Origin of the sequence: Streptosporangium fragile, assembly GCF_039534445.1 — a bacterium.
Lineage (GTDB): Bacteria > Actinomycetota > Actinomycetes > Streptosporangiales > Streptosporangiaceae > Streptosporangium > Streptosporangium fragile.
The window spans coordinates 1-56,230 of record NZ_BAAAVI010000018.1 but is presented as its reverse complement, the minus strand read 5'-3'; the positions used below and the strand labels follow the sequence as shown (position 1 = coordinate 56,230).

At 72.0% G+C, this 56,230-nt stretch carries 55 protein-coding genes and 1 pseudogene (1 of these 56 cut by a window edge); 37 read left to right on the top strand and 19 right to left on the bottom strand.

The window, feature by feature from the left end:
* On the bottom strand, positions 1-168 hold the start of the coding sequence (locus ABD841_RS14485; protein WP_344971562.1) for a MerR family transcriptional regulator. Its footprint begins 249 nt before the window's first position; 168 of the gene's 417 nt are visible here — the first part of the coding sequence; its start codon is at positions 166-168; its stop codon lies beyond the left edge, outside the window.
* Positions 169-243: 75 nt separating this feature from the next.
* On the opposite strand from ABD841_RS14485, the gene ABD841_RS14480 reads away from it, so the two are divergent.
* The 3 genes from ABD841_RS14480 to ABD841_RS14470 all read left to right on the top strand — a co-directional run bounded on the left by ABD841_RS14480 (position 244) and on the right by ABD841_RS14470 (position 3,693).
* Entirely contained in the window at positions 244-1,629 is a 1,386-nt protein-coding gene (locus ABD841_RS14480; protein ID WP_344971560.1) for a selenium-binding protein SBP56-related protein, read from the top strand.
* A gap of 37 nt (positions 1,630-1,666) precedes the next feature.
* A complete protein-coding gene (locus ABD841_RS14475; RefSeq protein WP_344971558.1) occupies positions 1,667-2,311 on the top strand; it encodes a hypothetical protein in 645 nt (214 codons plus the stop codon).
* Between the two features lie 131 nt (positions 2,312-2,442).
* A complete protein-coding gene (locus ABD841_RS14470; protein ID WP_344971557.1) occupies positions 2,443-3,693 on the top strand; it encodes a serpin family protein in 1,251 nt (416 codons plus the stop codon).
* Positions 3,694-3,839: 146 nt separating this feature from the next.
* Here ABD841_RS14470 and ABD841_RS14465 read toward each other — a convergent pair whose 3' ends face one another.
* Positions 3,840-4,034 (bottom strand): hypothetical protein, encoded by a 195-nt coding sequence (locus ABD841_RS14465; protein WP_344971555.1) that lies wholly within the window; start codon positions 4,032-4,034, stop codon positions 3,840-3,842.
* A 215-nt stretch (positions 4,035-4,249) separates the two neighbouring features.
* Here ABD841_RS14465 and ABD841_RS14455 point away from each other — a divergent pair, with 215 nt between their 5' ends.
* The 9 genes from ABD841_RS14455 to ABD841_RS14415 all read left to right on the top strand — a co-directional run bounded on the left by ABD841_RS14455 (position 4,250) and on the right by ABD841_RS14415 (position 11,615).
* A complete protein-coding gene (locus ABD841_RS14455) occupies positions 4,250-4,660 on the top strand; it encodes a VOC family protein (RefSeq protein ID WP_344971553.1) in 411 nt (136 codons plus the stop codon).
* Between the two features lie 143 nt (positions 4,661-4,803).
* The gene (locus ABD841_RS14450) at positions 4,804-5,250 is read left to right on the top strand and encodes a helix-turn-helix transcriptional regulator (protein ID WP_344971552.1); all 447 of its coding nucleotides are present in this window, start codon (positions 4,804-4,806) and stop codon (positions 5,248-5,250) included.
* A gap of 103 nt (positions 5,251-5,353) precedes the next feature.
* Positions 5,354-5,809, top strand: a complete 456-nt coding sequence (locus ABD841_RS14445; protein ID WP_344971550.1) for a pyridoxamine 5'-phosphate oxidase family protein — start codon at positions 5,354-5,356, stop codon at positions 5,807-5,809.
* Between the two features lie 148 nt (positions 5,810-5,957).
* Entirely contained in the window at positions 5,958-6,413 is a 456-nt protein-coding gene (locus ABD841_RS14440) for a pyridoxamine 5'-phosphate oxidase family protein (protein ID WP_344971548.1), read from the top strand.
* A gap of 409 nt (positions 6,414-6,822) precedes the next feature.
* Positions 6,823-7,299, top strand: a complete 477-nt coding sequence (locus ABD841_RS14435) for an iron chaperone (RefSeq protein WP_344971546.1) — start codon at positions 6,823-6,825, stop codon at positions 7,297-7,299.
* A gap of 813 nt (positions 7,300-8,112) precedes the next feature.
* Positions 8,113-8,343 carry a hypothetical protein gene (locus tag ABD841_RS14430; protein WP_344971544.1) on the top strand — a complete coding sequence of 77 codons (231 nt, stop codon included), beginning with the start codon at positions 8,113-8,115 and terminating at the stop codon, positions 8,341-8,343.
* A 416-nt stretch (positions 8,344-8,759) separates the two neighbouring features.
* A complete protein-coding gene (locus ABD841_RS14425; protein ID WP_344971542.1) occupies positions 8,760-9,878 on the top strand; it encodes an alkaline phosphatase PhoX in 1,119 nt (372 codons plus the stop codon).
* 16 nt (positions 9,879-9,894) lie between these two features.
* Entirely contained in the window at positions 9,895-10,773 is an 879-nt protein-coding gene (locus ABD841_RS14420) for a bile acid:sodium symporter family protein (RefSeq protein WP_344971540.1), read from the top strand.
* Positions 10,770-11,615 (top strand): SGNH/GDSL hydrolase family protein, encoded by an 846-nt coding sequence (locus ABD841_RS14415; protein WP_344971539.1) that lies wholly within the window; start codon positions 10,770-10,772, stop codon positions 11,613-11,615. The genes ABD841_RS14420 and ABD841_RS14415 overlap by 4 nt, the downstream gene beginning before the upstream one ends.
* On the opposite strand, the gene ABD841_RS14410 is transcribed toward ABD841_RS14415, so the two are convergent.
* From ABD841_RS14410 to ABD841_RS14400, 3 genes are all read right to left on the bottom strand, one after another.
* Positions 11,602-12,798: a PucR family transcriptional regulator gene (locus ABD841_RS14410; protein WP_344971538.1), complete on the bottom strand. Its 1,197-nt coding sequence runs from the start codon at positions 12,796-12,798 to the stop codon at positions 11,602-11,604. The two genes, ABD841_RS14415 and ABD841_RS14410, sit on opposite strands and share 14 nt — an antisense overlap.
* 334 nt (positions 12,799-13,132) lie before the next feature.
* Complete coding sequence (locus tag ABD841_RS14405) at positions 13,133-14,575, bottom strand: glycoside hydrolase family 43 protein (RefSeq protein ID WP_344971537.1); 1,443 nt, start codon at positions 14,573-14,575, stop codon at positions 13,133-13,135.
* A 362-nt stretch (positions 14,576-14,937) separates the two neighbouring features.
* Positions 14,938-16,482, bottom strand: a complete 1,545-nt coding sequence (locus ABD841_RS14400) for an isocitrate lyase/phosphoenolpyruvate mutase family protein (RefSeq protein WP_344971535.1) — start codon at positions 16,480-16,482, stop codon at positions 14,938-14,940.
* A gap of 64 nt (positions 16,483-16,546) precedes the next feature.
* Here ABD841_RS14400 and ABD841_RS14395 point away from each other — a divergent pair, with 64 nt between their 5' ends.
* Both ABD841_RS14395 and ABD841_RS14390 read left to right on the top strand, forming a co-directional pair.
* Positions 16,547-17,221, top strand: coding sequence for an ArsR/SmtB family transcription factor (locus ABD841_RS14395; protein ID WP_344971533.1), 675 nt, complete (start codon positions 16,547-16,549; stop codon positions 17,219-17,221).
* A 309-nt stretch (positions 17,222-17,530) separates the two neighbouring features.
* Positions 17,531-18,019, top strand: a complete 489-nt coding sequence (locus ABD841_RS14390) for a GNAT family N-acetyltransferase (RefSeq protein ID WP_344971531.1) — start codon at positions 17,531-17,533, stop codon at positions 18,017-18,019.
* A 121-nt stretch (positions 18,020-18,140) separates the two neighbouring features.
* Here the strand turns inward: ABD841_RS14390 and ABD841_RS14385 are convergent, their stop codons facing one another.
* From ABD841_RS14385 to ABD841_RS14375, 3 genes are all read right to left on the bottom strand, one after another.
* A complete protein-coding gene (locus tag ABD841_RS14385; protein ID WP_344971529.1) occupies positions 18,141-19,190 on the bottom strand; it encodes a hypothetical protein in 1,050 nt (349 codons plus the stop codon).
* 219 nt (positions 19,191-19,409) lie between these two features.
* Positions 19,410-19,589: a hypothetical protein gene (locus ABD841_RS41090; RefSeq protein ID WP_344971527.1), complete on the bottom strand. Its 180-nt coding sequence runs from the start codon at positions 19,587-19,589 to the stop codon at positions 19,410-19,412.
* A 76-nt stretch (positions 19,590-19,665) separates the two neighbouring features.
* Positions 19,666-20,331 (bottom strand): hypothetical protein, encoded by a 666-nt coding sequence (locus ABD841_RS14375; RefSeq protein WP_344971525.1) that lies wholly within the window; start codon positions 20,329-20,331, stop codon positions 19,666-19,668.
* A gap of 266 nt (positions 20,332-20,597) precedes the next feature.
* Here ABD841_RS14375 and ABD841_RS14370 point away from each other — a divergent pair, with 266 nt between their 5' ends.
* Positions 20,598-20,903, top strand: coding sequence for an SbtR family transcriptional regulator (locus tag ABD841_RS14370; protein ID WP_344971523.1), 306 nt, complete (start codon positions 20,598-20,600; stop codon positions 20,901-20,903).
* A 207-nt stretch (positions 20,904-21,110) separates the two neighbouring features.
* Here ABD841_RS14370 and ABD841_RS14365 read toward each other — a convergent pair whose 3' ends face one another.
* Together ABD841_RS14365 and ABD841_RS14360 are read right to left on the bottom strand one after the other, a co-directional pair.
* Positions 21,111-21,983 carry a class I SAM-dependent methyltransferase gene (locus ABD841_RS14365; RefSeq protein ID WP_344971521.1) on the bottom strand — a complete coding sequence of 291 codons (873 nt, stop codon included), beginning with the start codon at positions 21,981-21,983 and terminating at the stop codon, positions 21,111-21,113.
* Positions 21,984-22,249: 266 nt separating this feature from the next.
* A complete protein-coding gene (locus ABD841_RS14360; protein WP_344971519.1) occupies positions 22,250-22,768 on the bottom strand; it encodes a MarR family winged helix-turn-helix transcriptional regulator in 519 nt (172 codons plus the stop codon).
* 39 nt (positions 22,769-22,807) lie between these two features.
* Here ABD841_RS14360 and ABD841_RS14355 point away from each other — a divergent pair, with 39 nt between their 5' ends.
* Both ABD841_RS14355 and ABD841_RS14350 read left to right on the top strand, forming a co-directional pair.
* Complete coding sequence (locus ABD841_RS14355; protein ID WP_344971517.1) at positions 22,808-23,803, top strand: DMT family transporter; 996 nt, start codon at positions 22,808-22,810, stop codon at positions 23,801-23,803.
* A gap of 280 nt (positions 23,804-24,083) precedes the next feature.
* The gene (locus ABD841_RS14350; protein WP_344971515.1) at positions 24,084-25,691 is read left to right on the top strand and encodes an arabinofuranosyltransferase AftB family protein; all 1,608 of its coding nucleotides are present in this window, start codon (positions 24,084-24,086) and stop codon (positions 25,689-25,691) included.
* A 14-nt stretch (positions 25,692-25,705) separates the two neighbouring features.
* Here ABD841_RS14350 and ABD841_RS14345 read toward each other — a convergent pair whose 3' ends face one another.
* Together ABD841_RS14345 and ABD841_RS14340 are read right to left on the bottom strand one after the other, a co-directional pair.
* Positions 25,706-26,350 carry a response regulator gene (locus ABD841_RS14345; protein ID WP_344971513.1) on the bottom strand — a complete coding sequence of 215 codons (645 nt, stop codon included), beginning with the start codon at positions 26,348-26,350 and terminating at the stop codon, positions 25,706-25,708.
* Positions 26,347-27,471 (bottom strand): sensor histidine kinase, encoded by a 1,125-nt coding sequence (locus tag ABD841_RS14340; protein ID WP_344971511.1) that lies wholly within the window; start codon positions 27,469-27,471, stop codon positions 26,347-26,349. The genes ABD841_RS14345 and ABD841_RS14340 overlap by 4 nt, the downstream gene beginning before the upstream one ends.
* A 157-nt stretch (positions 27,472-27,628) precedes the next feature.
* Here ABD841_RS14340 and ABD841_RS14335 point away from each other — a divergent pair, with 157 nt between their 5' ends.
* From ABD841_RS14335 to ABD841_RS14325, 3 genes are all read left to right on the top strand, one after another.
* Positions 27,629-28,561, top strand: coding sequence for an ABC transporter ATP-binding protein (locus ABD841_RS14335; RefSeq protein ID WP_344971509.1), 933 nt, complete (start codon positions 27,629-27,631; stop codon positions 28,559-28,561).
* Positions 28,558-29,349, top strand: a complete 792-nt coding sequence (locus ABD841_RS14330) for an ABC transporter permease (RefSeq protein WP_344971507.1) — start codon at positions 28,558-28,560, stop codon at positions 29,347-29,349. Before ABD841_RS14335 ends, ABD841_RS14330 begins: the two co-directional genes overlap by 4 nt.
* A 120-nt stretch (positions 29,350-29,469) precedes the next feature.
* Positions 29,470-30,366, top strand: a complete 897-nt coding sequence (locus ABD841_RS14325; protein WP_344971505.1) for an AraC family transcriptional regulator — start codon at positions 29,470-29,472, stop codon at positions 30,364-30,366.
* On the opposite strand, the gene ABD841_RS14320 is transcribed toward ABD841_RS14325, so the two are convergent.
* Together ABD841_RS14320 and ABD841_RS14315 are read right to left on the bottom strand one after the other, a co-directional pair.
* Positions 30,324-31,067, bottom strand: a complete 744-nt coding sequence (locus tag ABD841_RS14320; RefSeq protein ID WP_344971503.1) for an SDR family NAD(P)-dependent oxidoreductase — start codon at positions 31,065-31,067, stop codon at positions 30,324-30,326. The genes ABD841_RS14325 and ABD841_RS14320 overlap by 43 nt on opposite strands.
* On the bottom strand, positions 31,064-31,954 hold the full coding sequence (locus ABD841_RS14315; protein ID WP_344971501.1) for an NAD(P)-dependent oxidoreductase: 891 nt from the start codon (positions 31,952-31,954) through the stop codon (positions 31,064-31,066). The genes ABD841_RS14320 and ABD841_RS14315 overlap by 4 nt, the downstream gene beginning before the upstream one ends.
* Before the next feature lie 443 nt (positions 31,955-32,397).
* Here ABD841_RS14315 and ABD841_RS14310 point away from each other — a divergent pair, with 443 nt between their 5' ends.
* The gene (locus tag ABD841_RS14310) at positions 32,398-33,120 is read left to right on the top strand and encodes a sugar phosphate isomerase/epimerase family protein (RefSeq protein ID WP_344971500.1); all 723 of its coding nucleotides are present in this window, start codon (positions 32,398-32,400) and stop codon (positions 33,118-33,120) included.
* 272 nt (positions 33,121-33,392) lie between these two features.
* Here the strand turns inward: ABD841_RS14310 and ABD841_RS14305 are convergent, their stop codons facing one another.
* A complete protein-coding gene (locus ABD841_RS14305; protein WP_344971498.1) occupies positions 33,393-33,962 on the bottom strand; it encodes a CGNR zinc finger domain-containing protein in 570 nt (189 codons plus the stop codon).
* Positions 33,963-34,172: 210 nt separating this feature from the next.
* Between ABD841_RS14305 and ABD841_RS14300 the strand changes: the two genes are divergently transcribed.
* Together ABD841_RS14300 and ABD841_RS40840 are read left to right on the top strand one after the other, a co-directional pair.
* The gene (locus ABD841_RS14300; protein ID WP_344971496.1) at positions 34,173-35,027 is read left to right on the top strand and encodes a glycoside hydrolase family 16 protein; all 855 of its coding nucleotides are present in this window, start codon (positions 34,173-34,175) and stop codon (positions 35,025-35,027) included.
* 67 nt (positions 35,028-35,094) lie between these two features.
* Positions 35,095-35,151, top strand: a pseudogene (locus ABD841_RS40840) (SHOCT domain-containing protein); the annotation flags it as partial.
* 126 nt (positions 35,152-35,277) lie between these two features.
* Here the strand turns inward: ABD841_RS40840 and ABD841_RS14295 are convergent.
* From ABD841_RS14295 to ABD841_RS14285, 3 genes are all read right to left on the bottom strand, one after another.
* The gene (locus ABD841_RS14295; RefSeq protein ID WP_344971494.1) at positions 35,278-35,631 is read right to left on the bottom strand and encodes a hypothetical protein; all 354 of its coding nucleotides are present in this window, start codon (positions 35,629-35,631) and stop codon (positions 35,278-35,280) included.
* Between the two features lie 16 nt (positions 35,632-35,647).
* Positions 35,648-36,160, bottom strand: a complete 513-nt coding sequence (locus ABD841_RS14290; protein ID WP_344971493.1) for a hypothetical protein — start codon at positions 36,158-36,160, stop codon at positions 35,648-35,650.
* A 175-nt stretch (positions 36,161-36,335) separates the two neighbouring features.
* Entirely contained in the window at positions 36,336-37,436 is a 1,101-nt protein-coding gene (locus tag ABD841_RS14285) for an FUSC family protein (RefSeq protein ID WP_344971492.1), read from the bottom strand.
* A 556-nt stretch (positions 37,437-37,992) separates the two neighbouring features.
* On the opposite strand from ABD841_RS14285, the gene ABD841_RS14280 reads away from it, so the two are divergent.
* The 13 genes from ABD841_RS14280 (at position 37,993) to ABD841_RS14220 (ending at position 54,762) form a co-directional block, all read left to right on the top strand.
* A complete protein-coding gene (locus ABD841_RS14280; RefSeq protein WP_344971490.1) occupies positions 37,993-39,354 on the top strand; it encodes an MFS transporter in 1,362 nt (453 codons plus the stop codon).
* A 15-nt stretch (positions 39,355-39,369) separates the two neighbouring features.
* Complete coding sequence (locus tag ABD841_RS14275) at positions 39,370-40,185, top strand: N-acyl homoserine lactonase family protein (protein ID WP_344971488.1); 816 nt, start codon at positions 39,370-39,372, stop codon at positions 40,183-40,185.
* Between the two features lie 237 nt (positions 40,186-40,422).
* Complete coding sequence (aroQ, locus tag ABD841_RS14270) at positions 40,423-40,884, top strand: type II 3-dehydroquinate dehydratase (protein ID WP_344971486.1); 462 nt, start codon at positions 40,423-40,425, stop codon at positions 40,882-40,884.
* A complete protein-coding gene (locus tag ABD841_RS14265; protein WP_344971484.1) occupies positions 40,881-41,735 on the top strand; it encodes a shikimate dehydrogenase in 855 nt (284 codons plus the stop codon). The genes aroQ and ABD841_RS14265 overlap by 4 nt, the downstream gene beginning before the upstream one ends.
* Positions 41,736-41,949: 214 nt before the next feature.
* A complete protein-coding gene (locus ABD841_RS14260) occupies positions 41,950-42,621 on the top strand; it encodes a TetR/AcrR family transcriptional regulator (RefSeq protein WP_344971482.1) in 672 nt (223 codons plus the stop codon).
* 380 nt (positions 42,622-43,001) lie between these two features.
* A complete protein-coding gene (locus ABD841_RS14255) occupies positions 43,002-44,027 on the top strand; it encodes a LacI family DNA-binding transcriptional regulator (RefSeq protein WP_344971480.1) in 1,026 nt (341 codons plus the stop codon).
* A gap of 434 nt (positions 44,028-44,461) precedes the next feature.
* Entirely contained in the window at positions 44,462-45,523 is a 1,062-nt protein-coding gene (locus ABD841_RS14250; RefSeq protein WP_344971478.1) for a LacI family DNA-binding transcriptional regulator, read from the top strand.
* A complete protein-coding gene (locus ABD841_RS14245) occupies positions 45,520-47,559 on the top strand; it encodes a beta-galactosidase (protein WP_344971476.1) in 2,040 nt (679 codons plus the stop codon). The genes ABD841_RS14250 and ABD841_RS14245 overlap by 4 nt, the downstream gene beginning before the upstream one ends.
* 100 nt (positions 47,560-47,659) lie before the next feature.
* Positions 47,660-48,985 (top strand): ABC transporter substrate-binding protein, encoded by a 1,326-nt coding sequence (locus tag ABD841_RS14240; RefSeq protein ID WP_344971474.1) that lies wholly within the window; start codon positions 47,660-47,662, stop codon positions 48,983-48,985.
* 85 nt (positions 48,986-49,070) lie between these two features.
* Complete coding sequence (locus tag ABD841_RS14235; RefSeq protein ID WP_344971472.1) at positions 49,071-50,009, top strand: carbohydrate ABC transporter permease; 939 nt, start codon at positions 49,071-49,073, stop codon at positions 50,007-50,009.
* Complete coding sequence (locus ABD841_RS14230) at positions 50,006-50,923, top strand: carbohydrate ABC transporter permease (protein WP_344971470.1); 918 nt, start codon at positions 50,006-50,008, stop codon at positions 50,921-50,923. Before ABD841_RS14235 ends, ABD841_RS14230 begins: the two co-directional genes overlap by 4 nt.
* A 42-nt stretch (positions 50,924-50,965) precedes the next feature.
* On the top strand, positions 50,966-53,305 hold the full coding sequence (gene yicI, locus ABD841_RS14225; protein ID WP_344971468.1) for an alpha-xylosidase: 2,340 nt from the start codon (positions 50,966-50,968) through the stop codon (positions 53,303-53,305).
* Positions 53,306-53,310: 5 nt separating this feature from the next.
* Positions 53,311-54,762 carry a GH1 family beta-glucosidase gene (locus ABD841_RS14220; protein ID WP_344971466.1) on the top strand — a complete coding sequence of 484 codons (1,452 nt, stop codon included), beginning with the start codon at positions 53,311-53,313 and terminating at the stop codon, positions 54,760-54,762.
* Positions 54,763-55,041: 279 nt separating this feature from the next.
* Here the strand turns inward: ABD841_RS14220 and ABD841_RS14215 are convergent, their stop codons facing one another.
* Positions 55,042-55,680, bottom strand: a complete 639-nt coding sequence (locus tag ABD841_RS14215) for a TetR/AcrR family transcriptional regulator (RefSeq protein WP_344971464.1) — start codon at positions 55,678-55,680, stop codon at positions 55,042-55,044.
* Between the two features lie 142 nt (positions 55,681-55,822).
* On the opposite strand from ABD841_RS14215, the gene ABD841_RS14210 reads away from it, so the two are divergent.
* Entirely contained in the window at positions 55,823-55,990 is a 168-nt protein-coding gene (locus ABD841_RS14210; protein WP_344971462.1) for a hypothetical protein, read from the top strand.
* Positions 55,991-56,230 lie beyond the last annotated feature (240 nt).

Genomic DNA, 56,230 nt, shown 5'->3' with positions numbered 1-56,230 from the left:
GTGGGCGGCCGGGCCGTGCCGGGCCGCCGGCTCGCCGATCGTGAACTCCACCCCGGCCCTTGACGTCAAGTTCGCATTAACGTGCACCCGAGGTGGGCACGTCAACCGGTGAACGGTCCGTCCGGGCAGCGAAGCGGCGCGAGACCGCGCGGGACGGTTACCCGCCATCACCTCTGGACAGCGGAGAGTTTTCCCACAAGATTAATGGGTTATAGCCCCGACCTCGGCAGGCAGGAGTTCGCTATGCCACTCATTCAGCCTGATCCCACGTTCTATCCGTCCGCTCGCGAGGCGATGCTGGCTCCCCGGGAGGAGTTGGCCTACGTCGCCCTGCTCGACGCCTCCGGCGGGGACAGACCCGACGGGCTCGCCACGATCGACCTGGCGGACGGGTCGATCGTGGACGTGCACGACATGCCGGTCCCCGGGGACGAGCTCCACCACTTCGGCTGGAACGTGTGCAGCGCGGCGCTGTGCCCGTACGCCCCGCACCCGCACGTCGAGCGGCGCTACCTGATCGTGCCCGGTCTGCGCTCCAGCCGGATCCACGTCTTCGACGTCAAGGGCGACCCCCGCCACCCGAAGCTGGTCAAGACGATCGAGCCGGAGACCCTCTTCGAGAAGACCGGCTACAGTCGCCCGCACACCGTGCACTGCGGCACCGACGCGATCTACGTCAGCGCGCTCGGCGACGTGGCGGGAGAGGCGCCGGGCGGGGTGTTCACACTCGACCACGAAACCTTCGAGCCCACGGGCCGCTGGGAGTCCGAACGGGGGCCGCAGCGCCTCCACTACGACTTCTGGTGGCACCTCGGTCACGACACGATGATCACCAGTGAGTGGGGCACGCCCAACCAGATCGAGGCGGGGCCCTCACTGGACCTGCTGGTCGCCCGGGAGTACGGCCACCGGCTCCACGTCTGGGACCTGGCCAAGCGCCGGCACCTGCAGGAGATCGACCTGGGCGACCAGCACCAGATGGCGCTGGAGCTGCGCCCCTCCCACGACCCGACCAAGACCTACGGCTTCGTCAACACCGTGATCAACGTCGAGGACCTGTCGGCGAACATCTTCACCTGGTACCTGGAGGACGGCGTCTGGAAGGCCCGCAAGACGATCACGATCCCGGCCGAACCGGCCGACCCCGCCCTGCTGCCCGAGCCGCTCAAGCAGTTCGGCGCGGTGCCGCCGCTGGTCACCGACATCTCGCTGACCCTGGACGACCGGATCCTGCTCCTCTCCGCCTGGGGCACCGGCGAGCTCAAGGCGTACGACGTCTCCGACCCGTTCGCCCCGCGCGAGACCGGGTCGATCCGGATCGGCGGCATCGCGCGACGTGACGCGCACCCGGCCGCGCCCGGCCGGGCGCTGAACGGCGGGCCGCAGATAGTCGAGGCGAGCCGGGACGGCAGGCGGGTCTACTTCACCAACTCGCTGTACCGGTCGTGGGACGACGTCTTCTACCCCGACGGCATCTCCGGCTGGATGGCCAAGGTGGACGTCGCCGACGACGGCTCGATCTCCCTGGACCCGGCGTTCTTCGTCGACTTCGCCGCCGACGGGCGGCGCGCGCACCAGATCCGGCTGCAGGGTGGCGACTCCTCCTCCGACTCCTACTGCTTCCCTTGATCCGGCCCACCGCCACGACCGCGACGAAGGGCGCCTGATGGATCTGACGTCCGTGCTGATCCTGGCCGGGCTCGGTGCCTTCCACGGCCTGAACCCGGCCATGGGCTGGCTCTTCGCCGTCGCCCTCGGCCTGCAGGAACGGTCGCGCAAGGGGGTGCTCCACGCGCTGCCGCCCATCGCGCTCGGCCACGCGGCCTCGGTGCTGGCCACCCTCGGCCTGGTCTCCGCGGCCCGCCTGGCCGCCCCGCCCAAGGCCGTCTCGTACGGGGTGGCGGCCGTGGTGTGCGGCTTCGGAATCTGGCGGCTGGTGCGGCGGCGTCATCCCCGCTGGGTCGGCATGAAGGTGACCGGATGGCAGCTGGCCGGGTGGTCGTTCCTGATGGCCACCGCCCACGGGGCGGGGCTCATGGTGCTCCCGGTCACGCTGAACGCCGGGCACGGAAGCCACGGAGGGCACGCGGGACACGGAGGACACGGGGAGCACGGTGCCACGGCGCTGGCATCGCAGAGCCTGCTGGCGACCGGCGTCCACACCCTGGCCATGCTGGCGGCGATGACCGTGCTGGCGCTGCTCGTCTACGAGCGGCTGGGCGTCGCGGTGCTGCGCAAGGCGTGGTTCAACCTGGACCTCGCCTGGGCCGTGGCCCTCATCGGCGCGGGCGTCTTCACCGCCTTCACCTGAGGCCCCGAGGGGTCACCCGGGAGCCCCACGAGGGGTGCCCCGGCACGCCGCACGCGGGCCGCCGTGCCGAGGAGCACGGGCCGGGGACCGCGGGCGGTGAACCGGACGGCGGCGGGATACGTGTCAGGGTCATGCGCCGACTGTTCACCGCCACCGCCCTGCTGGCCCTCGCCGCCCTCTCGGCGTGCGCGATGACCGACTCGAACGTGATCGTCGCCGAGGGGGTGCGGCGGGAGACGCCGGTCGACCCGCCGGTCACGGAGACCGTGCGCGGGCTCACCGCCTTCGGCCACGCCCTGTTCGCCGGGACCGCCGCCCCGGGGGCCAACGCGGTCCTGTCCCCGCTGAGCATCGGCTACGCCTTCGGCATGGCCCGGGCGGGCGCCACCGGAGACACCGCCGCCCAGTTGGACCGGGTCTTCGGCTTCCCCGCCCGGGGGCCGCACACCGCGCTCAACGCGCTCACCCGGCGGATCGTCACCACCGACGGCCCGCCGCCCCGCACCGAGCCGGGCACCGAACGCGACGCCCAGGCCGAGCCGGAGCCGCCGGTCGTCGCCATCGCCAACGGGCTGTTCGCCCAGGAAGGGCTGAGCGTCCGGCCCGAGTTCCTGCGCACGCTCGCCGCGCAGTACGGCACCGGCGTGCGCCCGGTGGACTTCGCCCGGGACGCCGCCCAGGTGATCGACGCGTGGGTCGAGCGGGAGACGGCCGGGCGGATCACGAAGGTGTTCGACCGCCTGGACCCCCGGACCCGGCTCGTCCTCGCCAACGCCGTCTACCTCAAGGCCGAGTGGGAGACGCCGTTCACCGACCCGCCGGAGCGGGGCGCCGCCTTCACCCGGGCGGACGGCACCACCGTGCGGACCGACCTGATGCACCGGTCCGGCGCCATCCCGTACGCCACCGGAGATGGCTGGCAGGCGGTGGAGCTGCGCTACGCCAAGGGTGAGCTGGCCATGTGGATCATGATCCCGCAGGCGGGCGGCGCCCCCGCCGGCCTGCTCACCCCCGAGGTGCTGGCGCAGGTGGCCACCGGGCTGAAGGAGCACCAGGTGAGGATCTCCATCCCCCGCTGGGACTTCTCGACGAGCCTGGGCCTCGGGGAGCCGCTCGGCGCGCTTGGGCTGACGGCGACCGGCTACTCCGGCATCGCCGACGACGCCTCCCTCGGCCAGGCGATCCACCGCGCCACCGTGACCGTGGACGAGTGGGGCACCGAGGCCGCCGCCGTCACCGGGCTGGCCTTCACGGTGGCGGCCCCGCCCGAGCCCCAGGTGGAGGTGCGCGCCGACCGGCCGTTCGCCTTCGCGATCGTCCACCGGCCCACGCTGACCCCGCTGTTCATCGGCCAGGTCGCCGACCCGACCGCCAAGGGCTGAACCCCGCACCGGCGCCCGGCCCCGGCCGCGTCCGGCGGCGGTACCGGCCCCGCCGTACAGGCCCAGGGCGGTCAGGGCGGCGCCGAGCTGCTCGGCGGAGGCGGACTGACCAGGTGACAGCGGAGGAAGATCATGGCCGCGCCCCATCAGGCCAGCCGGTACTCCCATCCCTCACGCCGGCCGAAGTCCACATCCACCGACTCTTCCAGCGGCGCGCCGTCGATCTGACCGCCGCCGACCGGGACGGCGGGGCCGCCGCGGCCCGTGAGGAGCTCGCTGCGCTCACCGCGGGAGCGGCCGCGGTCACGTCCTCCGGCTGACCTGCGGGGCCGCCCTGCCACCGGAAGCGGTATGGCGGTCGCACGGCGATGAGAGGCCCGCCGGTGCGGCGGGCCCCCGGCTTTGATCCTGGGAGGCGGTTGTGGAGATCCTGGGTGACGCAACGCCAGGCGGCGCGCGCGACTGCGGGGATGCCGTCGTGCGTGGCGAAACAGGTGACCGGACCGATCAGGAATCGAGAAGCGCCGGTCACCGAGCCGCGGCTAACGTGACGACCATGGACATCACCATTCACACGAGCTTCCTCCCGCATGACGACCCGGACGCCGCCCTGGTCTTCTACCGCGACATCCTCGGCTTCGAGGTACGCAGCGACGTCGGACACGGCAAGATGCGCTGGATCACGGTCGGCCCCGTCAACCAGCCCGGCACGTCCATCCTCCTGGCGCCGCCGGCCGCCGACCCCGGCATCACCGAGGACGAACGCCGCACCATCGTCGAGATGATGGCCAAGGGCACCTACGGCTGGATCCTGCTGGCCACCCGGGACCTCGACGGCACCTTCGAGAAGGTGCAGGCCGGCAACGCCGAGGTCGTCCAGGAGCCGACCGAGCAGCCGTACGGCGTTCGCGACTGCGCCTTCCGCGATCCCGCGGGCAACCTGATCCGCATCCAGGAGCTTCGCTGAGCCGTTCGGTAATCGATGTGGCCTCGGTGTCCTGCGTCGCGACCACCTGCGAAGAATGCGGCCGCCTGCCTCGGCGTGTACCCAGGCGCTCGCGAACATCGACGAAAGATGAAAGGAGTTCTCTCATGTGTCATCCCGCGTGGATGCGCGCACTTACCGCGGCGCAGCACCTGAGCGACCTCGCACGACTGCGCCGCGTCCGCGACCGGATCGACCGGGAGTACGCGCAGCCACTGAACGTCGAGGCGCTCGCCCGCGGCGCGAACATGTCAGCCGGGCACCTCAGCCGCCAGTTCCGGCTCGCCTACGGCGAGTCGCCGTACGCCTACCTGATGACGCGGCGCATCGAGCGCGCGATGGCGCTGCTGCGTCGTGGCGACCTCAGCGTCACCGACGTCTGCTTCACGGTCGGCTGCTCGTCGCTGGGCACCTTCAGCACCCGCTTCACCGAACTGGTCGGCATGCCGCCCAGCGCCTACCGGCGCCTGGTGGCGGGCTCTGCGGCGGGGATGCCGTCGTGCGTGGCGAAACAGGTGACCAGACCGGTCAGGAATCGAGAAGCGCCGGCGACCGAGCCGCAACCGGCGTGACCGCTAGACTTCCTCGGCCGCAAGGCAGCCTCGGTGAACCGGCCGATGACCGACGGAGCCCATCCCCGGGGGAAGGGCTCTCCACGATGTGACTGGAGGAAGCATGACGGGCGCGCCGCCGCGTGAGCTCGAGGAGAGGCTGCGGGACACTCGCGCGAAGCTGGAGGGCGACGTCGATCTCTGGGTCGCGACGCCGGGCTCCTCGGGCGGCGTCCACCTCATCCCGCTCTCGTACCTCTGGGACGGGACCGCGTTCCTCATCTCGACGCCGCGTGCCTCGGTCACCGGCCGCAACCTGCTGGCGGACGGCCGGGTGCGACTCGGCCTCGGGCCGACGCGCGACGTCGTCGTCGTCGACGGCACCGCCGAGCCGGTGGACCTCGCCGACCTCGCCCCGGAGATGGGCGACGCGTTCGCGGCCAAGACCGGTTTCGACCCGCGCGAGCTCGACGAGCCCTACCAGTACTTCCTGATCCGGCCGCGACGCATCCAGGCCTGGCGGGAGGCGAACGAGTTGCGGGGACGCGATCTCATGCGCGACGGCCGCTGGCTCGGCTGACCGCCGCACGGGAACACACCCGCTCGTTCCGATGCGCGGACGATTACGCCGGGTTCCGTGGAGGTTGACGGTGGGAGGCTGGGGGCGCGCCCGGGTCGCTGTCCTGTCTGCGTATCCCGCCCGCGCCCATCGGTGCGATCATGGGCGTATGACGGCGTGGCATGAGGTCGAACAGGTGGAGCCGGAGTTCGCGCAGCGCGTGCGGGCGTTGTTCGACGCCCACAGACACAAGACGATTGCCACCTTGCGCGCCGACGGGTCGCCGCGGATCTCCGGGATCGAGGCGATCTTCGAGGACGGCGAACTGGTCTTTGGCTCGATGCCGAACGCGCGCAAAGGCGCGGATCTCCGTCGGGATCCGCGTTTCGCCCTGCACAGCGCCACGGTCGACCCGATCGAGGGCTCCGAAGCGCAATGGCCGGGCGAGGCGAAGATCTCCGGTCGGGCGATCGCCGCCGGATCAATCACCGAGGGATCGGACGGCGACCGTTTCCACGCCGACATCGCCGAGGTCGTGCACACCCACCTCAACGACGAGGCCACGATGCTCGTCGTCGAGTGGTGGACGCCCACGCACGGGCTGCGAAGGGTCGAGCGCGAGTAACCCTCAGTCGCGCGTCGGATCCTTACCCGCCCTGCCGGGCATGTGTCCGGTCACAGGAATCACGTCCCCGCAAGTCATCGGTGCCGAGCAGCTCCGCCGCGCCGGTCGGCAACGTCGCCGATCCACTGAGAACCGCCAGAGCCCGTTGCTTCCCGAAGCGGTCGCCGGAGCCGTCGAGGACCCACCCCTTCCCCACCCACAGGTCGCCCGCGAGCCTCAGTAGCCCGAGCGCGATCCCCGCCACTCCTCGGGCATGTCGTCGCAGAGGTGCCAGGTGGCCGGCCTCCGCCTCGACACCACCGCTGCTCTCACCCGGGCGGCAACCGATCAGTTTTGAAGAAGCCACGGCCGCGACGGACCCCTAGCATGAGATTGTCCCGATCAAGCCTTGCAAGAGAGGAAACCCGCCATGAAGGACACGCGGACGTCCACCAAGAGCACCAGCGCGGTCGACGAGAAGTACGACGGCTTCACGGACGAGGAACGAGACGCGATGAAGGAGCGCGCCAAGGAGCTGAAGGCGGCCGCGCGCCGCGGCTCGCGCGCGGCCAAGGCGGACGTGGAGAGCGAGGTGCTCGCGAAGATCGCCGAGATGCCGGAAGCGGACCGCGTCCTCGCCGAGCGGATCCATGCCGTCGTCAAAGCCAACGCGCCGGTCCTCTCGCCGAGGCTCTGGTACGGGATGCCCGCGTACACCAAGGATGGCAAGGTCGTCTGCTTCTTCCAGGGCGCACACAAGTTCAAGGCGAGGTACGCCACGCTCGGCTTCAACGACCCGGCGAACCTCGACGAAGGCACCATGTGGCCGACCGCCTACGCCCTGACGGAGCTGACCGCCGCCGACGAGGCACGCATCGGCGCGCTCATCAAGAAAGCGGTGAGCTGAGGCCGGTCCTCATGAGCGCGGCGCTCGTCGGCCTGACCCGCGACCCGGCCCGGCGGACAACCATCAAGCGACCACGGAGCGGGACGGGCGCAGCCCGGCACCGGAAGCCGGGCTTACTCCGGTCGGAACGTCACGCCGGACGCTGTCGTGCTCGCCATCCCGAAGGTGTTGTCGAGGACCGCGTTCGAGGATCCGCACCCCTTGGGCACGCCAGCCGGTGCGGCCCCGAGACGAGGGGGACCACCGATCGATCCACTGCGCGGGACGCCGATCCGCTCCTCCCTGCCACCGGTTCCGTGCCGAGGATCGGGAGCTCCGGGTCGGTCACGATGCTGACGCCGGCACACCATTCCAACCGTCCACCAGCCAAGCCGAGATCACCCACCTGCTCGCCGAGCACGAGGTCGGCGGCGTCACCCTCGAACACGCCGGGGAACCGCCGCAGCGGTCACCCGGCGGCAAGTACCGCAGGATCATCCCGCTGGCTGCGCCGTGTGACGGTCGGTGACCTCGCGCCGGGAGAACCAGGCTCACCAAGAACGCACCGGGCCAGGTCGCGGCGTGAAGGAAGGGATCAACCAGGTGTGGCGGCTCCGTCCGCGGGTTGCGCGAAGCCGACCGGCGCGGCGACGAGGGAGCGCGAGCGGTTCCTCGTCGACCGGGTGATGAAGCACGACTCCCCCACCCTGCTGTTCGATCTCGTGCGCGAGCACCTGCTGCCGGCGGAACCGTCCCCAAGCCGCTGGAACGCCTCGGACGGCGAGCGCCCGGTCCGGGCCGGCGCGCCTCTCGTATCGCCGGTCGGCTCAGCGCGTGGAGGGCGGCCGCAGCAAGGACACCGGCCAGGACGAGCATCGTCGTCCGCCGGCCGGTGTACTGCAACAGCAAGCCGCCGAGGGCGATGCCCGCCGGCATGCCGATGCCGAACAGCGTCATCACCGCGGTGATGGTACGGCCGCGCTTCTCGACGACGTCGAGACGTTGAAAGCCCTCGGTGACCCGCCGCCAAGGCCGAGGAGTTCCGCGAACGCCTCGCCGGGCTGATCCGGGAGCTCCACGAGACCGAGCAAGACGATGACGGCGTGGACGTCCGGCTCTTCACCGTCTTCTACAGCTGAGCCGACCGGAGGTGACGACCGCTCCTCCGGCCATCACCTCCCCGACGAGGTGATCCGTTCTTTCACGGCCGTCGCTCTTCTCTCCTTCGATCTCGGTGTCGCGATCGCGGAGGGTCACGCGATGGCCGTCTCCATGTCCGGGGCCACGCCTGTCACCAGGAGAAACTCTTACACCACGTCTGTGGCCGCGCCCCTCCCCCGCCGGCGAGCCGCACAAAGGCCATCCGGGGCTTGTGATCCGTCACAGGTTTGACCGCTCAGATTTACCTCCGCCTCCAATTCCCAGAAAACCGCCGCCAGCTCATGGTTTGGGGAGAAACGTAGGCGATCACTGGAGCCCCGATGCAGCGCCGTACCTTCATCGCGTCCCTCTCCGCCGTCGCCCTGTCCGGCACCCTGTGGCAGAACGCCGCGCTCGCCTCCTCGGTGGTCGCGGGCGAGAGCCCGTACGGCCCGCTCGGCGCGCCCGACGCCAACGGCGTCGCGCTGCCGGCCGGGTTCAGCAGCAGGGTGGTGGCCAGGTCGGGCCATTCCGTTGGTGGCGTCCTCTGGCATCCGGCCCCGGACGGCGGCGCCTGCTTCGCCGACGGCACCGGCTGGATCTACGTGTCCAACTCCGAGATTCCGCTGTTCGGGGGCGCTTCGGCGATCAAGTTCAGGGCCGACGGTTCGATCGAGCGGGCCTACCGGATCCTGTCGAACACCAACCTCAACTGCGCGGGCGGACGCACACCGTGGAACACCTGGCTGTCGTGTGAGGAGATCTTCCGCGGCAAGGTCTACGAGACCGATCCGTACGGCGTCCGCAGCTCCCAGCAGCGTCCGGCGATGGGGAAGTTCAAGCACGAGGCCGCCGCCTGCGATCCCGATCACAAGGTCGTCTACCTGACCGAGGACGAGGATGACGGCTGCTTCTACCGCTTCGTCCCGAACGTCTGGGGCGATCTGGCCGACGGCCGCCTCGAGGTCTTCTGCACCGACGACGTCTGGCGACCGGTACCCGACCCGACGCCTGGCGTCTTCCAGACGCAGACCAGGCACCAGGTGAGCGCGGCCAGGCACTTCGACGGTGGCGAGGGCTGCCACTACGCGGACGGGATCTGCTACTTCACCGCCAAGGGCGACCGCAGGGTGTGGGCCTACGACGCCGCCCGCCAGACGGTGACCGCGATCTATGACGGCACCGGAACGCTCGACGGTGTCGACAACATCACCGGCACCCAGGGCGGTGACCTCTACGTCGCCGAGGACGGCGGCAACATGGAGATCAACATCATCACCCCGGACCGGGTGGTCGCACCGATCATGCGGCTCGACGGCCAGAGTGAGTCCGAGATCACCGGCCCCGCCTTCTCCCCCGACGGCACTCGCCTCTACTTCTCCTCCCAACGCGGCACCAGCGGCGAACGGGCGGGAACGGGCGGCATCACCTACGAGATCACCGGGCCTTTCCGCCACTGACCCTCAAGGACTCCACATGGCCCTTGCCGGAACCCTCCTGCCCGTCGCACTGGCGATCATCATGTTCGGCCTCGGGCTGAGCCTTGCGATCTCCGACTTCCGCCGCGTCATCGTCTATCCGAAGGCCACCGTCGTGGCGCTCGGCTGCCAGATCCTGGTGCTGCCCGCGATCTGCTTCGGCCTGGTGGTCGTCTTCGACCTGCCGGCCGCGCTCGCCGTCGGCATGATGCTGCTGGCCGCCTCACCCGGCGGCACGACGGCCAACCTCTACAGCCACCTGTTCGGCGGTGACGTCGCGCTCAACGTGACGCTGACCGCGATCAACTCGGTGCTGGCCGTCGTGACGCTTCCGCTGGTGACCAACCTGTCGCTGTCCTACTTCGACGGCGGCTCGGGCACGCTCGGTCTGCAGTTCGACAAGACCCTGCAGGTGGTGGCGATCGTGCTGGTTCCGGTCGCCATCGGCATGGCGGTCCGCGCCATGGCGCCGCGTTTCGCCGAACGGATGAACACGCCCGTGAAGATCGCTTCGGCGATCATCCTGGCGCTGGTGATCGCCGGCGCCCTGCTCCAAGAACTCGACCACCTCGGTGGCTACATCCGGTCGGTGGGCCTGATCACGCTGGCGTTCAGCGTGATCAGCCTGGCCGTCGGCTACTGGGCGCCGCGCCTGGCCGGGGTGCGGCGCGACCAGGCCATCGCCTCCTGCATGGAGATCGGGATCCACAACGCCACGCTGTCGATCGCGGTGGCGCTCTCCCTGCTGAACAGCCCCCAGATGGCCGTCCCGGCCGCCACCTACGGCGTGCTGATGTTCTTCACCGCGGCAGGAGCCGGGTTCCTGCTCAGATCCCGTACCGCAGAGCCGACGCCTTTCGAAGGGAGTTCAGCGTGATCCGATCAGTGATCGCCGCGCTCGTCCTGGTGGTCGCCATCGCCCCGCCCGCCCACGCCTCGGCCGGTGAGGTGTACGTGGCCCTGGGCGACTCGGCCGCCTCCGGGCCGCTGGTGCCCAACCAGGTGCTGCCCGACCTCGGCTGCTGGCGCTCCGACCGCAACTACGCCCACCTCACCGCGCAGGCCATCGGAGCCGCCGAATTCCGTGACGTCACCTGCTCGGGCGCCGACACCAAGGACATGTACCACCCGCAGAGCACCGACCTCGGCTCGGTGCCGCCGCAACTGGACGCGCTCAGCCAGGACACCACACTGGTCACCGTGCAGATCGGCGCCAACGACGTGGGCCTGACCAGGTTCATCGAGGACTGCCTGAACCTGCTGCCGCCGCCCGTCGGCGACGCCTGCCACGACGACTACGTGGAGAACGGGCAGGACACCTGGCGGGTCAGGACCGACGCGCTGCGTCCGAAGCTGACCACTCTGGTCACCGACATCCGCGCCCGCTCACCACAGGCCAGGATCTTCGTGGTGGGCTACGGGACCTACGCCCCGCCCGACGGCTGCTACCCGCGGGTGCCGATCATCAAGAAGGACGCCAACTACATCCGCGCCACCCTGCAGTACTTCAACCAGGCGTTGGCGGAACAGGCGGCGGCGGCGGGCGTGGCCTTCATCGACCTGCAGACGCCGAGCACGGGTCACGACCCGTGCACCTCGCCGGGGACGCGGTGGATCGAACCCTACATACCCGCTTCACCGGCGACGCCTTTCCACCCCAACGCGCGCGGCATGCGCGGCTTCGCGGACGCGGTGATCGCCGCCGTCAGCGGGGCGTAAGCCTCCTGGCCGCCAGCGCGGCTCCGATCTGCTGAAGCTGCGCCGGGTCGGCCGGGTCGAGACCGGTCAAGCTCACCGCCCGCCGCAACCGGTAGTCGACGGTGTTCGGGTGCACATGCAGCAGCTCGGCCGTGCGGCGGCGGTCGAGCCCGGTCTCCAGATAGACCTTGAGCGTTCTGAGCAGGTCGGGGTTGCCCTGCAGAGGGTCGAGGAGACTCGCGAGCCTGGCGGTGGCCCGGCTCGGCCGGGTGAGCTGGTACTCCAGCAGCACGTCGGCCAGCCGGTAGGCGCCCGGCGGGCGGCCGAAGACCCGCACCACCTCCAGAACCTCCTCGGCCACTCCTGCGGCGGCCGGGACCTCGGCGGGCGTCGCCTGCTCGGCCGCCGCCCAGATCGGCACCCCCGCCGCCCTGGACATCGCCTCGACGACCTCGGTCACGCTCGGCGTCTCACCGCCGCGCGGGAGCAGCACGAGCCCGCCTGTCGCGTCGAGCACGAACAGGACCTGCTCGGTGGCGTAACGCTGCGCGGCGGCCCTGATCCTCGCCAGCTTGCGCCGGGCGGCGATCGAACCGCCGGGTTCGTCCTGTTTCTCGTCAGGGTGCGCGTCCACCGCGATCGCCATGACCAGGTAGCCGGGCGCCAGCCGTACCGCTGCCAGAGCCGCGTGATCACCGCCGAGCAGCGCGGAGACCGCGGCGTGCATGGCGTGTTGCTCCTGGCTGAGCATGCCCTCGCGCTCCTTCAGGTAGGCGGTGCACACCGTGGAGGTCGCCGCCTCGGCGTAGACGAGGATGAGGCGGTTCATCTCGAGCACCACCGCGAAGTCGGCCGGCGTGGCGGTGGCGACCAGGCGGTCCCAGACCCAGCGCGTGCCCAGGTGGTAGGCGGCCAGCAGCGCTTCGAGCGGTATCCGTTCCTGGGCGCGACGCGCGGCCGAAGCACGCAGCGGTGCCAGCTCGGCGGAGGTGGGCGGGCGCCGATGACGGAACATCTCGCAGATCATCCGCAGGTTGTGCTCGGTGATCCTGGTAATGTCGCCGTCGAGCTCCTCCCTGGGCAACCGCCGGTAGATGGGGATCTCTTCGACGAAGACACGCACGAGCTGCCTGGCCAGGCTGGTCGCCTGGCGTTCCAGCAGCTCGTGCACGGGACATCCGGCCAGGATGAGCACGTCTGACACTGTCTCATATCAGGTCCTTGCTGTTTGTTCATTCAGCAGGGCGACCGGCGCCGATCAGGTACGGCACGAGCACGGGCCGGCAGGTCGCCGCCGCCCTCACGTCGGCCGTGCCGACCGGCGCCCTGTGCGCACCGGCGGTGGGCCGGTGGCCGGACGCCCGGGCGGGCGCGCCCTGATGACCGCCGGGCTACGGCGACCGGACCGGCGGGGCGGGAGCGCGGGTGGACGGTGTGGACGGCGGTGCGGACACGGGGTTTCCTTCGCGGCCGGTCAGGCCGTGGCCGGGACGTCGATCAGGGTCGCGGCCATCGGCACGCGCCGCCTCATCGTCCCCCTACCTCTCGATGTCCACGGTGAACGCGCCGAAGACGGCCCGGCCGGTGCCGCCCCCCGCGGCGAACAGGCCGAGCACCGCGCCCACCCAGTGCCCCCGGGTGGCTTGGAAGGGCGCGCCCACCTCGCGCAGCCCGTCCCCGGTGTCGGCCAGGAACGTGACCAGCGCTCCCGTGCCGATCCGCGCCCCGATGACGACACCGTCGCGCACCGGCACCGCCACCCTCTCCCCGCCGTCCCCGCCGTCTTCGCTGTCCCCGCGCAGCAGGACCGTCCCGTCCCGCGTGCTCTCCAGCCCGACGTAGGCGTAGGTGGCACCGAGCACGCACAGGCCCGCCCGGCCCTCGCCCTCCAGGGTGAGCGTCGTGGTGACCGTGCAGGGGTCCCCGGGCAGCCGCTGGCCGAGCACGGACGGGCGCTTCGCGAGGTCCTCGGGCCCCGGTACGCATGCCAGGCGGAGCCGGCCGTCCCGCACCTCCCACCAGGAGGGGTCGGGGTTGGCCTGCCAGCTCCACTGCAGCCCGAGTCCGGGACCGGAGAAGTCGTCGGAGGTCGCGGGCGCGCTCGGTGTGCCACCCGGCACCGGCACGGGACCGCCGGGCACCGGCTCGCCGCCCGCGCCCATGACCGGCCAGCCGCCGTTCCAGGTCATGGGCTGCAGGTGGACGACCCTGCCGTAGGGGCCGCGGTCCTGGAAGTGCATGAACCAGTGATCGCCGGACGGGGTGTCCACCCAGCCGCCCTGGTGCGGTCCGTTGACGTCGGTGCGGCCCTGCCGCAGCACGATGCGGTCCTCGTACGGGCCGAAGACCGACTCGGCCCGGAACACCGACTGCCAGCCCTGCTCGACGCCGCCCGCCGGTGCGAAGATCCAGTACACGCCGTCGCGCTTGTACAGTTTGGGCCCCTCCAACGTCCGGTAGCCCGGCAGCAGGTCCCCGTCGATGATCGGCGTGCCCCCGTCGAGCACCTCCCGGGCGTCGGGCGACATGCGGTGCAGCGTGAGCCGGTTGTTCACCCCGGCGCGGCTCTTCGCCCAGCCGTGCACCAGGTACGCCTGCCCGTCGTCGTCCCACAGCGGGCAGGGGTCGATGAGCCCGGCGCCCGGTTTGACGACGTGCGGCGTGGTCCACGGGCCGCGCGGGTCCTCCGCGCTCACCACGCAGACGCCCACGTCGGGGTCGCCGTAGAAGATCCAGAACCGGCCGTCGTGGTGGCGCAGCGACGGCGCCCACACCCCGCAACCGGGCCGCACGTCGTCGTAGCCGCCGGTCACGGCGTGCCCGATGATCGTCCAGTTGACCAGGTCACGTGAGTGCAGGATCGGCAGTCCCGGCACCTTGGTGAAGGTGGAGGCCGTCAGGTAGAAGTCCTCGCCCACGCGGATCACGTCGGGGTCGGACCAGTCGGCGTTGAGCACCGGGTTGCGGTAGGTTGCGGTCACCCCTTCACCGCCCCGGCCGGATGGCGCGTCGGCGCTCCGGCGTGGGGAGGACGGATCGCTGGAGCGACGGTCACGTCGGTGACTCCTCTGTGCCATGCCGGTCCGGTGACCGGCGGTGCGGAACCGGGCGAGGGAAACGTTGCGGCAGGCCGGACGCGATGTCAACGGCACGCGAACGCGCCGAACGCCGTGACCGGCCAGAACGCCGGCAATCTCGAAATTTTCGGGGCGGTGGCCTGGCCGCCGGCGGGCGCGCCGGCGGCCGGCGGGGGCGCGGCCTCGGCGCCGTCCCGGATGACCCTGACCTGCCGAGGCAGGGCCTGGCGCACGATCCGGCTCCGATGTCCCTCAGACCCCGGATCTCACATGGATCTCCGAGGCGTCCCGGCGGGCATCCCCAGCTGCCGCACCTCGGCGTAGGAGGGGGTCCCGAGATCGGCCGGCCGGCCGTCGCGGACGGCGGTGGCGGTGGCCACGGCCGCTGCCAGGGCCCCGCGGTAGAGCAGCGAACCGAGGCTGACCCTGCGCACACCCAGCGCGGCCAGCTCGGCGAGGGTGGGCCCGGCCGGCGTGTACAGGATGTTCAGCGGTACGACGAGGGTTGCCGTCAGGGCGGCGATCCCATCCGGATCGGACAGCCCCGGCACGAATACCCCATCCGCACCTGCCTGTTCGTAGATCGCGAGGCGCGTCGCGGTCTCCTCCTCCCGCCGGCCCAGCCAGTGGGTGTCGGTGCGCGCGTTCACGAACAGCGCGGGTACGGCGGCCTTGACGGCGGCGATCTTCGCGGCGTGCAGCTCCACGGGGGCGAGCGTGCCGTCGGGGCGGCCGTCTTCGAGGTTGATCCCCGCGGCGCCCGCGTCGTACAGCTTCCGGGCCAGCTCGGCCACCTCCTCCGGGGCGTCGCTGAAGCCCCCTTCGGCGTCGACGGTGAACAGGAACGAGCCGCGTCCCAGCCGGGAGGCCAGTGCCAGGGTCACCTCGGCGGTGGCGGCCGCCCCGTCCGGCAGGCCGGCGGCCGCGGCCACGCCCAGGCTGGTGGTGCCGACGGCGGCGAATCCCTGCGCCGCCAGAGCGGCCGCGGAGGCGTAGTCCCAGGCGTTGGGCAGCAGCAGCGGGGCGGCCTGGTGGTGCAGGCGCGCGAAAGGGGTCTGCCGGCGCCGGAGCAGGCCGTCGGCCAGCGCGAGGGCGTGGGCCCGGCCGGGGCAGACGCGGGGCGGGACGCCGAAGGTGAGGGGTACGGGATGCGTGCGGTTGGCGGTGGCAAGGTCCAAGAACACCACGTCGCCCTCGGCGATCTCCCGGCCTGCGACCCGGGTGGCACGGGCGGCGACGCGACGCATGGTCCGTACCGGCGGAGCGTTCCGGAGCACCCGGGCCGGCGGTCCGCCGCTGCCGGCCGAGGCCTCGACCAGCGCGGCCGTCGCCTCGCATGCCTGGACCAGCAGCCCGATGCGGTTGGCGGCGGCCTCCAGACCGGCTTCATCCGCCGGCCCCGGCACCAGTTGCGCCACGAGCCGGGCCACCGCCTCGTCCGCGGCCGCGTCCGCACCCCCGAAGTAGGCTCCGGCCACCACGATCACCGCCTCCGCCACCGCTGCGGGCTCCGGCATGCCCAGGGCTTCGGCGAGGGTACGCACCACCCTCACCCGGATCTCCCCTTCGCGCCCCGCCGCTGCCGCCCGCCGTAGCGAGGCGGGCTCCAGCCGGGCCAGTTCGGCCTCCACCAGGGCCCGCCGTCGCCGGTGCCGCTCTCCGGAGCTGAACCGGGCCACGGTGGCCCGCAGCCAGGCGACACTCGCCCCGGCCGGGCCGTCGCCCGCAGGCAGCTCCGGGACGAGTGCCGGGTCGGCGAGCGCCGCCCGCACCTCCGCGTAGCGGTCGAACTCATGCACCGTCTGTGTCATGCCCCGACGCTAGGGTCCGGACGGTTCGGCACCGGCCGAACCATGTCTGAGGCATCATGACCCCATGTCCCCGCTCGCCGAGACCGCAGCCCTGCTCGCCGACCGCACCCGGGCCGCCTTCTGCCAGGCCCTGCTCGACGGCCGTGCCTGGACCGCGGGCGAGCTGGCTCGGTACGCGGGGGTGCGGCCCTCCACCGCCAGTGAGCAGCTCTCCCGCCTCGTCGAGGGCGGACTGCTGACCGAGGAACGCCAGGGCCGGCACCGCTACGTCCGGCTGGCCGGCCCCCGGGCGGCCGCCCTGGTCGAAGCCCTCGCCTCGTACGCCCCGGATCCCCCGCGCCCGCGGAACCTGCGTCAATCGGCGCAGCTGAGCGCCGAGGCCCGGGCCCGCACCTGCTACGACCATCTGGCGGGGCGGCTGGGCGTGGCACTGGCCGATGCGATGATCGCCCGGGGTCTGGTCGTCGACGACTCCGGGCTCGCCGTCACCCCGGCGGGGCGGGCTTGGCTGGCCGACGCCCTGGGCTACCGACACTCCGCGGGCACCCGGCGGCCCCTGGTGCGGAGCTGCCTGGACCGGACTGAGCGCCTGCCCCATTTCGCCGGAGCGCTGGGCACGGCCCTGTGCGCCACAGCGCTGGAGCGGCAGTGGGTGCGGCGGGTCGGTTCCGGGCGCGCGGTGGAGGTGACGCCGGAAGGCGCCGAGGCGTTCCGGGAGTCGCTGGGGGTGAAGGTCTAGCCACGTCGAAGCCCCGGGATGCGCGAACGGGCTGTGCATGCCGAGTGCGCTCGGGGAACGGCCGGCCGAGTGCGTAGTCTGTCGGCAAGTGCCGTACCTGTCCGCCGGGCCCCTGGCCAGGGCGACGAATCCGTCCGGTGCGCGTGGACTCTCGGTGACCGTTGCAGTGGAAGGTGCCGGTGTTGCCGTGCGGGTGCCGGTGTTGCCGTGCGGGTGCCGGTGTTGTCGTGCGGGTGCCGGTACGCACGGGTGGGCCGCCCGCGCGAAAACAAGGTGCGCCGTTGCAGCCGCCGGTGACACGCTCAGGGCATGGATGAGGTCGCGGCTTTCCGGCTATCCCGGATGACAGGCTCGGCCGAGCTGGCGGATATCACTGCGGGACTGCTTGGCCAGTTGCCGTCATGGTTCGGCGTCCCGGAGGCCAACGCGGAGTACGTGGAGTCGGCGACCCGGCTGCCCGGCCTCGTCGCTCGCACCGATACGGAGCCCGTCGGTGTCTTGCTGTATCGGCGGCACTTCGCCGAAGCGGCCGAGATCCACCTGATGGCGGTTGCCCCGTCCTGGCATCGGCGAGGCGTTGGCAGGGCGCTCGTCGACGCGCTCGCTTCGGACGTCAGTGCAGACGGCTGCCAGGTGCTCCAGGTGAAGACTCTGGGGGCGACGCATCCGGATCGCGGTTACGCCCGAACCAGGGCGTTCTACCGGTCTGTTGGCTTCCTCCCGCTGGAGGAGACGGCAGACCTGTGGCCGGACAGCCCTTGCCTGATCATGGTGAAGTGGCTGTCGCTCCCGTGCTGAGGCCGCGGAGTCTCAGGAGGAGGGAAGAGCGCCGGAAGTTCAGCGTCACTCCGGACAGACGGGGCTTCCGTCGGGGCATGTTCGGCGCTTCGGGCACCGGCGACACCTCCGGGTACGGCCGCTACGACGCGACGCCGGTCTCCTCGGCGGTGCGGAGACGCCCGCCCTGTCGGACGTCCCCGGTGCGGAAGAGCAGGATCGCCCCCGCGAGGTAGAGGAGCCCGGCCGCGCTCGACAGCCACAGGACCATGTCCGAGTACCGGTCCACATATGGATCGTTCAAGGACAGCGCTCCCAGCAGACCGAGGAGGAGATAGAACGCCGTGTACGGCGCGAGACCCGCCGCCGCGGCGGCCTGCACTCCTGCGGTCCCGCCCCGCCGCCACGCCATGACCGCCACGGCCAGCGTGATCACACCGGCCGTGGGATAGCCCCACACGAGGTCCTGGAGGGTGTGCACCGTCCACTCCAGGTAGTGGGCGACACCGTCGCCGGTCTCGTACTGGGCCTCCAGCTCCCGCTGGAGGGGAGGCAGGAGAATGAGAGCGCCCGCCGCGACCACCAGTTCGCACACGGACGCCGCCACCAGGCACACGACGGCACGTCCCGCGTTCGGTCTCCTCCGCCCCCGCACCGCCGTGTCTCTTCCCGGTGCGTCGACGACGGCGTCCGTGGCGAGGTCGTCCCGTGTCCCGCCCCCGCGGCCCTTGCCTCTCCCGCGGTTCGGCGCGGTGCGGAAGAGCAGTGCCGCCCCCGCGAGGTAGAGGAGCCCGGCCGCGCCCGTCAGCGAGCGGAACACGTCCGAGTACCAGACCTCATACCAGTGGCCCGAGGGTCGCGGCTCCGAGTGGGCATGCCACATGTCCAAGGCCGACCACTCCTGCAGGCCGAACAGAAGATAGAACACTGTGTACGGTATGAGGCTCAACCCCGTGGCGGTTCGCACCCCCACGGTCCCCCCTCGCCACCGCGCCAGGCCCGCCACGGCCAGCGTGATCACACCGGCCACGGCATGGGCCCACACGCAGTCCTGGACAGAGGACACCGCGTGCTCCAGGTTAAAATCCGCACCGTCGCCGTTCTCATAGCCGGCCGCCAGTTCCCTCCGGAGAAGAGACAGCAGGACGAAGGCGACCACCACGATCACCAGCTCGCACACGGACGCCGCCACCAGGCACCCGACGGCACGCCCCGCACCCCGTATCTTCCATTCCCGCACTGCCCCTCCCCTTTCAGGGGGTAAGCGTGGAGGAACCTTCTTGGAAGTCACTTGCGGGTCGCTGACCCGGCCTTCGACGAGGACTACGAGATCTGCGCGTGGGAGGGCCGATACGCCTGGGCGAAGTTCGACAGCTTCGGCCGTGAGGTCCGTGACCGCGCAAAGCATTCATCACACGGAGCGATCCGGCGGCGAGGCGGCGACGAGCGGGCGCATCAGTACGCCCACCGGGCCCTCGAACTGTACCGCCGGGTGCGCGACCGCCTCGGCGGGGCGATCACGCCGGGTGACCTTGGACTGATCCACGAACGGCAGGGGCACCATGACCGGGCACGCGACCACCATGGGCATGCCCCGCCCCCGTACCGCCCTGGAGCTGTGACCGACCGGAACGGCCGCCGCACCGGCTGCCGCAGCCGGTAGGCGCTCACGTCCCGATGACGATCCCGATGATCATCACGACGAGGAAAGGAGCTCCCAGCGCGCCCGTCCAGATGATCACCTTCCTGGAGCGCGTGATGAGGGCGCCGAAGAACGCGATGAGGGCCAGCGCGAACGGGATGATGTCGAGCTGCACGATCCCTCGCCACGTGCCTCGCGCCCCCGTGGGCAGCACCCGGTCCCCCTCGGGGGTCAACGCGGCCCGGAAGACCTCGCCCGCCTCCGCGTCCGGGACGGTGTCGATGACGATCGGCTCCTTCGACCGGTCGTCGAACACGAAGTACGCGTTGCAGTCGTACCTTCCCTTGCCGGTGAGGCGCTCACACGACAGGACGGTCGCGGTGCCGGGCGTACCCGTATGGCCGAGCGCCAGCCTCAGCTCCGGCATGGTGACGCTGACGATCGTGACCACCAGCCAGGTGAGCAGAGCCCCCGGAATGAGCAGGCACAGCAGCACCCCGACGGTCGTCTCGTCCCAGCGGCGCTCCGGCGCCCCGGCGGCTTCCGCTTCCGGCTCGTGGGCCTGCTTCGGTTCGGGATCCCGCCCGGGCCCGCGTCGCCGCTTGCGGACCACGGTCTTTCCGGACGGCCGGTTGGCGGTGCCCTTCTGCGGGCCTCGCGTCTGCGTCGCCCTCTTCGGCGCTCGGATCATGTCCCCCACTCTGAACCCCGGCACTTGAAAGCCACCTGTGACCGACTGGCGCGATGAGGGGCAGGAGAACGGACGCCGTGGTGTGAGCGGCGGCGGAGCCCCGACGCCCTTGTGTCACGCGGACCAGTGGGGGTCACGGCCGAGGAGGCCGAGGATGCGGTGCCGAAGCGGGGCATCGTCAGGCACCTTGACCTCGGGGCCGAAGACGACGACGCCGGGACCGGACGCGCCGGGGACGCGCATCTCGTCGGGAAGCGGTCGGGCCCGTGATCTGCGCGCCCCACGTATTCCTGGCCGCCGAAGACGCAGGCGCGGAGACCACGAAGGCCAGAACCGACATCGCCGAAGCCGTCTCCACCCTGCTCACACGGGCCCGTGACGCCGGCGCCGCCCGGTCCGAACTGGACGGCCGGGACGTCCTCAAACCGCTGTGCGGCCTCCGGCACGCGATCGCCGCCGCCGGAGACGACCAGACCGCCGCCGCCGAGCGTTTCCTCGCGGTCATCCTCCCCGGCCTCGGCCTCCCCACCGGTCAAGACGCCACGACGGCCCCGCCCCTCCCCCAGAGGTGACCCGGCCGCCGGCAGGCCCGCACCCGCGGCCGGCGGGACCGGAAGACGCCGGCCGTCCCGGGAACAGCACCTGATGTCGCCTGGATCTACAGACCTGGTGAAACCTCAGTCACCGAGCAGATGAAGCCGTAGCCCGCCTCGGGGAGGCCGGCGGTGGGGAAGTCACCCTCGACGAAGGTGAGATCCGGGTGTCCGGCGAGCGCGACGTCAGGCGGCCGGGCCGGGTCGCTCACGCCCGAGCCGCGCGTACGTCAGGACCGGCAGTTCCAGGGGGCGGAGCGCGTCCGTCCGCTCCCACAGGGCGGCGTCGACCGACGCGCGGACGCCTGCCTGCTCCAGAACGGTGAGACCACACCGCTCCAGCAGCCCGGCGGCCTCCTCGCGAGTGAGGAAGGTGCGCCAGGTCTCGCCCCCGTCGGCCGCGGCGGTCTGGACCGCCGCGGCGTAGGCCTGGCCCGCGTCGTCCCGGTCGCCCTCGGGCAGCAGGTGGTCCATGACCAGTTCGGACCCGGGCGCCCAGCGGCCGACCGTCTCCAGGATCCGCCCGAGCGCGGCGGAGGTCAGGTACATGCTCACCCCAAGCATCGCCGTGAACGCCGGCCGGCTCGGATCGAACCCGGCCGCCTCCAGCCGCTCGGTGACGGATCCGGCCGCGAGGTCGGCGGGCACGAACACCACGTTGTCCGGGATCGCGATCCCGGCCTCCCGCAGGGTCTGCCGCTTCCACTCCTGGGTGGCGGGCAGGTCGACCTCGAAGACGCGGACGGCGGAACCGGCCGAGCGGTAGGCGAAGGTGTCCAGCCCCGCGCCCAGGACGACGTACTGGGTGATCCCGTGTTCGACGGCGTCCGCCAGCCGGTCCTCGGTGAAGCGGGCCCGGGTGGTCGCGCACACGCGGGCGCCCGCCAGGACCGGATGGGCACCGTGTGCGTGGTGATAGCCGATGAGTGCGTCTGCGTGCGCGCCGCAGAGCGCCTGCGCGAGGGGATCGGAGAAGATCACGGGAGATCGGTCGATGGTGCGGTGGGCGGCGCGGGCGGCCGCGGCCATCAGGGCGGTTCGACTGGGTGAGTTCAACACAGCACGAAAAGGTATCAAAAAATAAATCTTAAATCGCTATCTTATCATTTTTTAAAAAATTTTCGATAAATAATGTATTGCGATTCGGTTTCAACATCCGCTTGTGTGCCGGGGAGGTGAACACCGCCACCCGGCGCTCCTGCGGCGATGCGGAGATTTCCCGCGGCCGCCGGACGGCCGCTGCGGCGCCGTCTTCACGGCGTGGTTCCGGTTCATGTCGCCGGTGCCGGCGGGCAGGGTCACGATGCCGGGCCAGCGGTACGCCATCAGCCGGTTTCCACCCGGAGGGGCGTTTCGAAGCGGGCCAGCCAGGTGGCGAGGAGCGATTCGAGCTGCGCGGCCTCCTCGGGGGTCAGCTCGTCGACGAGGCGGCGTTCGTTCCGCATGTGCTCGGTGAACGCCCGGTCGATCAGCTCCCTGCCCGCGGCGGTGAGCGCGACCACCCGTCCGCGGCCGTCGTTCTCACTCCGGCGGCGGGTGACGAGCCCGTCACGTTCGAGCCGGTCGACGCGCTTGGTCATCGCGCCGGTGGTGACCATGGTGAAGGCGGCGAGCTCTCCGGGGGCACGCTCGAACGGCGGGCCGGCACGCCGCAGGGCGGCGAGGACGTCGAACTCTCCCTCCCCGAGCCCGTACCGCCGGTAGACGACGCACAGCTGCTCGGTGAGGTGCCCGGCGAGGCGGTGTAGCCGTCCGATCACACCCTGCGGGCCCACATCCACATCGGGGCGCTCGCGAGCCCATTCCTGCTGGATGCGGGCGATGTGATCCAAGGGTTCTCCCATGACGGGAGTATAACTTCCAGGGAAGCTATATTGTCTTCCGTGGAAGCTAAATTTCGCTGGGTCCTGGTCACGGCGACGGCGCCGGTCGCGTGGGGGACGAACTACTTCGTCACCCAGCAGTTCCTGCCACCCGACCGCCCCCTGTACGGAGCGGCCGTCAGGGCGCTTCCCGCGGGGCTCCTGCTCCTCCTCGTCGCCAGGAAGCGTCCTCACGGGTCGTGGTGGTGGAAATCCCTGGTCCTCGGCACTCTCAACATGAGCGCGTTCTTCGCGCTGATCTACCTGTCGGCCCAGCTGCTTCCGACGAGCATCGCCTCGATGATCATGGCGACGTCGCCCGTCGTGATGATGCTCCTGGCCTGGGCGCTGCTCTCGGAGCGCCCGCGGGCCCTCCACCTGGCCGGAGCGGGCATCGGCGTCGCGGGGGTGTGCCTCATGCTGTTCGCCGGCGCGACCGCCGTCGGCGCTCCCGGCGTGCTCGCGTCCATCGCGGCCATGGTGCTGTCGTCGACCGGCGCCGTGCTGGCCACGAGATGGAGTGCGGACGTCGACGTGCTGTCGTCGACCTCGTGGCAGCTCATCGCCGGGGGGATCGTCCTGGTGCCCTTCGCCGTCGCGGTGGAGGGCCCGCCACCACCCCTGGACGGCCCCTCGATCTTCGGGTTCGGTTACGTCACCGTCGTCGCGACGGCCCTCGCCTTCGCCGCCTGGTTCGCGGGACTGCGGCACCTGCCGGCGGGAACGGTGGGACTCGTCGGGCTGCTCAACCCGGTGACCGGGGTGCTGCTCGGCACGACGATCGCCGGAGAGACGCTCACCGCGCAACAGCTCTGCGGGCTGGCGCTGACCTTCCTCGGCATCCTCCTCGGGCAGCCCGCCGCGGCCCGCCTCGCCGCACTCGTCCGGGGCCGGGGCGATCGGCCCCCTCCCGGAGGGGAGGCCCGCGCGGGGGCGGAAGCCACCGGCCCGGGGTCCACGGGCAGGGAAGACCGCCGGCCGGCCGCCGGGGCGAACGCACCGTCCGGAACGGCATAGGGGGTCCCGCCGCCGCCGCGAGGTCCACCCGGGACGAACGGCACCCGGCCCACCACCGGTCCCGGCCGGCGCGCCCCGGCGACCATGAGGCGGCGGACGGAGGAAAGGAACAGGGGATCGCGGCGGGCTTGGTAACCTGCTCTCGCTTGAGACTGCGAGCGCTCCCCCTCTGGACCCGAAGCGGCGGCGAGCACGATGTCATCGGTTCGGTGTGGAGGACGCCCTGGTCCCGCTCGTGTACGTCGATCGGGTTCCCGCTGCCGCGAGAGTGCCACGGCAGGTGCGGATCTGGAACCACGCGGTCACGGTGGTCGCCGCGGCCGTGATGGCCCTCGCCGGGTGGCAGAACCGGTGGATCAGCGACGACGGCCTGATCGCGGTGCGGACCGTCCGGCAGTTGCTCGCGGGCAACGGGCCGGTCTTCAATGTCGGCGAGCGCGTCGAGGCCAACACCAGCACGGCGTGGACCTACCTGGTCGCGGCGGTCTCCTGGCTGAGCCGGGGCGACGTGGCCTACGTCGCGGTGTTGCTCGGCCTGGCGTGCACGGTCGGCGCCGTGGTGTCCGCCATGGCGGGCACCGTACGCCTGTACGGTGGCGCGCGCCGCTTCCTCCCGGCCGGAGTGCTGATCGTCCTCGCGCTGCCGCCGTTCTGGGACTTCGCCACCTCCGGTCTGGAGACCGGGCTGGTGTTTCTGTGGATCGGCCTGTCGTGGTGGCTGCTGGTCCGGGCCGCCCGGGAAGGGCCGGTGCTCCCCCTGGTGGTCGTCCTCGGCCTGGCGCCGCTGGTCCGGCCGGAGCTGGCCCTGGTCTATCCGGTCTTCTTCGGCGTGCTGCTCATGCTGCGGTGGCCGGGGTGGCGCGCCGCCACCCGCTGGTTCGCGCTCTCCGTGGCCCTGCCGGTGGCCTACCAGATCTTCCGGATGGGCTACTACGGGCTGCTCGTGCCCAACACCGCCCTGGCCAAGGAGGCCGGCGAGAGCCGGTGGGCGCGCGGCCTGCTCTACGCCGGGGACACCGTGCTGACCTATCAGCTCGTGGGCCCCATGCTGGCGGTGATCCCGCTGTCGCTGTGGGCCTGCCGCAGACGCCGCGACCTCCTCGTGGCGGCGGCCCCGCTCACCGCCGGGGTGCTGATGCTGCTGTACGTCCTGCGGGTCGGCGGCGACTTCATGCACGCCCGGATGATGCTGCCGGCTCTGCTGCTCCTGCTGCTGCCCGCCATGGTCCTGCCGCTGCACGCCGTCACCGCGCTCGCCTGCGCGACCGTGGGACTGTGGGCCGTGGTCTGCGCCGTGGCGCTGAGAGTGCCGTACGGGCAGGCCGTCGGGCCGGACGGGATCGCCGACGAGCGCGGCTTCTACGTGGTCTGGACCGGGGATCCGCATCCGGTCACCGCCGAGTCCTACGCCCGCGCCAGACCGACCCCGCTGAGCACGGGCGACGCCACCGGCCTGCACGTGCCCGGCCTGGAGCCGGTGCCGCTCCGCACCGACCGGCCCGCCCGCCTGGCCGTGTCGGGCACCGTGCTGGGCACGGTGAGCGCGCAGTTCCCGCTGGACGTCCTCGTCGTCGACCAGCTCGGCCTGGCCAACGCCCTGGGCAGCCACATGGCGCTGGCCTGCGGGCAGCGGGTCGGGCACGAGAAACCGCTTCCCGTCGAGTACATCTACGCCGACTACATGGCCCCGGGAGCCCCCCTGGCCGACGAGCGGCTCCGGGCCGAGGTGGAGCGGATCAGGGGCGAGCTGGCCGGCGGCCGGTTCCGGGAGCTGCTGGACGCCACGAGGGCCCCGCTGACCGTGAACCGGTTCTGGGACAACCTGGTGGGCGCCCCGGCCCGCACCGCCTTCCGGTTTCCCACCGCGAACGCCCCCTGCCCGTCGTGAGCGCTCACCTCGGATCACCCGAGAAGGCCGTACCGGAGAGCGCGGAGGACCGCGTTGGTGCGGTCGCGGGCGTCCAGTTTGATCAGGAGCGCGGAGACGTGGTTCTTGACGGTGCCCTCGGCGAGGAAGAGCGCGTCGGCGATCTGACGGTTGGTGTAGCCGCAGGCCATGAGCCGTAGTACGTCGAGTTCCCGGTCCGTGATCGACTCCACGGGGCGGAAGCCGGGATCGGGCAGGGTGTTGCCGCGGATCGCCCGGAGCAGCCGGTCGGTGATGGCGGGCTGGAGGAGTGTCCGGCCTTCGTGCAGGGTACGGATGGCGCCGACCAGCAGGTCGAGGGTGACGTCTTTGAGGAGGTACCCTTTCGCGCCGGCGCGCACCGCGCGCAGTACGAGTTCGTCGTCGTCGAAGGTGGTCAGGACGAGCACGGCGACCTCGATGCGGGCTTCGCGGAGGGCGTCGAGCATCCACAGCCCGTCGTGGCCGGGCATGCGCAGGTCGAGGAGCACGACGTCGGGTTCGTGTTCCCTCGCAGCGGTGAGCCCGGTGAGCCCGTCGTCGGCTTCGGCGACGACCTGGACCTCGGCGCTGAGTTCGAGCAGGCTGCGAATGCCCTGGCGGACGAGGGTCTGGTCGTCGACGAGGAGCACCCGGATCATGGGGCGGGCACGCTGGCGGAGAGGTGGAAGCCGCCGTCGGCCCAGAAGCGCACCCGGCCGCCGAGTGCCTCGACGCGCTCGGATATCCCCCGGAGTCCGTTGCCGGCGACGACGCGGCCGGCTCCCGTGCCGTCGTCCGAGGCGGTGAGGACGAGCCCGCCGCCCGGGTCGGCGGTGATGTCGATGCGCAGCACGCTGGCGTCGGCGTGGCGGATGGTGTTGGTGATGATCTCCTGGACGCAGCGGATGATCGCCGCTGTCCGCTCCTCGTCGGTCTGGACGTCGGCGTCGATGTTCAGCCGGATGTCGGGGGCGGGCAGGTCGGCGACGATCCGGTTCAGGGTCTCGCGCAGCTCGGGGGCTCGGCGGCGCAGCTCCCCCACGGCCGCGCGTACGTCGGTGAGGAGCTCGCGGGTGATCCGGCGGGCGCGGCCGACGTGCTCACTCGCCGGGGGCACGCTCCGGTGGGCGGCGACCTCCAGCTCCAGGGCGAGGGCGGTGAGCTGGTGGCCGATCAGGTCGTGGAGCTCCCGCGCGATCCGTAGCCGCTCCTCGGCGCGCGAGGACTGGGCGAGCAGGGCGCCGGCCGCGCGCAGTTCGGTGTTCGCGACGGCGAGTTCGGCCCGCATGGCCGCCTCGCGGAGCTGGGCGAGCTCCGAGAAGGTGCTGCCCAGTTGCAGTCCGGCGTAGATGAGCGCGGTGAGCGCGATGCCGGCGGGTTCGTCGGTCACCACCCGTGCGGCCGCGGCGACGACGAGGGTGTTGAGCACGATGATCATGCCGATCGTGCGGGTGCCGACGAGGAAGGCGCTGAGGGCCGAGGTGAACACCAGCAGGATGGGCAGCCACCCCGCGGTCGGCGCCGCCAGCACCAGCGCCGCGCCGAGTGCGACCTGCGCGGCGAACACGCCGAGTACCGTGCGGCGGGAGAGCAGATGCGTCAGCCAGGTGCAGGTCACCAGCGCGGCGAGGAACGCGGCGAAGCAGACCGCCCACAGTGAGCCGGGGACGAGGGTGGCCCCGTCGTTCCGGAGCGCGGCGAGCAGGACCGGGGTGCCGACCGCGGTGCACACGACCGTGCCGAACATGCCGCGCCAGACCACCGGTTCCAGACGTTTCATCCTTCCAGCGTACGGAGGGGGCCGCCGCCGCGCCCGTGCCGGAAGTCATGGATGCGGACCGTGACCACCGGCACGCGCGGACGCCCGCCGGGTGCTCCTACCGTCGGAACGGCACACCCCGGGCCTAAACGGTGGAGGCCATACCGAGGAGGAGATCATGCCCGTCATAGACGTGACCCACCTGCACAAGCGATACGGCGACACCGTCGCGGTCAGCGACGTCAGCCTGGCCGTGGAGGAGGGGCAGATCCTCGGCGTGCTCGGCCGCAACGGCGCGGGCAAGACCACCACGGTCGAAACGGTCGCCGGGTTGCGCCGCCCCGACCGGGGCACGGTGAGGGTGTGCGGTCTCGATCCGCGTCGGGACCGCCGCGCGGTGCGGCGGCTCCTCGGCGTTCAGCTCCAGGACGCCGCGCTGCACAACGCTCTCACGGTGCGTGAACTCGTACGCCTGTACCGCGGCTTCTACGCCGAGGGCGCCGACCCGGACGGCCTCATCGAGGCGGTCGGCCTCGGCGAGCGCCGCGGCATCCGGTTCGACAAGCTCTCCGGTGGTCAGCAGCAGCGTCTGTCGATCGCGCTCGCCCTCGTGGGGCGGCCCCGCGTCGTCGTGCTCGACGAGCTCACCACCGGCCTCGACCCGGAAGCGCGCAGGAGAATCTGGGACCTCGTCGAGAACCTCCGCGCCGACGGCGTCACCATCCTCCTCGTCAGCCACCTGATGGAAGAGGTGGAGCGGCTCTGCGACCGCGTGACCCTCATCGACCGCGGCCGCGTGGCCGCCTCCGGCACCCCGGCGGGCCTGATCGCGCAGGCGCGACTCGCCCAGCGGGTGCGATTCCGGACCAGCGCCCCCTTCGACCCGGCCGTCCTGGGGGGCCTCGACGGGATCGCCTCGGTCGAGGTCAGCGGAGAGCAGGTCACCGTGACCGGAAGCGGGGACCTGCTCCAGGCCGTCAGCACGGCGCTCGTCCACGGTGGCGTCGTCGCCACCGAGACCCGGCTCGAGCGCGCCACCCTCGACGACGCCTTCCTCGCCCTCACCGGGCGCGCTCTGACCGACACCGCCGAGCCGAAGGACCGGCGATGACCGGCACCGTCCGCGTCCGGCGCCCTTCCCGGCCCGGGATCCGGGCCTGGTTCGCGCTTGCCGGCGCCGAGATGAAGATGGTCGTCCGCGACACCGCCGGCCTGGTCATCCCGATCGGGCTGCCCCTGCTGATCCTCGTCATGAACGGCCTCGGCGTCAGCGGGCCCGGCAACGTCGTCCTGCCCGGCACCGGCGGTCTCACCGTCTTCGACGTCCACGTCATGCCCCTCGTCCTCACGACCGTCGTGGCCACCATCGGGGTCGTGAACATGCCCAGCTTCCTCGCCCACTACCGCAAGGCCGGTGTGCTCAAGCGCCTCGCGGTCACCCCCGCCCACCCCGCCATGGTGCTCGCCGCCCAGGTCATCACGAGCGTCGTCCAGTCCGCGGTCGGCATCGCCCTCGCTCTCGGGGCCGCGGCGGCGTTTTTCGACGCGGGCCTCCCGCGCAGTCCCGGGCTCGCCCTCGGCGTGTCCGCCCTGGCCGCGCTCGCGATGTACGCGCTCGGCATCGTCATCGCCGCCCTCGCGCCCAGCGGAAACGCCTCCGTGGCCATCGGGCTCGTCGCCTTCTTCGCCATGGGTGCCGCCGGAGGCCTGTTCGGCTCCGCCCAGAACCTCCCCGAGCCCGTCGCCCGCGTCGGCGAAGTCCTTCCCTTCGGCGCCGCCATGCAGGCGGTCGGCGCAGCCTGGGCGGGAAACACGCCCGAGCCGGTGCATCTGCTGAGCCTGGCCGCGACCCTCGTGGCCGGCGGTGCGCTCGCCGCCCGCTTCTTCCGCTGGCAGTAGGCGAGCCGGGCGTACTCGGTGGCCGCCCTCCCCCTTCGCCCACCGGCGTTCCCGCAAGGCGCGGCCACACGCCGCCCGGCCCCGACCGCCGCCTTGCGGGAACCCCTGTACCCTCGGGAGATGCGGCGAGAGCCAGACCTCGGAAGTCTGCGCCGGCACCTGCCGGCCGGCGGGAGCCTGCCCGGACATCGGCTGCGGTTCGGCTCCGGCGCCGAGGGGATCGAGCGGCTCGAGGCCTCGCTGGTCGGGGAGGCGTTCTCCCCGCACCGCCACGACACGTACGCGATCGGGATGACGCTGAAGGGCGTGCAAACGTTCCGCTACCGCGGGGAGCTGCGGCACTGCCTGCCCGGCGAGTGGCACATCCTGCACCCCGACGAGACCCATGACGGCGCGGCGGGCACCGACGAGGGGTTCGGCTACCGGATCATCTACATCGATCCGTTCCTCGTCCAGGAGGCGCTGGGCGGAAGGCCGCTGCCCTTCGTCGCCGATCCCGTCATCGGGCACCGTGACATGCCTCCGTCCCTGGCCGCGTGCCTGGTGGACATCGACGAGCCGCTGGGCGACGTCGAGCGGCTCGAGGTCGCGCTCCTGGTCGCGGACGCGCTGGAGAGGCACTCCTCCGCGCCGGCGCGGAAACGGGCACCGCTCGCCCTGGAGCCGCTGTCACGCGTACGGGACCTCATCGCCGACGATCCGGCGGTCAGGCACACGGTCGAGGAGTTCGAGGAGGTCTCGGGCCTGGACCGCTGGACGATCGCACGCCGGTTCCGGACCGCGTTCGGCACCAGCCCCACCCGCTTCCGCACCATGCGGCAGCTGGACCGGGCACGCCGGATGCTGGCGAACGGCGTGCCGTTGTGCGACGCCGCGTCGGAGGCGGGCTTCGCCGACCAGAGCCACATGACGCGGATGTTCAAACGGACCTACGGCCTCACGCCGGCGCGGTGGCTCGCCGCGCTCACCGGCGCTCACAGCCCGCCGGTGACGTCGAGGACGGCGCCGGTGACGTAGGACGCCTTATCCGACATCAGCCACGAGACCGCCTCGGCGATCTCCTCCGGCATGCCCGGACGCCCCCACGGGATGCGCGCCGCGACGCGCCGGGCCCGCCCAGGCTCCCCCGCGCGGGCGTGGATGGTGGTGTCGACCGTCCCCGGCGATACGGCGTTGACGCGGATGCCGCCCGGGGCGAGTTCCCTGGCCAGGCCGATCGTCAGCGTCTCGATCGCCGCCTTGGTCGCGGCGTACGCGACGTACTCGTGCGGTGATCCGGTGCGGGCGGCGACCGAGGACACGTTGACGATCGCCGCCCCAGGTGCCCGCCCCGCCCACCGCCGCGCCGCCTCGCGGCATAACCGGACGGGCGCCACGAGGTTCACGTCGACGACGCGGCGCAGGTCGGCGTCGGTCAGGTCGGTGAAGGGGCCGATCCTGCCGGTGACCCCGGCGTTGTTCACCAGGCCCGTCACCTCGCCGAAGGACTCGGCGAGGTCGAACAGCCGCTGGGGGGCGTCCTGCCCGGTGACGTCGGCGCGGACGCCGTGGACGGGAGCGCCGGGGCCGCCGAGGGCGGTTTCCAGTGCCCGGGCGTCGTCGTCGGAACTGGAATGCGTGAAGACGACGCCGAACCCGTCCGCGTACAGCCGTTCGACGGTGCTCCTGCCGATGCCCCGCGTCCCGCCGGTGACGATCACGATCGGGCGAGTGGTCATTCCTGCGCTCCCTGGGTTGATCCGGTTCTGGCTTCGATGGCGCGGACGACGGTCACCATGTCCGACCGGCCGTACCCCAGCGCGAGCGTCTCGCCGAACAGGGCGTGGCAGACGTCCAGCAGCGGTGCGGCGACGCCGGACTGCCGGGCCGCCTCGGCGATGAGCCGGTTGTTCTTCAGGACGTCGGCGATCGACGCCTGAGCGGTGAAGTCGCGTTCGACCAGCTTGAGCGCCTTCACGCGTGAGACGTCGCTGGCCATCGGGCCGGAGCCGAGCACGTCCAGGAGCAGGCGCAGGTCGAGGCCGTGCCGGTCGGCGAAGTGCACGGCCTCCGCCAGGCCGGTCACCATGGTGATCAGGAACAGGTTGACCGACAGCTTCATCAGCAGCGCGGCGGGGACCGGCCCGCACACGATCGTCTCGTGGCACATCGGCCGCAGCAGCGGGCGGACCTCCTCGACGGCGGCGGGCCGGCCCGCCAGCATCGCCACGAGCCGCCCGGCCTCGGCGGGGCCACGCGATCCGGAGACGGGGGCTTCGACGTAATCGCCCCCGGCGGCCAGGATGTCGGCCTCCAGCGCCGAGGAGTAGGCGGGTGAGGTCGTGCCCATGTGGACGATGACGCGCCGCGCGACGTTCTGCCCGAACCGGGGTGTCCCGCGCCCCAGCACGGAGTCGATCGCGGCGCCGTCGGCCAGCATGAGGAACACGACGCGCGCCCGCCGGAACACCTCGGCGGGATCGGCCGCCACCTCCGCGCCGGCCGCGCGCGGCGTCTCGCTCCTGTCGGCGGTGCGGTTCCAGACGACGAGCGGCATCCCCGCGCGGGCCAGGTTGAGGGCCATGGGCTGTCCCATGAGCCCGAGACCGATGAAACCGATGTCCATCCACCCCGCCTTTCGGTCGTCCCTGCTCCGGGCAACGTTCTAGACCGGAGCGCCGGCGACGGTCTTGAACGATTGTGCCGCCGGGGACGTCCGCGGGGTGGGACCGGGCGGGCGAGCCGGGAGGTGTGCCGCGGACGCGGCGGAGGACACGGGCGCGTGAGCACGGGACGACCTCAAGATCGGCGTCTGCCGCGGCCCGCGGGCCGCTCGGCGGTAACCTGCTGTCCGCCGTCGTCCGCGGCCGTTCCGAGGAGGCAGTCATGAGCGGCATCGTGGTCAGCACTATGGTAAGCGTTTTCCCCGATGGCCCTAGCATGGTGGTGACCACGGACGCGGGACGATCGGGAGAGTGATCCACGGTGCGGAGGAAGCCGCCGCCGTTCTTGACGGCGGGCATGTGCAGCGTCACCTATCGGCCGCTTCCCCCCGACCGGATCATCCGGATGGCCGCGGATGCCGGTCTCGACGCCATCGAGTGGGGCCAGGACGCCCACATCCCGCTCGGTGACGAGGCGGCGGCGCGGCGCGTGGGGGACGCGACCAGGGCCGCGGGCCTCGACGTCTCGGCCCTGGGCTCGTACTACCGCGCGGGCGCCATCGCCGACACGGACGAGGACGGGCGGGTGTGGCGTCAGGTTCTCGCCGCGGCGCGCGCCCTCCGGGCCCCGCGCATCAGGGTCTGGGCGGGGAACACGGCGTCGGCGGCGGTGACCCCGGCCGGCCGCCGGAGGATCCTGGACGCTCTGAGGCGGTGCGTCGACAGCGCGGGGGACATCGTGATCGCGACCGAGTTCCACGCCGACACCCTCACCGACGACGTCGAGTCGGCTCGATCGATGCTCGACGACGTCCCCGGGCTGCGGACCTACTGGCAGCCGCCGAACGGGATGCCCGACGCCGAGGCCCTGGCCGGCCTCGGCGCCGTGCTCGATCGCGTGCACGCGGTGCACGTGTTCAGCTGGTGGCCGACGCCCCGCGAGCGCCGGCCGCTCGACCACCGCGAGGCGCTGTGGCGGGAAGCCCTGGGCATGGTCGCGTCGACGCGGAGACGGATCGACGCGTCGATCGAGTTCGTCCCGGACGACGACCCCGGAGTCCTGCCCCGGGAGGCGTCGACCCTGCGGCGCTACCTGCACGACGCGGCCTCCGCCCTGCCCCGCTCGTGAGACCCACCGTTCGCCGGACCTTCGCAAGCGGGGCGCCCCGGCGCGGGACGCCGGACGTCCTCGTCCTCATCCGCGCCGACGCGGCCCCCGGCCGGTTGTACGGTCGGGCGCTTTCACGCCGGTTGACACCGCCTGGACCGACTTGACAGCGGCCTGCCCGGCCCGCGCCGTTCCCCACCGCGGGCATGGGCTTTCGCCGGCGTGAACGGCCGGCCCGCCGGCCCGCCGCCGGGACGGTGGCCTTCACCGTCACCCGGCCGTCCTCCGACGCCTCAGCGAGCCGCCCTGCTCCTGGCGCGGTACGCGCGCGCCGCCATCTGGGCGCCGCACGTGCGGGCCTCGCAGTACATCGCGGCCTGGTTGCGCGAGCGGTCGTAGTAACCGAGCCGGCAGGGCGGGTTGCGGCACGCCTTCACGCGGCTCCAGGTGCCGCGGAACGCCAGTTCGGCGGCGGCGGCGAGCACCCCGGCGAAGGCGCCCGCGACTCCCGCCCCGGCGGGGACCAGTGCCGCGCCGGAGGCGCCGACGACGGGGTGGACCGGGTGGAGTTCGCCGAAGCGCCGCAGACGTGAGACGTCGTCGTCGCGGACGGGGGCGCCGGCGTGGGAGAGCAGGATGCCGATCAGGGCGTCTCGCAGCTCGCGGGCCGCGGCGACGTCGGCGTCGGTGACCCGGTCCCCCGGATCCGCCAGGGCCGCGTCCACGAGCCAGCCGCGGAAGGACGCGGCGTCGGCCAGGCGTTCCCGCTCACCGCGCAGCGCCCGCGTGTTGACGAAGGCGAGCACCAGCTCGGCGGCCGGAGAGGGCGCCAGCGGACTGCCGCCGGCCGTGGAGGTGGGCATGGTGGCAGCCTACGATCCGCGGGCGAGGGGTGACGGCACGACGAGAATCGTCATGAATGAAACTGCTACGGTAATGATGTCGTGGTGGAGGTACCCGGTTCCGGCGGGGTCCCGGCGCCGGGGTCTCCCGGGCGCCACGCAGCGGGAAGGCCACCCCGGTCGCCGGCGCGGCGAGCGGCCCCGGCCGGGCGACGAGGAAGGGAAGGGACCTTGCGGAAGACCGACGAAAACCGGCTCGGCACGCTCGACCCGGTCACGAAGGACGGCTACGAGCTGGAGTTCGAGGACACTTTCGAGGGCGACCGCCTCGACGAGAGCCGATGGGTCGCCCACTACCTGCCGCAGTGGACCACCCGTGCCGCCTCCGCGGCCCGCTACCGGGTCGGCGGCGGCCGGCTACGCCTGCTGATCGAGGAGGACCAGCCGCCGTGGTGCCCCGACCTGGAAGGAGGACTCCGGGTCTCGTCCCTGCAGACCGGTGTCTTCGCCGGCCCGGTGGGCAGCCCCGTCGGGCAGCACGGGCGCGGCTCCGGCGCGATCGTCCGTGAGGCGCAACGCAACGTCAGGCTCTACACCCCCCGGTACGGCCTGATCGAGATGCGCGCCAAAGTGATCGACGACCCGCGGACCATGGCCGCGCTGTGGCTGATCGGCTACGAGGACGAGCCCGAGCGGTCGGCTGAGATCTGCGTCTGCGAGATCTTCGGCCGGGACGTCCGGCCGGACGCCATCCGGATCGGCATGGGCCTGCACCCCTTCGGCGACCCGGCGATCGCCGACGACTTCACCGTGGAGACCCTGCCCATCGACGCCCGCGCGTTCCACGTCTACGCCGCCGAGTGGACACCCCGCCGCGTCTCCTTCTTCGTCGACGGCCGGCACGTCAGGACGGTCCACCAGTCGCCGCGCTACCCGATGCAGCTCATGCTCAACATCTACGAGTTCCCCGGGGCGGGGGAGGCACCGGAACGGGAGCACCCCTATCCCAAGGAGTTCACGGTCGACTACGTCCGCGGCTACCGGCCCGCGGGATCCGCACACCACCCGGCGGGAACCCGCGGATGACCCTCCCGGCGCCGCGGGCCCGCCCGCGTGAAGACCTCACTCCCCGGCCCGGCCCACGCCCGAGCGGCTGCTCGCCGAACGGTTCGCACGCGGCGAGATCGACGAGGAGGAGTACCGGCGGCGCCTGACCACGCTGCACGCCTCCGGGCACCCCACCGACCGCTTATCCCGGGCCGCGTCGCGACCCCGCCACCGGGAGGTCCGCCATGAACCCCGCCAAGACCTCCTACGGGGCCGGGACGGTGCCGGATCAGCCGAACCGCTGGAAGAAGACCGGGAAGGTGCCCAGCACGCCCAGTCCGATCAGGACCAGGGCGACGGCCAGTGCCCGGCGGGTCTCATACGCGCCGGTGCGCATGCGCAGGTGCAGCACCAGCCAGGCCGCCAGCCACACCACCACGGCGGCGGTCGTCTTGCCCGACAGCGGGCCGACCGCGTCGCTCCAGGTCAGCCACTCCCTGACGGTGGCGCTGGCCTCCGCGAGCGTGGTCAGCAGGCCCAGCGCGGCCGAGCCCGCCCCGGCGGCGAGGACCGCCGCGGCGATCGGGCCTTCCGGCTTGGGCGCGTCATGGATCCGCCGCCCGGAATCGGGCTTGGCCGTCATCGCGCACCTCCCTGTCTCATGTGACCGGCGCGGCCTTGGTGATCAGCGCGCCCAGCAGCCCGGCCACCGCGGCGGAGGCGAAGGCCAGGACGAGCAGCGTCATCGCGGTCCGGCGTGCCCGTTCGTGGTGGACGAGGTCGGCGCCGAGGGAGAAGACGATGAACACCACCGCCGTCGCGAGGATCGGGCTGATCCATGCGATGTGCTCCTTCCACTCCATCGCGAACTCGTGCCAGCCCGCGGTGCTCTCGGACGCCAGCAACCGCGATCTGGGACTGCCGGGGGCGGGGTTCCGGTACCACGGGTAGACGATCCACGTGCCCGTGATGTCGGTCAGCCAGGTGACCACCGCCATCGCGGCCGTACCGATCTTCAGGCGGCGTATCCGTGCCTGAAGGCCCTGCTCGGTCGCCATCCGCGGCCGGAGACCGTACAGTTCCGCCAACCCACCGGCGAAGGCCAGCAGGAACAGCCCGCCCAGCACCATGCCGTGGATCAGCGCCCACCATTCCCGCCCGGTCAGCCTCATGCCTCACCATCCACGCCGCTTTCACTCACCGTAGAAGCGCGCAGGTACGGCAGACAGCGGCCGATGTCCCGCGGAGCACGGATTTGCCACTCCTTGGCCGGGAGGCGCCCGCGGTGGCGCGGGGTCGCCGGCGCGCCGGGCCGGCCGGGGGGGCGGTGCTCCGGTCCGCTCCCGGTCAGTCCGCCGGGGTGTTGCGCGGGGGAAGGGCCGCGACGGCCGTGTCGCGGTCGGTGCCGGTGGCCTGGAGCAGGTCGACGATGATGGACCGCAGCTGCGCGGTCATGGCGTCGGCGGAGAATCCCGACCTGCCCGAGGCGTCGCCGCTCAGGTGGCGGGCCACGTCGAGGACCGCCGTCCTGGCCGCGGCCGGGTCGCGCCCGGCGGCCAGTTCGTCGCGCAGGAGCAGGGCGGCCTCGGCGAGTGCGTGAAGCGCCCGGGACAGGGTGGGCGGCGGCGTCTCCTTCTCCCGCAGCGCCACGATGGTCCGGCGGGTGAGGACCCTGGTGTTCCTGAGCGCGTGGTCGACGGGTGCGCCGGCCTTCTCGTACCGCAGGAGTCGCTCGCGCCACCTGCGGCGCAGGGGGGAGATGGCCGTGATCTCCTTGCCGGTCCTCAGCGCGTCGCGGAACTCCTCCACCGCTTTCTGGGTGTCCCTGGCCTCTTCCAGCACGTCGACGGCGCGGTCCGGATCGGACCGCTCGACGGCCTCCGCGGTACCGCCGAGCGCGGCGGCCAGGGCTTCCAGCACGGCGGCGGCGTGGCGGTGGACGATGGCGGCGGGGCTGGCGGGCAGCAGGGCGACGGCGGCGATGCCGAGCACCCCGCCGACCAGGGCGTCGACCATCCGGTCCAGCCCGCCCGTGCCGGTGGGCGGCAGCAGGGTCGCGACCAGCACCGCGGAGGAGCCCGCCTGGAGCACGATGAGGGATCCGCTGTCCACCAGGACGGCGGCCGCCATGGCCAGGGCCACGACGAGGGCGATCTGCCAGGGGCCGGAGCCGATCCGGGAGATGAGCAGGTCGCCGACCCCGACCCCCAGGCTGACGCCGACGACCAGCTCGGCCAGCCTGCGCAGCCGCCGGCCGAGGGCGATGCCGATGCAGATCACCACGGCGATCGGGGCGAAGAAGGGGCGGCTGTGGCCGAGCAGATCCTTGGCCGCGATCCAGGCGATCGCGGCCGCCACGGCGCACTGGGTGATCGACGGCGCCATGAAAGCCAGCCGCTGCAGGCGCTCTCGCAGGTTGGCGCCTATGGCTTTGCTATCCCACCTCATGCACCGACCGTGCCCCTCGTTCCGGACAGATGCCGCCACTCTCCCCCATTAATGTGACATTTCGGTCTCCCAGCTACGTCCCCAATATTTCGGACGTACTCCTCAAGGACACCGGCGACCGGCACCGAGACGTCACGGCAATCTCCGAGAACCGGCAGGAAACACTCTTGTAATGTACGAACTAGTGAGTTAGCTTCTACCGCACGGGCCCTCGAAACAGGAGGCGCTCCGTGATCGGCACCCCGCGATCGCGAACGCGGAGCGTGGCGCCGACGATCGGCGGGCGGCGAATCTCACCGGCGAGATCCGCCGCCGCCCATGACCGACCGACCGGTTCGTAACCCGGTGGCGCGGATCCGTCCGAGCGATCCGCCCGGGCGGGAGACTCTCCCGCCCGAGCACCCGAGCGCCCGAACGGCACCCCGTTCCCCCGGCGCCCGACCCCGCCGGTTCTGACCTGCTCATACTGTGACAAGCGGCATCGAGCAGGCGGCCGACCCGCGATACCGATCGTCTCGCTGTCCACGCATCGGAGCATTCACAGAGGAGAACCGCCGTGACCGCACATCCAGCCGACCCCGGCGCGGCCGCCCCCGCCGCGCAGGGCAAGCCCCGCAAGGCCGCGCTCGCCGCCTGGATCGGGAGTGCGCTGGAGTACTACGACTTCTTCATCTACGGCACCGCCGCGGCGCTGGTGTTCAGCAAGATCTTCTTTCCCGCGTCCGACCCCGCGACCGGGACCCTGCTGGCGCTGGCGACGTTCGGGGTGGGTTACCTGGCCCGCCCCGTCGGCGCGTTCGTCCTCGGGCACGTCGGCGACAAGTACGGCCGCAAGAAGGTCCTGGTCTTCACCCTGGTGCTGATGGGCCTGTCCACGTTCCTCGTCGGCTGCCTGCCCACCTACGACCAGGTCGGGGTGCTCGCCCCGGTGCTGCTGGTCGTCCTCCGGCTGCTGCAGGGCTTCTCGGTGGCCGGCGAGCAGGCCGGGGCGAACTCGATGACACTCGAACACGCCCCGCCGCACCGGCGCGCCTACTACACCAGCTTCACCCTCAACGGCACCCAGGCCGGCCAGATCATCGCGACGGGGATCTTCCTCCCCATCGCCGCCCTCCCCGAGGAGCAGCTGCTCTCCTGGGGCTGGCGGGTGCCGTTCTGGCTCAGCATCGTCGTCGCGGTGGCCGGGTTCGTCATCCGCCGCACGCTGGAGGAGACGCCGGCGTTCGAGCAGGAGGTCGCGGCCAACGCCGTCGCCAAGATGCCGCTCGCCGTGCTGTTCAGGACCCACTGGGCCGACGTCCTGCGCGTGGTCGTGGCCGCGGTCATCGCGTCGGTGAGCACGATCTTCACGGTCCACGCGCTGTCCTACGCCGTCAACACGATCGGGCTGGAGCGCGCGCCCATGCTCTGGGTCGGTGTCCTGGCCAACGTCGGGGCCGTGCTCACGATCCCGCTGTGGGGGGCGCTCTCGGACAAGGTCGGGCGCAAGCCGGTGTTCATCGGCGGCTCCCTGGGCTGCGCCGCGTTGATGTTCGCCTACCTGTGGTCGATCTCGACCGGCGACTACATGCTGGTCTTCCTCTCCGGGATCGTCATGTTCGGCATCGTGCACAGCGCGACCAGCGGGGTCTGGCCCTCGTTCTACGGGGAGATGTTCAGCACGCGGGTGCGCCTGTCCGGCATGGCGATCGGCACCCAGATCGGCTTCGCGATCGCCGGCTTCGCCCCCACCATCGCGACCGCGATCGCCGGGACGGGCAAGGAGAGCTGGCTCGGCGTATCGATCTTCACCGCCGCGCTGTGCCTGGTCAACGTGGTCGCCGTGGCGACCGGACGCGAGACCTACCGGGTTCCCACCGAAGATCTCGGCATGAAGCCGGGCACGGCGCGGGCCAAGCCCGCACCCGTCTCCGCCTGACACCTTCCACCCGACATGAGAGAAGACGTGAGCGACACCGGCCCGGACGACGAGTTCCGCGTCTACGCGATCCGCTACGCCCAGCGGGACGGGCGGCGCGGCCAGCACTTCCACGGATACGACACCCGGTGGGACGAGCCGCATCCGACGGCGTACTACGTCTGGCTGGCGGTATCCGCCCACCACACGGTCCTCGTCGACACCGGAATCCACGCCGACCGGGCCGCCGGCGTCGAAGGGCTGGAGTACCTGGCCTCGCCCGCGCGGACGCTGGCCGAGATGGGCGTGGCCGCGGAGTCGGTCGGCCACGTCGTCCTGACCCACCTGCACTACGACCACACCGGCACCGCCCACGAGTTCGAGGCCGCATGCTACGTGCTCCAGCAGTCCGAGCTCGACTACTGGACCGGGCCGTGGGCCGAGCGCATCCGCAGGGAGCGGTGGCTGGTCGGCGAGGACGACGTGGCGCGCCTGCGGGCCGCCCACAAGCAGGGCCGGGTGCGGCTGGTCGACGGCGACGCGCCCGTCGTCCCCGGGCTGAGCGTCCACCTGGTCGGCGGGCACACCGCGGGCATGCAGGTGGTCCGGGTGCGGACGGCGCGCGGCCACGTGGTGCTGGCCTCGGACGCGAGCCATTTCTACGAGAACATCGAGGACGACCGGCCCTTCGCTATCCTGCACAGCATGACCGGCATGTACGGCGCCTTCGACCGGATCAGGGAGCTGGCCGACGGCCCGCACCTGGTCGTCGCCGGTCACGACCCGCGGGTGCTCGACCGCTTCCCGCCCCTCTCGCCCCGCTTCGCGGGCCGGATCGCGGTGATCGCATGAGGCCCGCGCCCGCACCGGCCCGAGACGAGCGCATGAGGCCCGCGCCGGCGCGGGCCTGAGGCGGGACGCCGGCCCGGATGGTCCCGGGCCGGCGCCCCGCCGTCATCCCCGGCGGGCACGGCCCCGGCCTGCGGGCCTTGCCTGGGGGCCTTGCCTGGGGCTTTGCCTGCGGGTCTTGCGGGGCCGACCCGTCGGGCCACAAAACTAACGTACTGGTTCGTATATTCAGGAGGGTCAATGTCCCGCGCCACCGGTGCCCGCGTGCTGGTCGTCAACGGCCCCAACCTCAACCTGCTCGGCCGGCGCGAGCCGGAACTGTACGGCGCCACCACGCTGGACGAGATCGAGACCCTGTGCAGGACCACCGGCGAGGAGCACGGCCTGCTGGTCGACTTCCGGCAGAGCAACCACGAAGGCGTGCTCATCGACACCGTGCAGGAGGCCGGGCGGCACGCGCACGGCATCGTGATCAACGCGGCGGGCTACACGCACACCTCGGTCGCCCTGCGTGACGCCCTGGCCGCCGCGGGCATACCGATCGTCGAGGTGCACCTGACCAACATCCACCGCCGCGAGGCGTACCGCCGCACGTCGTTCGTCTCCGAGGCCGCCGACGCCGTGATCTGCGGCGCGGGCGCGCACGGCTACGTCCTGGCCCTGACCCACCTGTCCCATCTCCTGGAGAACAAAGATCGATGACCTCCTACCTGGTCGGGCTGATCGGTTCGGGCGTCGGCCCCTCGCTCAGCCCCGCTCTGCACGAGCGCGAGGCGGACTTCCACGGCCTTCGCTACGTCTACCGCCTCATCGACCTCGCCGATCTCGGGCTGGACGCGGAGGCGGCCGGCGATCTCGTGCGTACGGCGCGGCGGCTGGGCTACACCGGGCTCAACATCACCCACCCGTGCAAGCAGACGGTCATCGAGCACCTGGACGAGCTCTCGCCGGACGCCGCGATGCTCGGCGCCGTCAACACCGTCGTCTTCGACGGGGACCGCACCATCGGGCACAACACCGACTGGACGGGGTTCGCCCAGTCGTTCGCCCGGGGACTGCCCGACGCGCCGACGCGCCGGATCGTGCAGCTCGGGGCGGGCGGCGCGGGCGCCGCGGTCGCCCACGCGCTGCTGACCCTCGGCGCCGACCGGATCACCCTCGTCGACTCCCAGCCCGGCCGGGCCGTCTCGCTGGCCGCCGAGCTGGCACGCCGGTTCGGCGCCGGACGCGCCCTGGCCGCGGGCACGGACGAGCTGGCCGGGCTGCTGCCCCGGGCGGACGGCCTGGTCAACGTGACGCCCACCGGCATGGCCGCGCACCCCGGGCTGCCCCTGGCCGCCGGCCTGCTCCATCCGGCGCTGTGGGTCGCCGACGTGGTCTACCGCCCGCTGGAGACGGAACTGCTCCGCCACGCACGGGCGCTCGGCTGCCGGACCCTCGACGGCGGAGGCATGGTGGTCTTCCAGGCCGCCCACGCCTTCCGCCTCTTCACCGGCCGCGAGCCGGACGCCGGACGGATGCTCACCCACCTGGCCGATCTGGTCGACGCCTGAGCGGAAGGAACGACACGCGCAAGTCCACCGCCACCGTATCGCTCGGTGGCACGCTCGCCGGGAAACCGACCGCGATCGCCGACGCCGGACTCGCCGGAGCCGGGCGATGACCGGCGCGGGCGGGGTCACGCCGGCCGTCCGGCATGCCCCCACTAACCGGTGAGTACATGGCAATAGGATGAGTCCGTCAGGATCGTCGTCCATGTGGAGCCACATGTCCGCGCAGCCCGCAACCCGTGCCACCGGGGACCGCCAGCGTGACCCCGACCGCACCAGGGCGGAGATCCTCCAGGTGGCCCAGCGGGAGTTCGCCAGGCACGGTTACGCCGGCGCCAGGGTCGACGAGATCGCCGCTCTCACGAGCACGACCAAGCGGATGATCTACTACTACTTCGGCGGCAAGGAACAGCTCTACATCGCCGCGCTGGAGAAGGCCTACTCCGAGGTCCGGGCCGTCGAGCGCACACTCGACGTGGAGCACCTGGCGCCGGTCGCGGCGATCCGCACCCTCGCGGAACTGACCTTCGACCACCACGACGCGCACCGTGACTTCATCAAGCTCGTCAGCATCGAGAACATCCATCAGGCCGAGCACATCCGCAAGTCGGAGGTGCTGGCGAACCTGGGCGCCCCCGTGCTCGACCTCATCTCCCGGATCCTGGACGCGGGCCGGGCCACCGGCGACTTCGTCACCGAGGCCGACGCCGTCGACGTGCACATGATGATCAGCGCGTTCTGCTTCTTCCGCATCGCCAACCAGCACACCTTCGGCGCCCTGTTCGGCCGCGACCTGACGGCGCCCGAACACCGGGACAGGCATCGCAAGATGATCGGCGAGATGGTCGTCGCCTACCTCACGGGCACGGACGGATCCGCCGGGTCCTAGCGACCGGCGAGGGCCCTGTTGTGACATCAGGTCATTCGGGACTCCGCAGGCCGGTTCGGCGCCTGTCGTGCCGGAGGGGCACGCCGCCGGTCCCGGCGATCGGGCCGCAGCCGGAACCGCAGCCGGCCGTGCCGCCCGCGAGAATGCCTGACCGGAGAGATTGCTTAACCGGATAAGGGAACCTGAATCCAGAGGGCTGATGACAACGACGTCAACGACACGTTGGCGTTGCGACCGTTCCCTGGCCCCGCCGGCCTCCTCCGCTTCCCTCCCCACCCGGACATCCAGGCAGCGACCCAGCGACAGAGAGCGTTTCCCGGCGTAGTAAGGTACGCGGCGGGAAAGTTCAAGGGGATAACCGGTTCAGCCAGGAGGGGGTCGTGAAGCGACCGACGATTGCGGACATCGCCCGGCGGGCCGGCGTGTCGAAGGTGGCGGTCTCCTACGCGCTGAACGGCCAGCCCGGAGTGTCGGAGGCGACCCGGGCCACGATCGTGGCCATCGCCGAGGAGATCGGCTGGCGTCCGAACAGCGCCGCGCGAGCGCTGAACGGCGCCCGCGCACGCTCCATCGGCCTGGCCCTGTGCCGGCCCGCGCGCATACTCGGCATGGAACCGTTCTTCATGGAGCTCATCAGCGGCATCCAGGACGAGCTGTCCGCCCAGTCCCACGCCCTGATGCTCCAGGTCGTCAGGGACCACACCGAGGAGATAGACCTCTACCGGCGCTGGTGGGGCGAGGGGCGCATCGACGGGGCGATCCTCGTCGACCTGCACCTCTCCGACCCCCGCGTGGCCGTGGTGGAGTCGCTGCGCATGCCGGTCGTCGTGATCGGCCACCCGTCGGGGTCGGGCCCGCTCACCCCCGTCTGGTCGGACGACAGCGCGGCCGTACGCGAGACGGTCCAGTATCTCGCCGCGCTCGGCCACCGTCGCATCGCCCGGATCGCCGGGCTGCCGAAGCTCGTCCACACGGTCCTGCGCGACCGCGCCTTCGCCGAGACCTGTGCGGAACTGGCTCTCGACGGCCACGTCGTCGTGCACACCGACTACACCGGCGAGCAGGGCGCCCGCGCCACCCGCCGCCTGCTCAGCGCACCGGACCGCCCGTCCGCGATCGTCTACGACAACGACATCATGGCCGTGGCCGGGCTGTCCGTCGCACAGGAGCTGCGGCTCGACGTCCCCGGCGACCTGTCCATCGTGGCCTGGGACGACTCGCCCCTCTCCCAGGTGGTGCGGCCCCCGCTCACCGCCCTGAGCCGCGACATCCCCGCCTACGGCGCCCACGCCGCCCGCACGCTCATGTCCCTGATCGCCGGTGAGCACGTCCCGGGTTTCGAGGACGCCGCGGCGCAGCTCACCACGCGGGGCAGCACGGGAGCGCCGGCGTCGTCACGGCCGTGAGCTTCGCGGGGCAGCACGGGAGAGCACCGGCGCCGTCACGGCCGTGGGCCCCACGGCGGCGGCCGTCCCGCCTCCTTCGCAGGGGACGTCTGCCGCGCGTCCACGCCGGGCGACGGCCCTTAATCAGTTAAGTCACCGGGTCAAGGGGGGCCGCGGGACGCTCGTTCGGCGCGGAGGGCACACGCGGCGGCCCGCGCCGCCGGCGGCCGGTCGGGGACCGGCCGGGACCGCGCGTCGCCGTTCCCGCACCGGCCACGTTTCATCACGAAGGCATTTAGGACATCTCCTGTAACACCATTGACATCTCCGTAAACCCGACCCTACGGTTTGCGAAACGTTTCGACAAGCCGCCCGCCGAACGCCGGGCGGGTCATCGAAGCGTTTCGAACGCGTCCGGCACCCGCGGGCGCCCGCAAGCCCGAGGCCGGAGTGGCATGACTTCCCTACGTGACGTGGCCGAGCGAGCACAGGTCGCGATCAGCACCGTCTCCGCGGCGCTCAACGGCACGCGCCCGGTGGCGGCGGAGACCAAGCGACGGATCGAGCTGGCCGCGGCCGAACTGGGCTACCGTCCCAACCTGCTGGCGCGGGGCCTGGTGAGCAAGCGCACCCGCATCCTGGCGCTGCTGTACCCCACACCGCACAGCGGTTTCGGCCTCACCGAGATGCAGTTCGCCACCGGTGCGGCCGAGGCGGCCGGCGAGCAGGGGTATCACCTGCTGCTCTCCCCGGAGAACGCCGACCCGGTCGAGGAGCTGCGCTACCTCACCGGGCTGGGCCTGATCGACGGCGTGCTCCTCATGGAGGTGCGCCTCGACGACGAGCGGACCGAGTTCCTGATGGAGGCCGGAATCCCGTTCAGCATGATAGGGCGCACCCGGAACCCGGAGGCGATCAGTTACGCCGACATCGACTTCACGCAGACCGCCCAGAACGCCGTGGCGCACGTGGCGGCGCTCGGGCACCGCAAGCTCGCCTTCTTCAACCACTCCCCGGACGCGTACTCCGCCCAGTACGGCCCGACCATCCGCACCGGTGAGGAGTTCGCGGCGGCCACGCGGCGGGCCGGCGTCGAGTACGTCGGCGACTTCTGCGCCGACTCGGCCGAAGAGGGCCGGGAAGCGTTCGACCGGCTGGTCGCCGAACATCCCGACGTGACCGCACTGGCCGTGATCAGCGACCCTGCGGCGGTCGGCGTGATCGCCGCCGCCGCCGCGCGGGGCTGGCGGATCCCGCAGGACCTGACGCTGATCCTGGTGCTGTCCTCGGCCAGGGTGGCGGAGATGTTCCACCCCCGGCTCACCACGCTGGAGCCACCCAGCGGCGAGCTGGGCCGGCTCGGGGCGCGGATGCTGATCGACCGGTTGCAGGCCGACGGCGACGACCCTCCCCAGCAGCGCCTGGTGCCGTGCCGGCTGGTGGTCGGGGACAGCTCCGGCCCGCCCCCGGCGCCGGGCGAGCGCGACGACCGAACCATCGACAGGACAGGGACATGACGGTGACGGAACAGCCCACGAAGGACTCCCCGCCGCCCCGGCTGGGGATGCACACTCTCACCGCCGGGCGCGGGCTGCTCTTCGGCGGGGACTACAACCCCGAGCAGTGGCCCGAGCACGTCTGGGTCGAGGACGTCGAACTGATGCAGGCGGCCGGGGTCAACCTGGTCACCGTCGGCGTGTTCAGCTGGGCGCGGATCGAGCCGGAACCGGGCGCGCGGGACTTCGGCTGGCTGGACCGGGTGCTCGACCTGCTCGGCTCGGCCGGGATCGCGGTGGACCTGGCCACCCCCACCGCCTCGCCGCCGCCGTGGCTCGGCCACCGCTGGCCGCAGACCCTGCCCGTCGACGAGTCCGGGCACCGGCTCTGGTACGGCTCCCGCAACCAGTTCTGCCCCTCGTCCCCGGTCTACCGCGAGCGGGCCCTGGCCCTCGTGACCGACCTCGCCGACCGCTACGCCGGGCACCCGGCGCTGGCGCTGTGGCACGTCGGCAACGAGTACGGCCAGGTCTGCCACTGCGACGACTCCGCGGCGGCGTTCCGGACCTGGCTCCGGGAGCGCTACGGGGACCTGGGCACGCTGAACGACGCGTGGGGCACCACCTTCTGGAGCCAGCGCTACAGCGACTGGGACGAGATCGTCACCCCGCGGCGCGCGCCCTACATCGTGAACCCCACCCAGCGGCTGGACTTCTCCCGGTTCAGCTCGGACGCGCTGCTCGCGCACTACCGCGCCGAACGCGACGTCCTGCGGGCGCGCACCCCGGACACGCCGATCACCACGAACTTCATGGGCCTGTTCAAGCCGGTGGACTACTGGTCGTGGGCGCCGGAGGAGGACATCGTCTCCAACGACTGGTACCCCGACCCGGCCGACCCGCTCTCTCCCGCGCGCACCGCGCTCACCCACGACCTGATCCGCTCGCTGGGCGGGGGACGGCCCTGGCTGCTGATGGAGCAGTCCCCGTCGGCGGTCAACTGGCGCCCGCACAACCTGCCCAAACCGGCCGGGCAGCTACGGCTGGAGTCGCTGCAGGCGGTGGCCCACGGCGCGGACGGGCTGTGCTACTTCCAGTGGCGGGCCTCCACCTTCGGGTCGGAGCGGTTCCACGCGGCGATGGTGCCGCACGCCGGGCCGGACACCCGGATACACGCCGAGGTCCGCGCCCACGGCGCCGAGCTGCGCCGGCTGGACCCCGTGGTCGGCACGCCGGTGCCGGCGAAGGTGGCGATGGTGCACGACTGGCCCAGCTGGTGGGCGCTGGAGGAGCGTGGCCGGCCCAGCGACCGGCTCACCCTGCCCGACCAGCTGCTGGCGTACTACCGCCCGCTCTGGGAGCGCGGCGTGACCGTGGACCTGGTGCCGCCCTCGGCGGACCTGACCGCCTACGAGCTGGTCGTGGTGCCGAACCTCTACCTGATCAGCGATCGGGACGCCGCCGCGCTGACCCGCTACGTGCACGGCGGCGGCGTGCTCGTGGTCGGTCCCTTCTCCGGCGTCGTGGACCCGCACTCGCACGTCCGCACCGGCCGCTTCCCCGCGCCGCTGCGCGAGGTGCTGGGCGCGTCGGGCGAGGAGTGGATGCCGGCCCCGGAGGACCGGCCGGTACGCTGCCGGTGGGCGGACGGCACCGGGTTCACCGCGCGGATCTGGACCGAGCTGCTCGACGCCGAGGGGGCCGAGCCGGTGGCCGTCTTCACCGAGGGTGATCTCGCCGGCCGGCCGGCGGTGCTGCGGCACCGGGCCGGCGCCGGAACCGCCTGGTACGTGGCGACGCTGCCCGAGCCGGACGCGCTGGGCGAGCTGACCGCGCGGGCGCTGGTCGACGCGGGTGTGACCGGCGCGCTGCCCGAGCTGCCGCCCGGTGTCGAGGCGGTCCGCCGCGGCCCTGTCCTCTTCCTGCTCAACCACGGCGCCGGCACGGTTCACGTGCCGGTTCCCCACCCCGCCGAGGACCTGCTGACCGGGTCCGCGACCGGCGACCGGGTGACGCTGGCGCCGCGCGCCGTCGTCGCGCTGCGTCCCCTCGGCTGACACCGGCGAGGGCCGGGGCCCTCGCCGCCTTCGCGCATCCGATCCCGGCACCGCCGGGTCACGCACCGCCCACCCCTCACCCCCGCTGAAGGAGAACACAATGCGCAGAAGAACCTTCCTCGTCTCGTCCGCGGCGACGCTGTTCCTTTCCGCCTGCGGCGGCGACACCGGGGAGTCCGGCGACGCCGGCCAGGCCGCCCCCTCCCCCATCGCGGGTGACGAGAACGCCCCGGCCGCCCTCACCTTCTGGGCCTGGGCGGAGAACATCCAGCGGGTGGTGGACCTGTGGAACGAGAAGAACCCCACCCAGAAGGTCACGCTCAGCGGCCAGGCCGCCGGTGACGAGCTGACCGCCAAGTTCCTCACCGCGGTCAAGGCGGGCAACGCGCCCGACGTCGTGCAGGCGGAGTACCAGGCGCTGCCGACCCTGATCACCAACAACGCCCTGCAGGACCTCAGCAGCGCGATCGCCCCGGTCACGTCCGCCTTCGCGGAGGGGACCTGGAACCTGACCTCCTTCGGCGGCGCCACCTACGCGATCCCCCAGGACGTGGGCCCGATGATGCTCTTCTACCGGGCCGACGTCTTCGAGAAGATGGGCCTGTCGGTGCCCACCACGTGGGAGGAGTTCGGCGCGCTCGCCGAGACGGTCCGCGGGAAGGACTCCAAGCGCTACCTGACCACGTTCTCGCCGGGCGACGCCGGCTGGCTGGCCGGTTTCGCCCAGCAGGCCGGGGCGAGCTGGTGGGCCAACGAGAACGGCGCGTGGAAGGTCGCCATCGACGACCCCGCCACCCGCAAGATGCTTTCCTTCTGGGGGGAGCTGGTCGGCTCGGGCGCGGTCCTGGGTGACCCGATGTACACCCCGCAGTGGAACAGCCAGATGAACGACGGCACCATCATCGCCTGGCCCAGCGCGGTCTGGGGCGCCGGTGTGCTCGCGGGCGTCGCCCCGTCCGGCAAGGGCAAGTGGCGGATGGCGCCGCTGCCGCAGTGGAACGCGGGAGAGCAGTTCACCGGGTTCTGGGGCGGCTCGTCCACCGCGGTCAGCGCCTCCTCCAAGCAGAAGGCCCAGGCCGCGAAGTTCGCCAGGTGGCTGAACAGCGACCCCGAGGCCCTGAAGCTGCTCGTCGAGATCGGCCTCTACCCCGCGGCCACCGCCGGCCAGTCCTCCGACGGGCTCGGCGCCGCACCGAAGTTCATGGCCGCCCAGACCGACTACTACGCGTCGGCCGCGAAGATCGCGCAGACCGCGCGCGGGTTCAGCAGCTGGGGCCCGAACACCAACGTCACCTACGGCGCCTTCGAGAACCTGATGCCGAAGGCGGTACGCGACAAGTCCGACCTCGCCGCCGTCGCCGCCCAGGTGCAGCAGGAGAGCGTCGCGGATCTGAAGAAGCAGGGTTACCAGGTCGTCGGCGGCTGAGACGGCCCCCGCCGGCCAGGCGCATCCCCCGGAGCGCTCCGGGAGGTGCGCCGCGCCGGCCGGGCCGCGGAACGGATATGGATCAATGACCACTGTCAACGACAAGCCCGCACCGCCCGGGGGCCGGCGGCGGCGCGCGTCGGCCGTCGCGCCCTACGTGATGACGGCGCCGGCCGTCGCGCTGTTCGTCGTCTTCATCCTGGTGCCGATCGGGTACGCGGTCTGGCTGAGCCTGCACGCCATGCGGGTGCGGGGCGCCGGCCTGGGCATCCGCACCGAGGTGTTCATCGGCCTGGAGAACTACCTCGACGCGATACGGGACTCCGCGCTGTTCTCGGCGATGCGGCACATGCTCGGCTACGGCCTGATCATGGTGCCGGCCACCATGGGCCTGGCCCTGCTGTTCGCCCTGCTGCTCGACGCGCCCAGAGTCGCGGGCAAGCGCTACTCGCGGATCACGATCTTCCTGCCCTACGCGGTGCCCGGCGTCATCGCCAGCCTGCTGTGGGGATTCATCTACCTGCCGGCGGTCAGCCCGATCCACGCCGCGCTGAACGCGATCGGCCTGCCGACGCCCGACTTCTTCGGCGACACGTCGATCTTCTTCTCGGTCGCCAACATCGCGATCTGGGGATCGGTCGGGTTCAACATGGTGGTGCTCTACACGACCCTGCGGGCGATCCCCAAGGAGCTGTACGAGGCCGCCCGCCTCGACGGGGCGCCCGAGTGGCAGATCGCCCTCAGGATCAAGATCCCGCTGCTGCGCTCGTCGCTCGTCATGACCTCGGTGTTCACCCTGATCGGCATGCTCCAGGTCTTCAGCGAGCCGGCCACGCTGCGGCCGATGACCAACACCATCACCCAGGACTGGGTACCGCTGATGCGCATCTACCAGCAGGCGTTCGTGGACAACGACATCCACCTGGGCGCCGCCAGCTCGGTGCTGCTGGCCGCCGCGACCGTGCTGCTGTCGCTGGCCGCGCTCGCCGTGTTCCGGATCCGCAACGCGAGGAGCGGCGAATGAGCGTCCGGCAGGCCCCGCCCGCCCCCGCGGCCGGTCCGGCGACCGGCTCCCCGGCGCCGGCCCGCGCCTCCCGCCGGGCCACCCGGCCGAAGATCGTGCCCACGCTCGTCCTGGCGCTCGGCGGGCTGTACGCCGTGCTGCCCCTGCTGTGGGTGGTGTTCGCGGCCACCAAGGGCCCCGAGGAGCTGTTCAGCACCTTCTCCGGATGGCCGAGCTTCAACGGCGGCTTCACCGGCAACATCGCCGCGCTCGACGACTACGGCGACGGCCGGTTCTGGCTGTGGATGCTCAACAGCCTCATCTACGCCGGCGGCGGCGCGTTCCTGACCGTCGTCGTGTCCGCGGCGGCCGGCTACGCCCTGGCCAAGTACCGCTTCGCCGGGCAGCGGCTGATCTTCGGGGCGCTGCTGGCCGGGGTGCTCGTCCCGCAGATCACCCTCGCCATCCCGCAGTACCTGCTGCTGTCCGAGATGGGCCTGGTCGGCACCTACTGGTCGGTCATCCTGCCCAGCGTGATCAGCCCGTACAGCATCTACCTGTGCCGGATCTACGCCGCGGCCGCCGTCCCCGACGAGATCCTGGAGGCCGGCCGGGTCGACGGGGCCGGCGAGTTCCGGCTGCTGTGGTCGGTCGCGGTCCCGATCATGACGCCGGGCCTGGTCACCGTCTTCCTGCTGCAGTTCATCTCGATCTGGAACAACTTCCTGCTGCCGTACATCATGCTGGCCGACGACAACAAATTCCCGCTCACCGTCGGGCTCTACTCGCTGCTCAACCGGGGCGCCTCGCAGCCCGCCCTGTACAGCCTGGTGATCAGCGGCTCGCTGCTCTCGATCATCCCGATCATCGCGCTGTTCCTCTTCCTCCAGCGCTTCTGGCGCCTCGACCTCGTGGCCGGCGGCCTCAAGGGGTGACCCCGCCCCCCCGCCGCCAACGACTCAACGGAACGGAAGGACATGAAGTTCAAAGACGGCTACTGGCGGATGCGTCCCGGCGTGCGGGGCGAGTACGCCACCGCGGCCCACGACGTGACCGCGGACGCCGGCACGCTCCGGGTGCTGGCCCCCACCAGGCCCATCACCCGTCGCGGCAACACCATCGACGGCCCGGTCCTGCGGGTCGACGTGTCGTCCCCGATGCCGGACGTGATCCGCGTCCGCACGGTGCACTTCGCCGGGTCGGTGCCGGACGCCCCCGCGTTCACGGTGCGCGACGACCCGGACGCCCCGCCGGTGAAGATCGACATCGACGGTGACGAGGCCGTCCTCACCAGCGGCGCGCTGCAGGTCAGGCTGCGCCGGGACGACCCCTGGGAGATGTCCTTCAGCGCGGACGGGCGGGAGCTCACGCGCAGCGGCCCGAAGTGCCTGGGCATCGTGCACGACGCCGACGACCGGCACTTCATGGTCGAGCAGCTGCACCTGTCGGCCGGGGAGCTCGTCTACGGGCTGGGCGAGCGGTTCGGCGCGCTGGTGCGCAACGGGCAGTCCGTCGACATCTGGAACGAGGACGGCGGCACCAGCAGCGAGATCGCCTACAAGAACATCCCCTTCTACATCACCAACCGCGGTTACGGAATCTTCGTCAACCACCCCGGCCGGGTCTCCTTCGAGGTCGGCTCGGAGACGGTGTCGCGGGTCCAGTTCAGCGTCGAGGGGCACGACCTGGAGTACCTGGTCATCCACGGCCCGACGCCCGCGGAGATCCTGCGCCGCTACACCGCGCTGACCGGCCGCCCGGCGCTCCCGCCGGCGTGGTCGTTCGGCCTGTGGCTGTCCACCTCCTTCACCACCGACTACGACGAGGCGACCGTGACGTCCTTCGTCGACGGCATGGCGGAACGGGACCTGCCGCTGAGCGTGTTCCACTTCGACTGCTTCTGGATGCGCCAGTTCCGCTGGTGCGACTTCGAATGGGACCCCGACGTGTTCCCCGACCCGGCGGGCATGCTCCGCCGGCTCAAGGAGCGCGGCCTGCGGATCTGCGTCTGGATCAACCCCTACATCGCGCAGGCCTCGCCGCTGTTCGGGGAGGGGGCGGCGGCGGGGTACCTGCTGCGCCGCCCGGACGGCCGCGTCTGGCAGGACGACCACTGGCAGGCCGGCCGGGCGCTGGTGGACTTCACCCGCCCCGAGGCCCGCGAGTGGTACGCCGGCAAGCTGCGCGCGCTGCTCGACATCGGGGTGGACGCCTTCAAGACCGACTTCGGCGAGCGCGTGCCCACCGACGTGGTCTGGGCCGACGGCGCCGACCCCGAGCGGATGCACAACTACTACAGCCTGCTCTACAACCAGACCGTCCACGACGTGCTGACCGAGCGCCGGGGGCCCGGGGAGGCCGTGCTGTTCGCCCGCGCGGCCACCGTCGGCGGCCAGCGGCTCCCGGTGCACTGGGGCGGCGACTGCGAGTCGTCCTTCGAGGCGATGGCCGAGAGCCTGCGCGGCGGGCTCTCCCTGGGCATGGCCGGCTTCGGCTTCTGGAGCCACGACATCGGCGGGTTCGAGGGGCGCCCGGACCCCGCGGTCTTCAAACGCTGGATCGCCTTCGGCCTGCTGTCGTCGCACAGCCGGTTGCACGGCAGCCGCTCCTACCGGGTTCCCTGGCTCTTCGACGAGGAGTCCGTCGAGGTGCTGCGCTCCTTCACCCGGCTCAAGGCCCGCCTGATGCCCTACCTGTACGCCGCCGCGATCCAGGCGACCCGGGAGGGCATGCCGATGATGCGGGCGATGCAACTGGAGTTCCCGGCCGACCGCGGCTGCGACCACCTCGACGCCCAGTACATGCTGGGGCCGGACCTGCTGGTGGCCCCCGTCCTGTCGGCGGGCGGCGAGGTCTCCTACTACGTGCCGGAAGGCACCTGGACCCGGCTGCTGGACGGCGGCGCGGTTACCGGTCCCGGCTGGCGCACCGAGCGGCACGGCTTCGACAGCCTGCCGCTGCTGGTGCGGCCCGGGGCGGTGCTGGCGACGGGGGCCCGCACCGACCGGCCCGACTACGACTACGCCGACGGCGTCACCCTGAACGTCTACCGGCTCGCCGACGGCGCCCGCCGCACGGTCACCGTGCCCACCGCCGACGGCGGCGTGGGCGCCGTGTTCGAGGTGTCCCGCTCCGGCGACCGCGTGCGGGCCCGCCGCGTGGAAGGCGCCCCGGCGAACTGGAACCTGCTGCTCGCCGGGACGGACGGGGCCGGCCACGCCGACGGCGGCCGGCCCGGGCCCACCCCCGCCGGCACGCTGATCGCCGCCGCCCCCGGTACCGACCACATCGAGATCGTCCTCACCCCCAAGGAGTGACCCCCATGTCATCAACGCCCCGGGCCTTCCCGCAGAACTTCCTGTGGGGCACGGCCACCGCCGCCTACCAGGTCGAGGGCGCCGCCGCCGAGGACGGCCGCGGCCCGTCGATCTGGGACACCTTCTCCCACACCCCCGGCCTGGTGGACAACGGTGACACCGGCGACGTCGCCTGCGACCACTACCACCGGCTGGAGGAGGACCTGGACATCCTCGCCGGGCTGGGCGTCGGGGCCTACCGGTTCTCCATCTCCTGGTCCCGGGTGCTGCCCGGCGGCCGCGACCGGATCAACCAGCGCGGCCTCGGCTTCTACTCGGCGCTGGTCGACGGGCTGCTGGCGCGGGGCATCGCCCCGGTGGCGACGCTCTACCACTGGGACCTGCCGCAGGAACTGGAGGACGCCGGCGGCTGGCCGCACCGCGACACCGCCCTGCGGTTCGGCGAGTACGCGCACCGGATGGGCGAGGCCCTCGGCGACCGCGTCCACACCTGGATCACCCTCAACGAGCCGTGGTGCTCGGCCTACCTCGGCTACGCCTCCGGCGTGCACGCCCCGGGCCGGACCGAACCCGCCGCGGCGCTGGCCGCCGTCCACCACCTCAACCTCGGGCACGGCCTCGCCGTCCGGGCGCTGCGCGACGTGGCCGACCCGGCCGCCCTGGTCTCGGTCACCCTCAACCTGCACCACGTGCGGGGCGTGTCCGAGCGGGACGCCGACGCGGTACGACGCATCGACGCGCTCGCCAACCGGGCCTTCCTCGGCCCGATGCTCGACGGCGCCTACCCGCGGGACCTCATCGACGACACCGCCGCCGTCACCGACTGGTCCTTCGTCCGCGACGGCGACGAGGCGACCGCGGCCGCGCCCCTGGACCTGCTCGGCGTCAACTACTACAACCCGGTCCTGGTCCGCCAGTGGGACGGGGCGAGCCCGAAGGTGACCGCCGACGGGCACGCCGACGGCGCCGCCTCCCCCTGGATCGCCTGCGACGACGTCGAGTTCGTCCAGCAGCCCGGCCCGTACACCGAGATGGGCTGGAACATCGACGAGACCGGCCTGACGGAGCTGCTCCTGCGGCTGCACCACGACCACCCCGGCCTGCCGCTGATGATCACCGAGAACGGGGCCGCCTTCGCCGACGTCCTCGACGGGGACGGCCGCGTCCGCGACGAGCGGCGGATCGACTACCTGCACCGTCACCTGACCGCCGTCGCCGACGCGATCGACGCCGGTGCCGACGTGCGCGGCTACTTCGTCTGGTCGCTGATGGACAACTTCGAATGGGCGCGCGGATACGCCAAGCGTTTCGGAATCGTGTACATCGACCGGGCGACGCTGCGGCGCGTCTGGAAGGACAGCGCCCACTGGTACCGGCGCGTGGTGGCCGACGGCGCGCTGCCGGCCGTGGGGCCGGCCGGTTCGCCCGGCGACCGGGTGGTCACGCCCGCCTCCTGACACCGGTCTGTCCGGCACACGGGCCGGGCCCGGTCGCCTCAGGGTGACCGGGCCCGGCCCGTCTCCGTATCGCCCCGTCCCCCTACGGACCCGTCTCCGCATGCCCCGCGCCGGCAGCGGGACGCGGGGCGCCCGTGTCAGCTCCTCCCGCTGCTGCGTTCCTCGGGGAACGAACGCGCCGGGCGGCTGCGTACCGGGCTACCGGGCGCCTTCGGCGAACCGGTGAGAAGGGCAGGAGGGGCGGCCCGCCGGGCGTGAAGTGATGTTCCGGGCCCGCCCTCAGGTGTGGGTGCCGGTGTCGAGGCGGTAGAGCGCGCTGAAGAGGGGCCAGGTCAAGGCGGCCATCTCGGCCGGAGACCGCGGGCATCCGCGTTGCAGCCAGTCGTTGGCCACGCCCAGCAGCGCCCCGGCGGTGAACGCGGCGGGAACGTCGTGCGGAATGTCGCGTGGCGAGCCGGCGTACTGCGGGAGATCGCCTCCGGCGGCGGCCCGGCGGAGGCGGTCGTGGATGGTGGCGGTGCTGCGGCGGCGGATGTGGTCGGCGACGTGTGCGCTGCCCTGCGGCCCCAGCAGGCTGCGATAGAGCCCGGCGTGCTCGGCGAGGCTGGTGAAGAAGGCCTGGAGCGACTTGGTCGCCTCCGGCGCGAGGGTCTTCACGTCCGTGTCCGGCGTGGGCAGGGACTGGATCAAGTCGTCGATCATCGCGGTGCAGGCGGCCTCGGCCAGCTCGTGGACGTTCCGGTAGTGGTCGTAGAAGGCCGTGCGGCTCACCCCGGCGCGTTCGGCGACGTCGGACACGCTGATCCGGGACAGGTCCCGCTCCTCGACGAGCTGGATCAGCGCGCGTGCCAGGGCCGCTCGCGTGCGGCGCACGCGCCGGTCACCCGATGGGGTGTTGCTGTGTTTGGTCGTGGCCACGCGTGTCAGCCTACCTTCTGCTTACACATGTAAGTTATCTTGCAGATGTAAGGTAGCGTGGCGGGGCGGGACGACCGAAGGGATCACGACACATGCGAACAGGTCCGGGCCGAGCCGCCGCTCTCCAGCCGGGCGACGCCTCGTGACCTCACCCGACGGCATCCCGGTCGTCGGCGCCTCGGCCGCCGGGCTGAGCACGGCGGAGGCGCTGCGGCGGCTCGGCCACCAGGGCCGGCTGACGCTGCCGGACGCCGGACCGCTTCCGGCCGCGTGTTCCGGGGCGGCGCCGTGGTCATCGCCACCGGCCTGACCCCCACGCCGGCTGCCGAGGTGACCATCGCCGAAGGCGACCCGGAACAAGCACCGCTTCGCCGCGCTGTACCGCGAGGGGGCGGAGAGCAGCCGCCCGCCCGCCTGCGGGCAGGCGAGCGACCATCCATCCACAAGGAGAAGCCGAATGAGCCAGAGTGAGCAGGTCCTGAGCTATCCGATCCTCAACGACGCCGCGCTGGACCCGCCCGCGGAATGGGCCGAGCTGCGCGAAAAGTGC

Coding starts and splice junctions, on each gene's coding strand:
- ABD841_RS14480 (WP_344971560.1), top strand. CDS start 244: ATGCCACTCATTCAGCCTGATCCCACGTTCTATCCGTCCGCTCGCGAG.
- ABD841_RS14475 (WP_344971558.1), top strand. CDS start 1,667: ATGGATCTGACGTCCGTGCTGATCCTGGCCGGGCTCGGTGCCTTCCAC.
- ABD841_RS14470 (WP_344971557.1), top strand. CDS start 2,443: ATGCGCCGACTGTTCACCGCCACCGCCCTGCTGGCCCTCGCCGCCCTC.
- ABD841_RS14455 (WP_344971553.1), top strand. CDS start 4,250: ATGGACATCACCATTCACACGAGCTTCCTCCCGCATGACGACCCGGAC.
- ABD841_RS14450 (WP_344971552.1), top strand. CDS start 4,804: ATGCGCGCACTTACCGCGGCGCAGCACCTGAGCGACCTCGCACGACTG.
- ABD841_RS14445 (WP_344971550.1), top strand. CDS start 5,354: ATGACGGGCGCGCCGCCGCGTGAGCTCGAGGAGAGGCTGCGGGACACT.
- ABD841_RS14440 (WP_344971548.1), top strand. CDS start 5,958: ATGACGGCGTGGCATGAGGTCGAACAGGTGGAGCCGGAGTTCGCGCAG.
- ABD841_RS14435 (WP_344971546.1), top strand. CDS start 6,823: ATGAAGGACACGCGGACGTCCACCAAGAGCACCAGCGCGGTCGACGAG.
- ABD841_RS14425 (WP_344971542.1), top strand. CDS start 8,760: ATGCAGCGCCGTACCTTCATCGCGTCCCTCTCCGCCGTCGCCCTGTCC.
- ABD841_RS14420 (WP_344971540.1), top strand. CDS start 9,895: ATGGCCCTTGCCGGAACCCTCCTGCCCGTCGCACTGGCGATCATCATG.
- ABD841_RS14400 (WP_344971535.1), bottom strand. CDS start 16,482: ATGACACAGACGGTGCATGAGTTCGACCGCTACGCGGAGGTGCGGGCG.
- ABD841_RS14395 (WP_344971533.1), top strand. CDS start 16,547: ATGTCCCCGCTCGCCGAGACCGCAGCCCTGCTCGCCGACCGCACCCGG.
- ABD841_RS14390 (WP_344971531.1), top strand. CDS start 17,531: ATGGATGAGGTCGCGGCTTTCCGGCTATCCCGGATGACAGGCTCGGCC.
- ABD841_RS41090 (WP_344971527.1), bottom strand. CDS start 19,589: ATGCCCATGGTGGTCGCGTGCCCGGTCATGGTGCCCCTGCCGTTCGTG.
- ABD841_RS14375 (WP_344971525.1), bottom strand. CDS start 20,331: ATGATCCGAGCGCCGAAGAGGGCGACGCAGACGCGAGGCCCGCAGAAG.
- ABD841_RS14360 (WP_344971519.1), bottom strand. CDS start 22,768: ATGGGAGAACCCTTGGATCACATCGCCCGCATCCAGCAGGAATGGGCT.
- ABD841_RS14345 (WP_344971513.1), bottom strand. CDS start 26,350: ATGATCCGGGTGCTCCTCGTCGACGACCAGACCCTCGTCCGCCAGGGC.
- ABD841_RS14340 (WP_344971511.1), bottom strand. CDS start 27,471: ATGAAACGTCTGGAACCGGTGGTCTGGCGCGGCATGTTCGGCACGGTC.
- ABD841_RS14335 (WP_344971509.1), top strand. CDS start 27,629: ATGCCCGTCATAGACGTGACCCACCTGCACAAGCGATACGGCGACACC.
- ABD841_RS14330 (WP_344971507.1), top strand. CDS start 28,558: ATGACCGGCACCGTCCGCGTCCGGCGCCCTTCCCGGCCCGGGATCCGG.
- ABD841_RS14325 (WP_344971505.1), top strand. CDS start 29,470: ATGCGGCGAGAGCCAGACCTCGGAAGTCTGCGCCGGCACCTGCCGGCC.
- ABD841_RS14320 (WP_344971503.1), bottom strand. CDS start 31,067: ATGACCACTCGCCCGATCGTGATCGTCACCGGCGGGACGCGGGGCATC.
- ABD841_RS14315 (WP_344971501.1), bottom strand. CDS start 31,954: ATGGACATCGGTTTCATCGGTCTCGGGCTCATGGGACAGCCCATGGCC.
- ABD841_RS14310 (WP_344971500.1), top strand. CDS start 32,398: ATGGCCGCGGATGCCGGTCTCGACGCCATCGAGTGGGGCCAGGACGCC.
- ABD841_RS14305 (WP_344971498.1), bottom strand. CDS start 33,962: ATGCCCACCTCCACGGCCGGCGGCAGTCCGCTGGCGCCCTCTCCGGCC.
- ABD841_RS14295 (WP_344971494.1), bottom strand. CDS start 35,631: ATGACGGCCAAGCCCGATTCCGGGCGGCGGATCCATGACGCGCCCAAG.
- ABD841_RS14290 (WP_344971493.1), bottom strand. CDS start 36,160: ATGAGGCTGACCGGGCGGGAATGGTGGGCGCTGATCCACGGCATGGTG.
- ABD841_RS14285 (WP_344971492.1), bottom strand. CDS start 37,436: ATGAGGTGGGATAGCAAAGCCATAGGCGCCAACCTGCGAGAGCGCCTG.
- ABD841_RS14275 (WP_344971488.1), top strand. CDS start 39,370: ATGAGAGAAGACGTGAGCGACACCGGCCCGGACGACGAGTTCCGCGTC.
- aroQ (WP_344971486.1), top strand. CDS start 40,423: ATGTCCCGCGCCACCGGTGCCCGCGTGCTGGTCGTCAACGGCCCCAAC.
- ABD841_RS14265 (WP_344971484.1), top strand. CDS start 40,881: ATGACCTCCTACCTGGTCGGGCTGATCGGTTCGGGCGTCGGCCCCTCG.
- ABD841_RS14260 (WP_344971482.1), top strand. CDS start 41,950: ATGTCCGCGCAGCCCGCAACCCGTGCCACCGGGGACCGCCAGCGTGAC.
- ABD841_RS14250 (WP_344971478.1), top strand. CDS start 44,462: ATGACTTCCCTACGTGACGTGGCCGAGCGAGCACAGGTCGCGATCAGC.
- ABD841_RS14245 (WP_344971476.1), top strand. CDS start 45,520: ATGACGGTGACGGAACAGCCCACGAAGGACTCCCCGCCGCCCCGGCTG.
- ABD841_RS14240 (WP_344971474.1), top strand. CDS start 47,660: ATGCGCAGAAGAACCTTCCTCGTCTCGTCCGCGGCGACGCTGTTCCTT.
- ABD841_RS14235 (WP_344971472.1), top strand. CDS start 49,071: ATGACCACTGTCAACGACAAGCCCGCACCGCCCGGGGGCCGGCGGCGG.
- ABD841_RS14230 (WP_344971470.1), top strand. CDS start 50,006: ATGAGCGTCCGGCAGGCCCCGCCCGCCCCCGCGGCCGGTCCGGCGACC.
- yicI (WP_344971468.1), top strand. CDS start 50,966: ATGAAGTTCAAAGACGGCTACTGGCGGATGCGTCCCGGCGTGCGGGGC.
- ABD841_RS14220 (WP_344971466.1), top strand. CDS start 53,311: ATGTCATCAACGCCCCGGGCCTTCCCGCAGAACTTCCTGTGGGGCACG.